The organism is Histophilus somni (assembly GCF_014202395.1).
In the GTDB taxonomy this organism is placed as follows: domain Bacteria; phylum Pseudomonadota; class Gammaproteobacteria; order Enterobacterales; family Pasteurellaceae; genus Histophilus; species Histophilus somni.
Map to the genome: position 1 here is coordinate 1 of NZ_JACHGQ010000002.1, position 57,671 is coordinate 57,671.

Sequence of the window (57,671 nt, forward strand, 5' to 3'; positions counted from 1 at the left end):
AACAATATCTTAAAAATCACCTATTTCAACCTCAACCTTTCGGCGAAAGTATTATTCGCCTTTTTCTGCTTTGTCTTAAAAAGCAAGGCATCGCCGATTTATACCTCATTAATCTGCCTAAAAAGCAAAAATTTTAATCCATTAATAACTATAAAAAAGTTAAAAAAATCAACAAAATAAATCAATAAAAAACCTAATTTTAAAAGATTAAAGAGAGTGAATTTATGAACAAAATCTTCAAAACAAAATACGATGTAACAACAGGTCAATGTAAAGCCGTTTCTGAGTTGGCAAGCAACCGCCAAATAGCGAGCAGTTCGAAGAGTAAACCAAAGTGCGGTGTGTTTTTGGGTAATTTTTTAGGCATTTTTAAATTTTCACCGTTGGTGTTGTTGATGTCGGGGATGCTTGGTGTGAGCAGTGTTTCATATGCTGACATAACATATATTGATATGGACGGAAATACCGGAGCAGCGGGTGTACGAGAAAATTGGAGGGAAGCAGATTATTGGAAAAAAAACGGTAGAGAAAACACTCTTCTAACACAGGTTCAAAATAGTCCTCGTAAATATGATAAAGATGTTAATACTAATGTATATAAGTCTGTAATAATAGGCCCTCACTCTGCAGGCGTGAATACGAATCACGATCAATCTACTGGTGTAGGTATGACTATTTTAGGCCATGGTGCTGTAGGTCTTGCTTCTCAAACAACTGCAATAGGAAACAATGTATATTCTGGAGGGCAACAAGCAACTGCTTTAGGATCGGACGTAATGGCTGCTGGTTATGCTTCTATTGCAATAGGGAATGATGATATAGCTAATACATATCGAGACAAATTACCTGAAAAAACCATTATGAAAATCTATGGTTATGATACAAACACAAGATATAGTGGAACTACTTATAAAAATATATTAAATGAACAGAACTTTAAGATAAAATACGGAATAAATAACGGTGTAGATAACCGGATTTATTCTCCTACTTACGCAGCAGGCGTGGCATCAATAGCCATTGGTTCAAGATCTGTTGCCTATGGAAATGCTTCACTAGCTATAGGTACATTATCATTTGCTTTAGCAAATGATTCTACTGCAGTTGGAGTTCGTGCGTTTGTTAATGACGATGCAACTGGAGGAGTTGCTATAGGAGACGAATCAAGGGTTTTTGCTGCGAATTCATTTGCTATAGGTAATGAAACAGAAGCAACTAACCAAGGTGCATTAACATTCGGTTCAGGATCAAAAGCAGTAGGAATTGGATCAATAGCCATAGGGTCAAATGTAGCATCTAATGCTTTAATCGCAAGTAATGGGTATGAGACATTTCAAAATTCCATTATGCAACACACACAAAATTCATCTCCTGTTGTAGAAGTAGATCGACATAATGAATATAACACCCTTTTTAAAATCGATGAGAACAATTTAAAATACGGAGATGAAAATCATATTGTCAAACTTGGTTTTAATGCTTCTAACCCTAGTAATAGTAAAAATCCAATATCAGAGATAATTGAAAAAGTAATTAGCGACAAAAAACGAATAGCCTTTAGTCACGAAAGGGATGAAGTCATTGAAACAACAAGTAAAATATATAAAACAACTAAAGAAGGAGATCACTCTATATCTTTAGGATATCATCTTTCAAATAATGGGGATAATACTATTACTATAGGTAGTGCATCAGTAGTAAGAGGAGCAAACTCTGTAGTATTAGGGGCATTAAATAACATCGGTAAATATGCACGAAATACCATCGCACTTGGGATTGGTACTAATGTATATAAAGAAAACTCTGTTGCTATCGGTACAGGAATAAATGTCATCGGTGCAGGAGCAGTTGCAATAGGTTCCGGAGTTGGTGTTACAAAAGACAATACAATATCAATAGGGTATGGTTCTCATGGATTATCAAGTGAAAGTATAGTTCTAGGAAATTCTGCAAGTTTAAAAGATCATTCAAAAAAATCTATACTAATAGGTAATAGTGCAAAAGTTGAAAATCAAAGTCAAAATAAAAATGTAAAAATAGCAAATTTAAAGAAAGGAAAATTTGGACTTGAGGCTGAAAAAGTAGAATTAGAAATGTCAGCAATTTCTATAGGTACAGAATCATATGTTTATTCTGAAAAAGGGATAGCTTTAGGAGATAATGCAAAAATTGAAGCAAATTCTGAAAATGCAATTGCTTTCGGGACTAATTCAAAAGCGAGTAAAAAAAGTGCAATCGCTTTAGGTAATGAAACCGAAGCGACGATGGAAAACTCCGTCGCCTTGGGCTATAAATCACATACAAAATATTTTTATCAGGATGCTAACAAAAATACAGCAACCTTAACCGGAAAAGAAGCCATTGATTTAACCCCATATGTTCCAGAGGGGTCAAGCTATAGTTTAAGAACTGATAAATCAGCGGGTATCATTTCAGTCGGTTGGACAAAGGGTAACAGTGGAAGTCAAGAACTGGGCTTAAGACGGATTGTCGGGGTGGCACCGGGTGCGTTGGATTCTGACGTGGCGACGATTGGACAATTAAAAGCCTTAGAATATGTAAAAAGAGAAGGCTTAGTCGTTTATTATACGCAAGAGGGTAATCAACTATATAAATTAGTTAAAAGTGCGGAGGATGGCAACTTCTATAAGGCAGATACAAAATATGGAACACCAATAAAAGAATTAGGTTCAGTATCACAAGACAAAGTATTAGTTGGTGCAAAAGGCAATAAAGAAGAGAGTTTTGATCATAAAGGGAAAAATTTTGTAAACATAGGCGACAAAATCCGCTTCGGGCATTTGAAAGATGGCGAGATTAAATCAGATTCTGATCAGGCGATTACGGGGAATCAGCTTAAAAATGTGGGTGATATTTTAGGTGTGTCAGTAAATACCCCCAATAACACGCAATTTGATAGTTATAAGTTTACAGCGGTTGACTATAAAGGTTCTCAAAAGAAACAAAAAACTATTTTTAAAGATGCTATTGAAGAACTGATTACAGCGGTAAATAAGGGAATTGTAATCCAAGACGCTGACAGCCATACAGGTACACTTAATTTAGGTTCGACGTTAACTATTAAAGCGGGAAATATCGATAAACCAAAAGCTGATGTAGATGGATTTAGCAGTGATAATATTAAGACAAGCTATCAACCAACCAGAAAGGAACTGTTAATCGGTATCAAAGATAAACCGGTATTTAAAGAAGTAACAATAAGTGGCACTGTGAATGATAGAAGCGATAAAAAGACATTAACAACGAAAGAATATGTCGACGGAAAACTTGCCAATGTTGCAACTAGTTTTACTGTAAATGGTAATACGGGAAACTATATTGTTCAAAGTGCATTAAATATTAAGGGGAAAGCAGACGCTAGCCAACATAAAAATATTACTACTGAAGCTAAAACTAATGAAAAAGAGTTGGAAATATCTTTAAATAAAGACTTAAAAGACATTGCAAGTATTACTGGAGAAGGGATTAAAAGCGGTAAAAATACTGTATATAGCAAGATAGCATTTAATAGCACAAATGGGTCAAATGCAACGACAAATGTAACAATTTCATCAAATGGGGCAAACTATACATTTGATAGAACGGGCTTTGATATGTCCGATAGAAGAATTACCCGATTACAAAGCGGGTTAAATACACAGCATCATGGACCTAAGGGAGCGAACGGAAATCCGGAAAATGTTTCAAAAATATTAGATGGCAGTTACATAACAACAATTAAAGGAAATGCTGTCAATGTCAGCGATTTATCCAACGTGGCGAAAGCGATTGTGGAAAAAGGACTGAAATTTGCCGGAAATTCCGGCTCTGAAATCACCCGTAAATTGGGCGAAAAACTCACCATTAAAGGCAATGGTACGGATCTGACTTCTAAGACTGATAGCAACAAAGGGGAAATTACCTTTACTTTGCACAAAGCAACAAGCATTGATGACAATACGGCAACAAATAGCAATAAAGACAAAGTTGTCACCGCCGGAGCGGTTAAAACTTATCTAGATTCGAAAATTGATGAGATTAGTACAACCTTAGGGTTAGAGGCGGATAATTCTAAAAATAGCGGTCCGACCGGTAAAGTGAATTTGAAAAACGAAAAACTTAAAGTGGCAGGAACGAGTGATGAAATTGAGACAAAAGTGGAGCAGGATAAACAAAGTATTACTCTCAGTTTTGCCCAAAATACCAAAAACAAATTAGGCATGATTACGGTAGATGGCGATAAGCTCGCATTGGGTAAAAATGCAAAACCTGTCGATAAAATGACCGCACCTAAAGAAGCAAAAGTGACTGTCGGCAGTGACAACCTTAAATTCAACTGGACAGGCGGTGTCAGTGCTGATGACAAAGAGCAGAGTAAAAAATCGGTGATCAGTGTTGGCGATACCGGCAAAGAACACCTGATTACTCACGTTGCTGCGGGTAAAGTGGAAGTAAACTCCACCGACGCTATTAACGGAAGCCAGTTATATGGCGTAGTAGATGCGTTTTCTAAATTAGCTATTAATGTATTAGGAGCAAAAGCAGACCTAACGAGCGGATTTAAAAAATCAAGTTTTGATGTTGTTAAATATAATGGGAATACAAATACTCAAACATCAAAAGAAATGACCTTTAAAGATGCCATTGGTCAAAATACAACAGCGATTAATAAAGGGCTGATCATTAGTGATGGCGGTACTCCTGCTGGAAAAGGAACGCTTCAACTGGGCGATACCTTACACATTAAAGCGGGGAATATCGATAAACCGACATCTAATGTAGATGGATATAGCAGTGATAATATTAAGACAAGCTATCAGCCAACCAGCAAGGAACTGTTAATCGGTATCAAAGATAAACCGACATTTAAAGAAGTCAAAATTAGTGGAACAGTTACGGATAATAGTGATGGAACGACATTGACCACGAAAACCTATGTGGACGGGAAATTAGCTAATTTCGCCGCTAATTTTGATGTTAAGGGGGATAATAATAACGTAGTATATACATTAAATAAACAGAACAATGTCTTAAATATTAATGGCGATACTAAAAATATCACCACGGCAGTGGATAAGAACGCTAAAAAAGTCAGTATCACATTAAAAGAGGCTTTAACGGGCATTACATCTATTGGTAAAGATACCAATAATCAAATCGCATTTTCGGATAGCGGGACAATCCTTAAAGCTGGTGGTTCCAGTTTAAATTTAACTGGTTCTAGTGGCAAAGTTAAAATTTCCAACGTAGCAAATGGTACATCTGATAATGATGCTATTAACAAATTGCAACTCAATTTTGTTGTGAGTGCTTTAGGCGGAGAGGCGAAAATAGGTGCAGACGGAAATGTAACAGCACCGTCTTATACGCTAGCTAATGGAAATAAGGCATCATATACGACAGTGGGAGATGCTTTATCTGCTCTTGATGGGGCACTCACTTCGGTAAATGGGGCAGGTATTACCTTTAGTGATGGGACTATGAATAATGACTTTGTTAGAAAAAATAGCGAGAACGACAAAAAAGTTGTCATTAAATCAGGAAGCAATATTAATGTTTCATTATCTAAAACAAATTCTGATAAGACGGGAGAATTTACGGTAGCACTAAATAAAGACTTAGAAGACATTAATTCTATCACTCTAAAAGATAGTGGTGGTCATAGTGCTACAAATAAAACAGGAAAAATTACTATTGATGGGGTTACTGGAGATGTTAAAGTTCAACACGGTGACGGCAGGGCTTCTAAAATAGTTATTGAAAGTGGATTGAATGCTTTAACTGGTAACGATGAAATTCAAGTTACTGGTGGCGGAAAAGTATTTGGTAATGCGTCATTAAGTTTAAAAGATGCTTCAATTGCAGGGACAAAATTAAAAGATAACACAATAGCGGAGGCAAAACTCGATCAAGGTATTAAAGATAAACTTAATAAAACATTTATGGTTAAGGCAGGAGGTACCACTAGCGATAACCTAATAGGAAATACTTTAGAATTTGCAGCAAAAGATTCTAATTTAACTGTTGAATTAGATAAGTTTAATAAGAAAATATCTTATGGATTAAGTTCAACATTGACGGGAATTGAGTCTATCGCTAAAGACAAAACAAAAATCTCCTTAGCAGATACGAAAATAAAGTTAATGCCTGAAGAAGGTGCGGCATTAACATTGACAAAATCCGATACGGATAAGGTCAAGATTTCTGGACTGGGAGACGGGCAAATTGACGGTGCTTCAAATGAGGCGATTACCGGAAAACAATTGCATGATTTGGCAGGCAAATTGGGTGTTGCAGTTAGTGCTACCTCTAAAACCGGATTTGATGAACCTAAATTTGCAAAAATAAATTATCACGATCAAAAAAATCAAGGAAAAACCACCTTTAAAGGGGCAATCGATGATTTGATCGTCGCGGTGAATAAAGGACTGGTCGTGGGCGATGGTACAGCAACAGGCACGCTTCAACTGGGGGATACCTTACACATTAAAGCAGGGAATATCGATAAAAAATCAACCAGTGATGATGGATTTAGTAGCGATAATATTAAAACATCATATCAACCAAATACAAAAGAGCTTTTAATTGGCATAAAAGATAAACCATCTTTTAAACAAGTAACGGTCACTGAAGAAATAAATGAGAAAAGTCCAGAGACTGCCTTAACCACTAAAAAATATGTGGACAGTAAAGCGACTCAAAACGAGCAAGCGATTGCCAACCAAGAGATAAAATACAAGGCTAATGGAGCAGGTGATAATAAAGTTAAACTTTCCGAAGGTCTTGATTTTAAAAATGATGATAACATCACTGTCACAGCAGAGGCTGGCGGTGCGATTACGCATAAATTAAATGCCGATCTGAAAAATATCACTTCGATTGCAGGTAAAGGTGACCGTGGCACGACTCCGAAGATTGAATTTAATAGCACTGCAAGCGGTGGTAATGGTTCAACCCCGAATGTCAAAATCACCGCAGATGGCGGAGAATTTACCTTTGGCAATGAGGGTTTAGATTTAGGTAGCAAAAAACTCACCAACCTTGCAAGCGGTTTAGGGTTGAAAGATGCTGGTACTGGAAACGGAAATGCCGACATTATTAAAAAAGTCCTCGCGGGAACTCTTGATAATGGCAGTAACATTAAATCCACTAACGCCGTCAATGTCAAAGACCTGTCCGAAGTCGCTAAAGCCCTTGTGGAAAAAGGACTTTCATTTGAGGGGAATGATGGAAGTAGTAATAAAGTTACTCGCAAACTCGGTGAGACGTTGAAAATTGTGGGCAAAGGAAGTGGTGCTAACTCAATAACAACCACTAAAAATAATATTAAAGTGTCTAAAAATACAGCAAACGATGGACTGGAAATTGGCTTGTCTGATACTTTAACAGGTATTAAATCTATTGGTAATGGCGATAATGCGAAAATTACTTTAAGCGGAAGTAATGGAAGCAAGGACAAAATTAGCTTCAAAGCAGGTAGTTCAGAGGTTACCCTAGCCGATGGTAAATTTAGCGGTGTTTCTGAAATTAATAAAGAATCAGGCAAAGCTGCGTTGAAACTTGAAGCCGACAAAGCGACCTTAGAAAGTGCTAGCGGTAATTCCAAAGTGGAATTAAAAGATAAAGCAGTAACCATTACAGCTAAAGAGGATAAAGGATCGTTAAAACTCACCGAAAACACTGCAACCTTAGAAAGCACGAAAGACGGCTCAAACGTTACTTTAGATGGTACTAGTGCAACGTTAAGTGCTGGTAAAAATAAGGGTAGTATTAAAGTTACTAATAACGGCACTCAAAAAATCGAGTTAAGCCCGGAAAACGGCTCAACTGTTACGTTTGCAAAGGACACAGCAAATGGTAATACTGTCAAAGCCACCGGCTTGTCTACCATCGGTAAAGATGATAGTAACGCCTTAGTGTTTAAAAATGGCACCGGAAACACCGCGGAATTAAAAGTTGGCGGAAATGCGTTGACCTTTACACCAACGAATGGAGCCGGAAATGCTAAAACCGTGAAAATCTCAAATGTGGCAGATGGAAAAATTGATACTAATTCAACTGAAGCCATTACGGGTAAACAACTGCATGCTTTAGCTACTCATTTAGGGGTTGATGTTGATAGCTCAGGTAAAACTACGTTTACAACACCATCATTTAACCCGATAAAAGGTGGTACAAGTTCAACTGGTGGTACAACTAATAGCAATACAGGTCCTACAACTTTTAAAGAGGCTATTAATCAGTTAATCACCGCAGTTAATGGTGGATTGACATTCAAGGGGAATGATAATGGTAGCTCCCCAAGCTCAACCACATTACAATTAAGCGGTACGTTGACCATTGATAGTTCAACAAGTAAGGTAAAAGCCGATGGTATGGCAGAAGCCACACAAAAAGACATCACCGTATCATTAGCACCATCTAATGGTAACAATCCTCAAAGTGCGGGTACACTTACGCTGAAATTAAATAAAGCAACCACGGTTTCTGACAGCGATGAAAAAGTCGTGACTTCTAAAGCGGTAGCGGAGAAATTGAAAGAGTACACACCGACCGCAAAATTAGAAACAGACTTCTTAAAAGTCACTGGTGAGAATATCGGAAAAGACGAAGAAACCAAAAAAACTGGCAGAAAAACATTTGGCAAAAATGTCGGTATTGCTGAAATCAAACTTGGCGATACTGAAAAAAGTTCAACAGAATTAGTACAGGCTGATGCGGTGATAGAATACCTAAAAGGCACGGGGAATAAATCCGTTAAAATTTCCGATAATCCGGAAACCAAGGCAGATGGCGAAGGCTCAATTGCGGTGGGGGATAAAGCCATCGCTCAAAATGTCGGAGCGGTTGCTATTGGTCAAAATTCCGGAGCGAAAAATAACGGAGCAATCTCTATCGGTAAAGGCTCTGATGTTACCGAAAAAGACGGTATCGCCATCGGAACAGGAACTAAAGTTTCAGGGCAATCATCAGTGGCTATCGGCGAAAAAAATGAGGTATCCAATGCACAATCCTATGTATTGGGATCGGAAAATAATATCAAAGGTAGAGATGTCGTCGCTATCGGTTCTAAGATAACGGCGGATGATAAAATTCACGATGCGGTTATATTGGGTAATGGTTCAACAGGAGAAGCAAATACTGTGTCTGTAGGTGGACCTGACGTTGGAAAACAAAGAAGAATTATATATGTAGATACCCCAAAAAATAAATATGATGCTGTCAATAAAAACTATGTTGATGAATTAAAAATAACCTATAAAGCGAATGGAAATGGAGCAACAGATAAAAAACAAACCGTAAAACTAACGGATGGCTTGGACTTTAAGAAAGGTGAAAATGACAATATTCAAGTCAAAGTAGCCGAAAATGGTTCAATTCAACATAATCTAGCTAATCAACTTAAAGATATAAACAGTATCTGGGGTGGTAAAGATGAAATGGGGGCGAAAATCACGTTAGAAAAAGCTAAAAAAGAAATCAGCCTGAATGAGTCAAAACTCAAAGATCTCACAAATGGTGAAATTGATGATAAATCAAAAGACGCTGTTACAGGTAAACAACTGGCGGATTTAGCTAATAAATTGGGTATTGAGGTTGATACTTCAAAAACCACCTTTAAAGCTCCAACTTTTGATGACTTCAAATTAAAAGGCATTAATGGAAACGATGGAACTGTACCAAAAAATATCGTTGAAGGCTTGAAAAATGCTGTTTCTAAACTCAACGAGGGTTTGAAATTCAATGCGGATTTGCCAGCCAGTACAAACGGCACTCAAAACACACCGCACTATCTCGGCTCAACCATTAATATTGTTCGTTTGGCTTCAAATACGGCAGGGGCGACATCCACACCAGCTCCGGCGGAGACTTCATCACAACCAAATATTGCTGAGTTTAAAGGCGATAATTTAATCACTCGATATACCAACGAGAGTGGAAACGCTAAGATCGAAATCGGGTTTAAAAACGCACCGATGTTTGAAAAGGTTATGCTTTCTCAAAAACAAATGTATGAGAATGGTAAGAATAGCAAAGTTGGAGAAAATGACTTGATTACCAAATCCTATCTTGAAGAAGCGTTAAGTAGCTTTAAGTTCAAGGTTGAAAATGGTGGCGGTCAAACTGTTGAAATCGGTCGTGGCGATACGTTGAAATTTACGAGTGGTCAGAATATTAAAGTAGATTTAGCTAAAAACGGTACAACACCATCAAGTACGGGATCTACCAGTCCGAGTGATTCCGCACCGGCTCCAACACCAGCTGCTCCAGCACCAGTATCATCAGCAGCTCCAAGCAGTTCATCAGGTGGTGCAGGTTCAAACGGCGGTGGTTCAAATAGTATGGCTTCGTCAGGTGGTTCAAATGGTGCAGGCATGGCTACGACAACGCCAACAAGTACACCAACTACCACGCCAACCACCACTACCCCAACAACAACGGCTATGGTAACCATTGGCACAACTGAGGATTTGAAAAATATAACATCAATTTCCTCACCGTCTAAAGGAGCGAATGCAGGTACAGGCGGAAGCGGAAGTACGGGCGAAAATGGTGCTGGTTCAAATACAGAAGTCACCAAACTTACGTTAGAAGCGGAGAAAGGTGCGACATTCCAAGTTGGCAATCAAGGTACTGAAGTAAATATCAATAAAGATGGTATTTCACTTACACCACAAAGCAAAGATGGCAAAGCAACCTTAAACAAAGACGGCTTAACCGTGGGCGATAAAGAGGCAGCTAACGGCGACAAAACCCATACCGTTTATGGTAAAAACGGCTTGACTGTAAAAGGCAAAGACGGTTCAAAAGAAGTCGTGAGCTTGAAAGTGGCTGACGGTGAAAACAGTCAAGGCAATAATGGTGGTAACGGTCAATCCGCTACCCTTGCGTTTGCAAAAATCGGAAATGGAAGCGGAGCTGGAACAGGTGCTGATGCAAAAGGCACCGGCAAAATCACCGGTCTTGCTGATATTAAACCGGAGGAAACAGACGGCACCCTTGCAGCGAATAAAAACTATGTGGATGAAAAAGTATCCGACTTAAACAATAATCGCCCGTTTGATTTTTATTTAGGCAATGAAAAAGTCGTGAAAGGGGCTGATGGCAGTTTCCACAAAGCAGACAAACCTGCTGAAAAACTTTCTGAGGAAGAGAAGAAACAAGTCGTGATTAAAGCCGAACCGACCACCGCACCTATCGGGATTAGCAATGTGGCGAGTGGTTTGGGTATTACAACACCAGCAGACGAACAAAAAGAAAAACTTAATCAGCTTGCTGAGGAAGTGAGTGAAAAAGTGACGGCATTAGGTGAAAAAATGAAAGATTTTTCTGAGAAAGCAGAAAAATTTGCTGATTTACAGTTAATGGTAGACAGTTTAAAACAAACAGTGGATACCATGCCTGATGGAAAAGCTAAAGAAAAAATGCATGAGGATTTGGAAAAATACAAAACGCAATTATCAGCTTCCAAAAAGGATAAAGATGACGCCAAAGAAGCCGTAAAATCGGCACGCAACGAGTTAATCGAAGCAAATGGGGACTATAACGCTTTTTCCGAGGCGATGGCAAAAGTCGAAGAACTGGTTGAATCGGATAGCCAAGCCGAGTTAAGCAATGTCGCTACTATTGGCGATTTGCAAGCGGTGGCAAAATCCGGCTTGAAGTTTAAAGGCAATGACGGCGTGGAAGTGCGTAAACAGCTGAGTGAAACCCTGTCCATCACAGGCGAGGGAACATTTAACAGCAACCGCACTGCTACCGGCAATATCAAAGTGGAAATGGCACAAGACGGCAAAGGCTTAGAAGTTAAATTGTCCGATCAGTTGAAAAATATGACCTCTTTTGAAACCCGTGAAGTTGAGGGTAGAAAATCTACTTTAGACAGCAACGGCTTGAGAGTGGTCAATAAAGGCAAAGATGGCACTGATGATAAAGCCAAATCTGCAACTTATGGAGCGGAAGCGGTGGTGTTGGAAGATAAAAACAAAAGCGATAAGGCTGTGATGACCGCAGGTGGTATCCGTTTTGCGGACAGTTCAACCCAAGCGACCGCACTAAGTACCGAGCTGAATAAAAACGGATTGACAGTGAACGGTGCAGACGGTCAGATTCACATTGATGGTACAAAAGGGGTTATCACCGTGCCGAATATTAAACCTAATGCAGATGGTCATGTGGTAGTAAACAAAAACTACGTGGATACCAAAAACAATGAACTGCGGACACAAATGAACAATAATGATCGCAATATGCGTGCGGGTGTGGCACAAGCTGTTGCACAAGCGAACTTACCGATCAATATATTACCGGGTAAAAGTACGTTAAGTTTGGCGACCGGTAACTATATGGGGAGTCAAGCCTTTGCGGTAGGTTATTCCAGAGTGTCCGATAACGGTAAACTTAGCGTTAAGTTCAGCTTAGGACATGGCGATAAGAAAACTTCTGTGGGTGCAGGTATCGGTTATAGCTGGTAATTCTTGATTGCTATCCATCAAAAAAGGGCGTTTATACGCCCTTTTTTTATATTTTGTCTGCATGATGAATTAAAACAAAACGTTCCCAAAGTTGTTCTTCCGTTTCAATATGTTCCGGATCGGTTTTAATGCAGTTGGTAATGGGGCAGACGTTTTGACAGGTAGGCGTATCATAATGTCCCACACATTCCGTACAAAGATGAGGATCGATAATGTAAATTTCATCACCAATTGAAATGGCATCATTAGGGCATTCCGGTAAACACATATCGCAATTTGTACATTTATCAGTGATGAGTAACGCCATGTCCTTTAACTCTGTTGTAAAAAGGGCTGATTATAAAGAATATCCGTTGAAAACTGAATAGGGATTTCAGTTATTCCGGATTGAATTATTATTAATAGAAACGTGAGTTTTTTGTTAATGATTTAATTTATGCAACAAGATATTAAAGCCAATTTGATCTAGTTCGTTACAACCTGTTCATAACTAGGTATAATGTGCGGTAGTTTTTATCAATTTTAACCAATATAAGGGGTGAATTATGTCAGTAATTAAAATGACCGACCTAGATTTAGCAGGTAAGAGAGTATTTATTCGTGCAGATTTAAATGTGCCGGTAAAAGAGGGGAAAGTCACTTCCGATGCACGTATCAAAGCAACTATTCCTACGTTAAAACTTGCACTTGAGAAAGGTGCTAAAGTGATGGTAACTTCTCATTTAGGTCGTCCGACAGAGGGGGAATTTAAACCTGAAGATTCATTACAGCCTGTTGTTGATTATTTGAAAGGTGCCGGTTTTAATGTTCGTTTAGCGCAAGATTATCTAAACGGTGTAGAAGTCAATGAAGGTGAAATTGTTGTTCTTGAAAACGTACGTGTGAATAAAGGTGAGAAGAAAAATGATCCGGAATTAAGTAAAAAATATGCCGCACTTTGTGATGTATTTGTTATGGATGCTTTCGGTACGGCTCACCGTGCACAAGCCTCAACTTACGGTGTAGCAGAGTTTGCCCCTGTTGCTTGTGCCGGTCCATTATTAGCGGCGGAATTAGAGGCGTTAGGTAAAGCATTAAAAGAGCCTCAGCGTCCAATGTTAGCGATTGTGGGAGGTTCAAAAGTATCCACTAAATTAACTGTCTTGGACAGCTTATCAAAAATTGCTGACCAACTGATTGTTGGTGGCGGTATTGCGAATACTTTCATTGCTGCAGAGGGGCATAATGTGGGTAAATCCTTATATGAAGCGGATTTAATTCCTGAAGCACAACGTTTATCAAAAGTAACGAATATTCCTGTTCCAGTTGATGTGCGTGTGGGCACTGAATTTTCAGAAACCGCACTATCAACAGAAAAAAGTGTAGCCGACGTTTCCGGAGAAGAATCCATTTTTGATATTGGTGATAAATCAGCAGAGCAATTGGCTGATATTATCCGCAATGCAAAAACTATTCTTTGGAATGGTCCTGTGGGGGTCTTTGAATTCCCTAACTTTCGTAAAGGTACTGAAATCGTTTCTAATGCGATTGCTGAAGCAACCGCAAATGGTGCTTTCTCTATTGCCGGTGGTGGTGATACTTTGGCGGCGATTGATTTATTCGGTATCAAAGATAAAATTTCTTATATTTCGACCGGTGGCGGTGCATTCTTAGAGTTTGTAGAGGGCAAAGTATTACCAGCGGTTGAAATTTTAGAAAAACGAGCAAATGGTTAATTTTGTAAAGTGAAAAGCATTATACTTTACGTTGTAGATTGATTTAATTTTTAGTAGTGCAAGAATTGCACGTTATATAGGAAATATAAAAATGGCAAAATTACTAGACATTGTAAAACCTGGTGTATTAACCGGTAACGACGTTCAAAAAGTATTTGCTTACGCAAAAGCAAATAACTTTGCAATTCCGGCAGTAAACTGTGTTGGGACAGATTCTGTGAATGCAGTATTAGAAACCGCTGCACGAGTAAAAGCACCTGTTATTATTCAATTCTCAAACGGCGGTGCGGCGTTTTATGCAGGAAAAGGAATTAAACCGGCTAGCGGTATTCGTCCGGATGTATTAGGTGCAATTGCGGCTGCTAAACATGTTCATACATTAGCGGCAGAATATGGTGTTCCGGTTATTCTTCATACCGACCATGCGGCAAAAAAATTACTTCCTTGGATTGACGGTTTATTGGAAGCAGGCGAGAAACACTTTGCTGAAACAGGCAAACCATTGTTCTCATCTCACATGATTGATTTATCCGAAGAGCCAATGGCAGAGAATATGGCAATTTGTCGTGAATACCTTGCCCGCATGGATAAAATGGGGATGACATTGGAAATCGAAATCGGTATTACCGGCGGTGAAGAAGATGGTGTAGATAACTCAGATGTTGATGAATCTAAACTTTATACTCAGCCGGAAGATGTCCTTTTTGTTTACGATCAATTAAGTCCAATCAGTCCACGTTTTACTATCGCAGCAGCATTTGGTAATGTTCACGGGGTATATAAACCGGGCAACGTAAAATTAAAACCGTCTATTTTAGGTGCATCACAAGAATTTGTTTCTAAAGAACGTAATCTTCCGGCGAAATCATTAGACTTCGTATTCCATGGCGGTTCAGGTTCTTCAACGGAAGAAATTCGTGAAGCGATCAGCTACGGTGCAATTAAAATGAATATTGACACGGATACTCAATGGGCAACTTGGGAAGGCGTTTTAAACTTCTATAAAGCAAATGAAGCTTATTTACAAGGTCAATTAGGTAATCCGGAAGGACCTGATGCACCGAATAAAAAATACTATGATCCTCGAGTTTGGTTACGCAAAGCAGAAGAATCTATGTCTAAACGGTTAGAAAAATCTTTCGAAGATTTGAACTGTGTTGATGTACTGTAATTTTTCAACATAATCTAAAAGAAAACCGCACTTAATGTGCGGTTTGTTTTTTGGTGTGTTTCGTTAAATTTGAACGTTAGTATAGACTAAAGGCTTTAATATAAGGCAGTTTTCCTTTTTTCAGCATTTCATCTATATTATTTTTATGATCCGAAGGAGATAATCCACGTAACTCAAAAGTGAGGCTTAAGCTATTATCATAAAGCACTTCATCATTGCGTTGATTTGCTCTATTGGTTACATAACGTCTTGCTCCAACACCTATAGACCAGCAACAAGAGTTATATTGTATTCCCAAATATTGTTCAACCGGCTTTTTCAATGCGAGATCTTGATAATAGCGACCAACCAGTGTCCAATGATCAGTTAGCTCCCAAGCTGTTGTCATACCAAGTTGTTTTATACTTTGCTGATAAGTATTTCTACCTTTCAAATTTTGATTGATATAAGATTGGTTAACATAGCGATAACTGAGCTGGATTAAGTTGTTTTTCTCCGGATTGTATTCTAAGACGGTATTTGCCAAAGATGTTTGGTTTAAATGTGTGTCATATTGATAACTTCCACGCCAATTCCATTTGCTATTGATACGCCAGTTACTTTCTAAAGACCAGGAAGAAGATCTGCCTTGAGCCGTATTTTTTGGATTATTATCTGTGCGAGAGTCTTTAAGGTAATAAATTTGTCCAATAGATAAGTTAAAGCGTTCATTTGCATTTTTATCATAAAATCTGGTCGTTCCACCAAGAGTAATTTGATTTGCTGAAACTATGCGATCTAAACCGCTATAACGGCGATCTCGAAACAAAGAAAAATAATCCTGTTGTAATAAAGTTGAGTCGTAACCGAAACCTAAGTAATCATTATTTTGTTGTTTTAGACCAATATCCGACTGATCTTTATAAGGGCGGTACAAATATTGAAATCTTGGCTCAAGAGTTTGGGTATAACCTTCAATGAAACTTTGTCTATTTGCTAAGACCGTTTGAAAATCCAGCTTGATTTGTGGTAAAACACGATTAACCGTTTTTTTAATCTCTTCTGCATTTTCTCCTTTACCTCGTTTTTGTAGATAGCGTGTTGCGTAAAGTTTAGTTTCAATATTTAAACTGCCGTAACGATTGGAAAGTGGAAAAGTCAAACTCGGTTCTATATGGAAACGCCAAGCAGTTGGCATTAACGCACTGTCATTATCAAAACGAACTACTTGTGAAAATAAACTAAAGTCAACTAAGCCATTAGCAATTTCGTTGCGATAATAATTAAAATCAATTTGTGGCAACGCACGATAAGGTCCAATATCTACTTTATCGAAAATTTGGAATTGTTTCGCTGAAATAGAAAGGTTGTAATTCGGTTGATAGTAAGAAATGCTCGCCTGTTGATCTACATATCCGTCTGTACTGTTTCCATATTCAGACTCAAAATCATTGAAATAATGTTTATCGCTTACTTTTGTATAATTTACATTTAAACGCCAATCTTTTAGAAAATGAGAATTATGTCCCCAATAAAAGAGATGACGTGAACGAGCCGTATTTAAATAGTCAGAATGACGATCTGTTTTTAAGTATTCAACGACAAATTTTCCCTCACCGATACGAGTCAGATAGCGAGTTTCTGCATTTAATTGCCAACCTCGATGAGACATATATTTAGGGGTAAATGTCGCATCAAAGTTTGGTGCTATATTCCAATAAAACGGTTGTGCATACCAATAACCATGCCGAGTTGAGATACCTGCTTTGGGAATAAGTAATCCGGATCGACGGCGATCACCGATAGGTAATTGTAAGTAAGGCGTGTAGAAAATAGGGATACCGGATACTTTAAAACGAGCATGCCACATTTCCGCATATTCTTCTTGAATATGTTGACGCATTTCCTTAGCCTCAATTGACCAAGCTTCGCTATTAGGCAAACAAGATGTGAAGGTTGCATTTTTCATCACTCGATAATGTTCACGAAGTTCAACTTCATCAGCAGTTCCCCGCCCTTGTCGTCCAACCAATTGATAATCTGCATCTTGGATATTGGCATCTTTGCTATCAAGGTGAATTTTAGCATTATCACCATTGAGCTGAATTAAATTATCTTTGTAGTCAAACCCATTTTTAGCATACGCATAACGTTTCGCATTATCTTTTCCGTGTTGCTCAATTTCAATCATTCCCGCTGTTAAATGACGGTTGCCCTGTTTAACATTAACATTTCCTTCGTATTGAGCATGTGTCGATTGATTCATTTTGGCGTGATCCGCTTCAATATAAACCGGCAATTCATTGGGATCGCCTTGAACGATTTCACCTTGAAAATGAGGAACACCGATCAAACATTGCTGTTGTAAGTTCGCTTGACTGGACGTGCTATAAAGTGCGGTCAAAATTGACAGAGAAAGTACAGTGTAATAATTTTTTTTCATTGTTGAGCTATTTTGTTTGCCAAAAATTGCCCTCGATTATAAATAAAATTGTGCTAAAAAGCATTATAAATAAGGTGAAGAATATACTTATTCTGTGCGCTTAAAAGTAAAATAATGATTTCATAATTTCAAAGATATGGTATTGTATGCGAGTTCAATTCTTTATAGCTAAATAAAAGGAAAGACTATGACAACACAATTAGACGCTTTGCGTAATATGACCGTGGTAGTTGCCGATACGGGAGATATTGATGCGATTAAAAAATATCAACCGCAAGATGCAACCACAAATCCCTCTTTAATTTTAAGTGCATCATCATTACCGCAATATGCTCCATTAATTGATGAAGCGATTGCTTATGCGAAAGCAAAAAGTGCGGATAAAACACAGCAACTAATTGATGCAGAAGACAAACTGGCAGTAAATATCGGTTTAGAAATTTTAAAAATTGTTCCGGGACGTATTTCTACTGAAGTAGATGCCCGTCTTTCTTATGATACACAAGCAACGGTAGAAAAAGCACGTAAACTTATCGCACTTTATAACGAAGCAGGTATTAGCAACGATCGTATTTTGATCAAAATTGCTTCTACATGGCAAGGTATTCGTGCTGCAGAAATTCTTGAAAAAGAAGGGATTAATTGTAACTTAACGCTATTGTTCTCTGAAGCACAGGCTCGAGCTTGTGCTGAAGCAGGTGTTTATTTAATTTCACCTTTTGTAGGACGTATTCTTGACTGGTATAAAGCAAACAGTGATAAGAAAGAATATGCACCGGCGGAAGATCCGGGCGTCATTTCTGTTACAAAAATTTACAATTACTATAAACAATACGGTTATAACACTGTTGTTATGGGAGCAAGTTTCCGTAATGTAGGTGAAATTACTGAATTGGCAGGTTGCGATCGTTTGACTATTGCACCGGCATTATTAAAAGAATTACAAGAAAATAGCACCGCACTTGTGCGTAAATTAGCGTTTAAAGGTGAAGTTAAAGCAAAACCTCAACCGTTAACCGAAAGCCAATTTTATTGGCAACACAATAGCGATCCAATGGCAGTTGAGAAATTAGCTGACGGTATCCGTAAATTTGCTATTGACCAAGAAAAATTGGAAAAAATGTTACTAGAGAAATTCTAACATTGTATTAAAAATGAATAAGGACGAAAATTTTCGTCCTTATTTTTATTTTCAATCTTAAGGGAATGATTTTTACATCGTTGCTGCAATATATTTTAACATCACGCCTGCTGCAATGGCGGATCCGATCACGCCGGCAACGTTTGGTCCCATTGCGTGCATTAATAAAAAGTTCTGATGATCAGCCTCTAAGCCTAATTTATTCGATACTCGAGCCGCCATTGGCACGGCGGAAACACCTGCCGAACCGATAAGCGGATTGATTTTATCTTTACTAAAGCAGTTCATCAATTTTGCCATTAGGACGCCACTCGCTGTCCCTATGGCGAAAGCGATTATGCCGAGCAATAAGATACCTAACGTTTGCGGTTGTAGGAATTTATCTGCAACTAATTTTGCACCAACGGATAATCCGAGGAAAATTGTTACAATATTGATTAAGGCATTTTGTGCAGTATCACTTAAACGCTCAACTACCCCACTTACTCTCATTAAATTACCAAAGCAAAACATTCCTAATAACGGTGCTGCATCAGGCAATAATAAAGCAACAAGCACCAATAACACGATCGGGAACAAGATTTTTTCCCGATTACTGACATTACGCAGTTGCACCATTTTAATTTTACGCTCTTGTTTAGTGGTTAAAAGACGCATTATTGGCGGTTGGATAAGTGGGACTAATGCCATATAGGAATAAGCAGCAACGGCGATAGCCCCCAATAATTCAGGGGCAAGTTTACTTGCCAGATAAATAGCGGTTGGACCATCAGCACCACCAATAATCCCTATTGCCGCAGCTTGAGGCAAGGTAAATTCAATGATCCCTAACCCGTTTAATGCTAACGCCCCTAGCACAGTGGCAAAAATTCCGAATTGTGCAGCCGCACCCAGTAATAAAGTTTTTGGATTAGCAAGCAATGGACCAAAATCCGTCATTGCACCAACCCCCATAAAGATAATCAATGGTGCGGCACCTGAATTAATGGCGACATCATAAAAAGTGGACAACACACCATCGGTATAGCCTAAATCTTTCGCTAATAATTCTGCTTGCACATGTAACAACGCCGGTGCTTTTTCCAGTACCTGTTTTATTGCCTGTACGTCGGTATCGCTATGCAGTAAATTTGCAAGCGTAGATAAATGTTGGTTGTTATTGCTATGAAGTAAATTTTCCAGTGCCGAAAACGCCATATTCGCTTCAGGAATATTGGATAAAAGTCCCCCAAATCCAATCGGTAGCAATAAGAGCGGTTCAAATTTTTTCACAACTGCAAGGTAGAGTAAGAGCAAGCTGATGACAAGCATAATTGCCTGCCCCCAACTTAAATGCATAATGCCTGTTCCTTGTAATAGGGCGAGAATACTTTCCATACTAATCTCCGATTACGCTAAAGTTAATAAGATATCACCCACAGCCACAGTATCACCCGCTTTCACTTTTATACCCTGTACAGTTCCTGAGGTAGCGGCTCGAATTTCTGTTTCCATTTTCATTGCTTCTAAAATGAGCAAGGCTTCTCCTTCCGCAACTTGTTGTCCTTCTTTTACCAGTACTTTCCAGATATTTCCAGCCATAGGTGCATTTACCGGTATATTTTTTGTAGTTGCACTTGTTGCCGATTCTGTTGATTGTGTGCTAGGTGCGGTCGAGACAGGTGTAATATGACTAATATCACCGCCTTCAGTAACTTTCACTACAAAAGATTTTCCCTCTACCTCAACCGTGTAAACAGCACTATCATTTCTACTTGAAAGTGCGGTCGGTTTTTCACTTGTTTTTACTTCGTTGGTTGGTACCGGCTCAAAAGCATTCGGATTACCTCGATTTTCTAAGAATTTCAATCCAACTTGAGGGAAAAGTGCAACAATTAATACATCATCAATTTCATTCTCTGCAAGTTGAATACCTTTTTCTTTTACCATTCGTTTTATTTCTGTGGATAGTTTATCCATTTCCGGTGCAAGATGATCTGCCGGACGATCAGTAATAGGTTGCTCACCCGCTAAGACTTTTGCTTGTAATTCTGCATTTACCGGTGCCGGGGTGCGACCATATTCCCCTTTCAAAATACCTGCGGTTTCTTTTGCGATGGTTTTATAACGCTCACCCATTAATACATTAATCACTGCTTGAGTCCCGACAATTTGTGAGGTTGGTGTAACTAGCGGAATATAGCCTAAATCAGCCCGCACTTTTGGAATTTCCTGCAAAACTTTATCCAGTTTATCTGAAGCATTTTGTTGTTTGAGTTGATTTTCTAAATTAGTCAGCATTCCTCCCGGTACTTGAGCAACTAAAATACGGCTATCCACGCCTCTCAATTGCCCTTCAAATTTAGCGTATTTTTTGCGTACATTACGGAAATAATCAGCAATACGCTCAAGTTGTGGAATACTTAATCCGGTATCGTACTGTGTGTTATCTAATGTAGCTACTAATGCCTCTGTTGCCGGATGTCCGTAAGTACCGCTCATAGAGGAAATTGCTGTGTCAATGCCATCCGCACCTGCTTCTATGGCTTTGAGTAATGCCATTTCCGCCATACCTGTCGTTGAATGACAGTGCATATGTAAACGCACATCGTAGCGTTTTTTGATTTCGCTGACTAATTTGTATGCCTCGACAGGAGATAAAATTCCGGACATATCCTTAATGACCAGCGAGTCGATCCCGATTTCTAACAATTGCTCTGTGGTATCTAACCACGTTTCTAAAGTATGCACCGGACTTGTTGTATAACTCAATGTACCTTGTGCATGTCCGCCATTTTTACGCACCGCTCTTAACGCTTGTTGCATATTTCTTGGATCATTCATGGCATCGAATACACGAAATACGCTCATCCCATTTGCAACAGCACGTTCAACAAATTTATTTACAACATCATCAGCATAATGACGATAGCCCAATAAATTCTGCCCACGTAATAACATTTGCAAAGGCGTGTTCGGAATAGCTTTTTTCAACTCACGTAAACGAACCCAAGGATCTTCCCCTAAAAAGCGAATACAAGCATCAAAAGTTGCACCTCCCCAAGCCTCAAGCGACCAGTAGCCGATTTTATCCAGTTCGGCGGCAATAGGTAGCATATCATCAAGGCGTAAACGTGTAGCAAAAAGGGATTGGTGTGCATCACGCAAAACCACGTCAGTTATAGAAATTTTTTTCTCGTGAGTAGCCATTTATATTCTCCGTTATTGTAAATTTTGTTGACGACGGTGATGTGCTATTGCTGCTACAATAACCGGACGTAAACGCTCTAAATCATTTAATTCTGTTGTAGGAATAAACGCTTGCTGAGGAAGGGTTGGTTCAGATGAAAAGTAACCGATAAGTTTAGACATCAGTTTTATAGCAAAAATTAAAATTAATAAAAAGACTAAAACAAAGCCCATACCGGAAAGCATTAGATTTACGCCTTCTTGTATGAGTTGTACGTTTGTGTTTGTCATAATTATTCCCTTAAAAGCTATTTAGTTTAATAACATGTCTATCATACATTTTTTATGGAAAAAGTTTGAACTTGGAGCACATGTTATAGGATTTATATTATTGCGACATTTTAGCTTTTGTATCTTTGCTTGAAAAGTATAGAATGCAATTCATTTCACTGAATTTTTTAAAGGATAATAAAAATGTTACTTCCATTTATATTAATTGCATTATGTGCAGGGATCGCATTAGCCGCACAAGCGGCAATTAATACTCAGTTAGCACAATCTCTCTCGGGACAACCTGTCTTTGCAGCCTTTGTTTCCTTTGCGATGGGAACGATAGCGTTATTTTTCATTTGCTGGTGGAAAATGGATTTATTTTCAGCACTACAACAAGTCCCTAAACAACCCTTATGGAAACTCATCGGCGGTTTATTAGGTGCATTAGCGGTATTTACCACTATCTTTCTTGCACCCAAAATCGGCGTCACCAATATGCTGTTCTTTATTATTGTCGGTCAATTACTGACTGCTTTGATCATTGATCATTTCGGTTTAATCGGAATGACGCAAAGAGCGGTAAATGTTTGGCAACTTATCGGTTTTGTTGTCATCGGTTTCGGTTTATTGTTATTTTTCTTTGGGAAAAAACTTTTTCATTAATGCCCTCTATTTATTGTAAAACCTATTAAAATTCATTTAATTAATAGGTTTTACTAAATTTATTTTACTTTTCTACTTGAAATATCGTTGTTTAATCTTACTTAACTAGTGAGCGAATAGAAGGCGTTTCATTATGTGGTTAATTTTTACGATGAAACGCAGAAATTAATTTTAGGAGAGATTATGAACATAGATAAACTTACGACTAAATTTCAACAAGCTATTGCTGAAGCTCAATCTTTAGCCATAGGAAAAGACCATCAATTTATTGAACCAGTTCATTTAATGACCGCACTTTTAAATCAGCAAGATGGTTCAATCCCGCCATTATTAACAGCAAGTGGGGGAAATTTAGCATTATTGCATAATGACTTAGCTGCAGAATTGAGCCGTTTACCACAAGTTTCGGGGAATAATGGGGATATTCAGGTTTCCAGAAGTTTGGTCAAATTATTAAATTTATGCGACAAACTGGCACAACAACGGCAAGATAAATTTATTTCCTCTGAATTATTTTTATTAGCAATTCTTGAAGATAAAGGTGCTTTAAGTGAAAGTTTGAAAAAGTGCGGTATAAAACAAGAAAATTTACTACAAGCCATTGATAAATTGCGAGGAGGCGAAAAAGTGAATGAACAAGGTGCGGAAGAAAATCGTCAGGCATTAGAAAAATATACTATTGATTTAACTGCACGGGCAGAAAGTGGAAAATTGGATCCTGTTATCGGGCGTGATGAAGAAATTCGCCGTGCCATTCAGGTTTTACAACGTCGTACAAAAAATAATCCAGTATTAATTGGGGAACCGGGTGTAGGTAAAACAGCGATTGTGGAAGGGTTGGCACAACGTATCGTAAACGGTGAAGTACCTGAAGGCTTAAAAGGAAAACGTGTTCTTTCTCTGGATATGGGAGCGTTAATTGCGGGAGCCAAATATCGTGGTGAATTTGAAGAGCGTTTAAAAGCGGTTCTCAAAGAATTAGCTCAAGAAGAAGGGCGTGTGATTTTATTTATTGATGAAATTCACACTATGGTAGGTGCGGGAAAAACTGACGGGGCAATGGATGCGGGAAATTTGTTAAAGCCAAGTTTAGCTCGTGGTGAACTGCATTGTGTAGGTGCAACAACTTTAGATGAATATCGCCAATATATTGAAAAAGATGCCGCACTTGAACGCCGTTTCCAAAAGGTATTTGTTGGTGAGCCGACAGTTGAAGATACGATTGCCATTTTACGTGGGTTAAAAGAGCGGTATGAAATTCATCACCATGTGCAAATTACCGATCCGGCAATTGTTGCGGCAGCGACCCTTTCTCATCGTTATATTTCCGATCGTCAATTACCGGATAAAGCTATTGATTTAATTGATGAGGCAGCCTCAAGTATTCGTATGGAAATTGATAGTAAGCCACAACCTTTAGATAGGTTAGAACGCCGTATTATTCAATTAAAATTGGAACAACAAGCGTTACAAAAAGAAGATGATGAAGCAAGTCGCAAGCGTTTGGATCTTCTTGAGGAAGAGCTTGGTGAAAAAGAACGTGAATATGCGGAGTTGGAAGACGTTTGGAAGGCGGAAAAAGCCGCACTTTCGGGTGCTCAACACATCAAGGCAGAGCTGGACAATGCCAAAATTCAAATGGAGCAAGCTCGCCGAATCAGTGATTTTGCGAAAATGTCTGAGTTGCAGTATGGTCGTATTCCTGAGCTGGAAAAACAGCTTGCACAAGCTGAAAGTGCGGAAGGAAAAGAGATGACTTTATTGCGAAATCGTGTTACCGATGAGGAAATCGCTGAAGTGCTTTCACGTGCGACAGGCATTCCTGTTGCAAAAATGATGGAGGGCGAAAAAGATAAATTATTGCGTATGGAACAAGAATTGCATAAGCGTGTTGTAGGACAATCAGAGGCGGTTGTTGCTGTCGCAAATGCTATTCGTCGTAGTCGTGCCGGATTATCTGATCCAAATCGTCCTATTGGCTCATTCTTGTTCTTAGGACCAACGGGCGTAGGGAAAACCGAACTTTGTAAAACGCTTGCTAACTTTATGTTTGATGATGAAAATGCCATGGTGCGTATTGATATGTCTGAGTTTATGGAAAAACATAGCGTTTCACGTTTAGTCGGTGCACCTCCGGGCTATGTTGGTTATGAAGAAGGCGGTTATTTAACCGAAGCCGTTCGTCGCCGTCCGTATTCCGTAATTTTGCTTGATGAAGTAGAAAAAGCCCATAGCGATGTCTTTAATATTTTATTGCAAGTGTTAGATGACGGACGTTTAACCGATGGACAGGGTAGAACGGTTGATTTCCGTAATACCGTAGTGATTATGACTTCAAATTTAGGCTCTGATTTAATTCAAGGCAATAAAGAGTTGGATTATAATGCGATGAAAGAAGTTGTTATGTCAGTTGTAGGGCAACATTTCCGACCTGAATTCATCAACCGTATTGATGAAACTGTGGTATTCCATCCATTAGCTAAAGAAAATATTCGTGCCATTGCCACTATTCAATTACAACGCTTAGTGAAACGTATGGAAACTCATGGTTATCAACTTGAATTTACCGATGCAACTTTAGATTTTATTGGTGAAGTTGGCTACGATGTGATCTATGGAGCAAGACCATTAAAACGTGCTATTCAACAAGAAATTGAAAATCCATTAGCACAACAAATTTTATCAGGGCAATTATTACCGGGTAAAAAAGTCATTGTGGATTATGTTGATGGGAAGGTTGTTGCAAAACAGTAGTTCATTTTAGCTAAATTAAACCCGGCTTTTAGTCGGGTTTCTTTTTTTCAAAGTGCGGTAATAATTTGCCGGAATTTTTGCCCTTTGCCTTTGATTGAGCTTGTTGAGAAATATCGCTAAAATACACCGCACTTTTTCCCTCAAATTATTTTTATAGGATTTTTTATGTCACAGCCTCGTTTTGTACATTTGCGTGTACACAGTGATTTTTCCATGATTAACGGCATTACTAAGGTAAAACCTTTGATAAAAGCCTGTGTGCAACATGAAATGGTGGCAATGGCATTGACTGATTTTACTAACTTTTGTGGCTTAGTTCGTTTTTATGGTGAAGCACAATCCTCAGGCGTTAAACCTATTATCGGTGCTGATGTTCTCGTGAAAAGTGATTTGTTGGGAGATGAACTTTTTGAACTGACGTTATTAGCCAAAAATAACGAGGGTTATCATAATATTACCTTATTACTTTCGAAGGCTTATGAACGTGGTTATTATAATTTACCTTACATTGATCAGTCTTGGTTGGCAGAACATCATGAGGGAATTATCATTTTATCCGGTGGTCGCAATGGCGATGTAGGGAAAAAATTACTGAAAAATAATTCTGCTGATGTGGAAACTGCGGTAGCTTTTTATCAAGAATATTTTCCCGACCACTTTTATTTAAGTTTAAGTCGCACCGGTCGATCCGATGAAGATCGCTATATTCAATCTGCTTTAATACTTGCACAGCAAAAACAATTACCTTTAGTAGCAACAAATGATGTGTGTTTTTTAAGTCCGGAGGATTTTGAGGCACATGAAATTCGAGTTGCCATTCATGATGGTTACACTCTTGATGATCCGAAACGCCCGAAATTATACAGTTCACAACAATATTTCCGCTCGGAGCAAGAAATGTGTGAGCTGTTTGCTGATATTCCTACCGCACTTGAAAATACCTTACTAATTGCTCAGCGTTGTAATGTTACTGTGCGTTTAGGTACTTATTTCTTGCCACAATTCCCAACAGGCGAGTTAAGTACAGAAGACTTTTTAATTCAAAAATCGAAAAAAGGCTTAGAGGAACGTTTAAAAGTTTTATTTCCTGATCCTCAAGTGCGGTCAGAAAAACGAGCAGTTTATGATGAACGTTTACAAACAGAATTAGACGTAATTAACCAAATGGGCTTTCCCGGTTATTTTTTGATCGTGATGGAGTTTATTCAGTGGTCAAAAGATAATGATATTCCTGTAGGACCAGGACGTGGTTCCGGAGCAGGTTCTTTAGTCGCCTATGCGTTAAAAATTACCGATTTGGATCCTCTTGAATTTGATTTGCTTTTTGAGCGTTTTCTCAATCCTGAACGTGTTTCTATGCCGGATTTTGATGTGGATTTCTGTATGGACAAGCGAGATCGTGTGATTGAGCATGTTGCAGAAACTTATGGGCGTGGAGCGGTTTCGCAAATCATCACATTTGGAACAATGGCGGCAAAAGCGGTTATTCGTGATGTGGGGCGTGTATTGGGACACCCTTATGGTTTTGTGGATCGTATTGCTAAATTAATTCCCGCCGATCCGGGTATGACCTTGACAAAGGCTTTTGAGGCAGAACCGAGATTATCCGAAATTTATAACAATGATGAAGAAGTGAAAGCCTTAATTGATATGGCAAGAAAATTGGAGGGAGTAACACGTAATGCGGGTAAACATGCGGGCGGTGTAGTTATTTCTCCTAGTTTAATTACAGATTTCTCACCTCTATATTGCGACTCGGAAGGGAAACATCCTGTTACACATTTTGATAAAAATGATGTTGAATATGCAGGATTAGTGAAATTTGACTTTTTAGGCTTACGCACGCTGACCATTATTAAATGGGCATTGGATATGATTAACGCTCGTTTGGTTAAAGAGGGTAAAAGTGCGGTAGATATTTCGACAATTCCTTTAAATGATCCCGATTCATTTAACTTGTTAAAAAAAGCTGAAACCACAGCAGTCTTCCAGCTGGAGTCGAGGGGAATGAAAGATCTTATCAAGAAACTTCAGCCCGACTGTTTTGAGGATATTATTGCACTTGTAGCATTATTCCGCCCCGGTCCTTTAGAGTCTGGAATGGTGCAAAACTTTATCGATCGTAAACACGGAGTGGAACCTGTTTCTTATCCTGATGTTAAGTATCAACATGAATCCCTTAAGCCGATTTTAGAACCTACCTATGGGGTTATCGTTTATCAAGAACAAGTCATGCAAATTGCACAAGTACTGGCGGGATACAGCCTTGGCGGTGCGGATTTATTGCGTAGAGCGATGGGTAAGAAAAAACCTGAAGAAATGGCGGCACAACGAGATATTTTTGAAAAAGGTGCGATAGCAAAAGGGATTGATGGCGATTTAGCCATGAAAATCTTTGACTTAGTGGAAAAATTCGCCGGTTATGGTTTTAATAAATCTCATTCTGCCGCTTATGCTTTGGTTTCTTATCAAACCCTTTGGTTAAAAAAACATTATCCCGCTGAATTTATGGCAGCGGTGATGACCTCAGAGATGGATAACACAGACAAGATCGTGAGCTTTTATGATGAGTGTTTACGTATGGGTCTCACTATTGTTCCCCCTGATATTAATACAGGCAAACATCATTTTAGTGTGAATGATAATGGTGAAATTGTTTATGGTATTGGTGCGATAAAAGGCGTTGGAGAAGTCCCAATAAATGCAATAGTTTCAGCCCGTGAACAAGGCGGAATTTTTAAAGATTTATTCGATCTTTGTGCGAGAGTAGATTTAAAACAGATTAATCGTCGCACCTTTGAAAATCTAATTAAATCCGGTGCGTTTGATAAATTGGGTCCACATCGAGCCGCACTTGCTCAAAATTTGGAAGATGCGTTGAAAGCATCGGATCAGCATGCAAAAGATGAGGCGATAGGACAGGTTGATATGTTTGGTGTACTAACTTCAAGCCATGAAGATGTTGAAACCGCTTATGCACACACGCCACGTTGGAGCGAGAAACAAATTTTAGACGGTGAGCGTGAAACATTAGGTTTGTATTTAAGCAGTCATCCGATTACTCGTTATTTAAAAGAGTTGTCTCATTACAGTTCGACACGTTTAAATGAGTTATCTCCAAACACTCGAGGCAAAATAAGTACTGTTTGCGGTTTAATTGTAGCATTAAGATTTGCAGTGACGAAAAAAGGAAACCGATTAGGTATTGCAACTTTAGATGACCGTTCCGGGCTTTTAGATATAACGTTGTTTGCTGATGCTTTAGAACGTTTTGGTGATAAATTACAGAAGGACACCGTTGTTATTGTTTCCGGTACAGTCAGTTTTGATGATTTTTCTCAAGGGCTAAAAATGTCTGTACGAGAGTTAATGACTTTAGATGAAGCTCGTAGTCGTTATGCAAAAAATTTAGCCATCAGCTTATCCCAAGAGCAAATAACACCGCACTTTATTCGCCAACTCAAAGGAATTATTGAACCTTGTAGCGGCGGTTCTTTGCCAATACATCTTTACTATCAAAGTAAAGACGGACGAGCTTTGATACGCTTCGGTGTGCAATGGTCTGTTTATCCAACAGATGAGTTATTGAGTGCACTGGTAACAATGTTAGGAGAAAATGCGGTTGAGCTTGAATTTGACTAAATAGATCTACCAAATTTTACTTTTACTGATACATAAAGAAGTAATTTGCTAGACAAAAATGCTTTTTTTTGTTACGTTCCACAGGCTTGCTGAATTTGCAAAAATATTTTGCTAATTTTTCCTATCCTAGTATCTGATTTAATAATATATACAGGAACAACAATCAAAAAAAGGGGTTAATATGACTTTTGGTACTTATGAAACAGTGGCATTAGCCTGTTTGGTTTTATTACTGGGCTATTTTTTAGTGAAACGTGTACATTTCTTGAGCGAATACAATATTCCGGAGCCGGTGGTTGGTGGCTTTATTGTGGCTATTATCTTAAGCATTGTGCATCACTTTTGGGATATGAGTTTTAGTTTTGATACTAAATTACAGACTACAATGATGTTAGTGTTCTTTAGCTCAATTGGTCTAAGTGCCAACTTTGCTCGTCTAGCGAAAGGCGGTAAACCTCTCGTTATCTTTTTATTCGCCGCACTTGGTTTAATTATTCTACAAAATACAGTCGGTATCGGAACCTCTATGCTTGTTGGTTTAGATCCTGCTTACGGGTTAATCGCAGGCTCCGTTACATTAACGGGTGGCCATGGTACAGGAGCTGCTTGGGCAGAAACTTTAAGTAATCGTTTTGGCATTCAAGGGGCATTGGAACTGGCAATGGCTTGTGCGACATTCGGTTTGGTTTTTGGGGGGATTATCGGTGGACCGGTAGCCAGATTCTTATTGAAACGCTTGCATAAAGCGGAAGTACCGGAAGATGAAAATGTGGACGATATAGAAGAGGTATTTGAAAAGCCCGTATATGGCCGCAAAATCAATACTCGTTCAATTATTGAAACCATTACGATGATGTCCGTGTGTCTGATTGTCGGGCAATATTTAGATGTGCTTACAAAAGGAACCGCACTTCAATTACCGACGTTTGTTTGGTGTTTATTTACCGGTACGGTAATTCGTAATGCACTCGCTCATGTTGTGAAGTTCAAAGTAGCGGATGAGGCAATTGATGTGTTAGGTACAGTGGGTTTATCACTATTTTTAGCTATCGCATTGATGTCTTTAAAACTTTGGGAATTGGCTGGATTAGCATTACCAATTTTAGTCGTACTGTTAGCACAGGTTGTGGTAATGGCTACCTATTCTATTTTTGTGACTTATCGCATGATGGGACGTGATTATGATGCCGTTGTATTAAGTGCAGGGCATTGTGGTTTCGGCTTGGGGGCGACACCAACAGCCGTTGCGAATATGCAAGCAGTTACTTCTCATTTCGGACCGTCCCACAAAGCGTTTTTAATTGTGCCTATGGTTGGTGCATTCTTTATCGATCTGTTAAATAGCGTAGCATTAAACATCTTTTTAAATATTGTTGATGTTTTACATTAATTAAAATATGGATAAAAATACCGCACTTTTTAAAAAAGTGCGGTATTTTTTATTTATTTCCTAAGTTTGACCAATTCAACTTTGTGGTTTTCTCCTTTTTTTAGGATTAAATTCGCTCGTTCTCTTGTCGGTAAAATATTTTGTTTCAAATTTAAGCCATTAATATTATCCCAAATTTGACTTGCGGTTTCGATGGCTTCCTGTTCAGATAAGTTGGCATAATGTTTAAAGTAAGAATTCGGATCTGTAAAAGCACTGCGACAAAATTTTAGAAAGCGTTTTATATACCATTCTTTTAATTGATCCTCCTCTGCATCAACAAAAATTGAAAAATCAACAAAATCAGATACGAACATTTGATTTGATTTATTAGACCCAATTTGCAAAACATTAAGACCTTCTAAAATTAAAATATCCGGACGATCAACAATATCAAATTGGTTGGGTATAATGTCGTAGGTTAAATGAGAATAAATTGGTGCTTTAACATTTTTTTTACCCGATTTAATATCAGCTAAAAAACGAATTAATCGCTGAGTATCATACGAAATAGGGAACCCTTTTTTTTGCAACAAATTTTTCTTCTGTAATATTTCCAGTGGATATAAAAATCCATCAGTGGTAATTAAGTCTACCTTTCTTGCAACGGGCCAATTGGCCAATAGCGATTGTAGAATTCGGGCTGATGTACTTTTACCCACCGACACACTACCTGCAATACTAATGATATAAGGTACTTTAGGATTATGCCCGCTGAGAAAACGTTTGAGGACAGTCTGCCGTCGTAAATTTTCCTCTATATAGTAATTAATCAGACGAGCAAGAGGTAAGTAAATTGTACTCACCTCCTCTAAAGAAAGCTCCTCATTAAAACCCAATAGTGGCTTCAAATCCTGCTCTGTTAGTTTCAAAGGTACTGATTTTCGCAATTCAGCCCACTGTTGCCGATTAAAAGTTAAAAAAGGCGTTAAGTGGTCAGAAAGTTTAATAGTGTTGAGTTCTTCCACGATAAATTCTACTTAAAATGACAGAAAGAGATAAAAATATACATTATAAATGCTAAAACAAGTATCTGGAAAGAGACTAAATCAACTGTTTTTTTCACAATTTTTATATATTTTGCCTGATTATTAATCGAATAATAAAAAAAGTGTTTTTTTTTCGAAAAAAGACTTGTCAGGGGTAATTTTTTCCATATAATACGCCTCACTTGCTTACGATGCCGACTTAGCTCAGTAGGTAGAGCAACTGACTTGTAATCAGTAGGTCACCAGTTCGATTCCGGTAGTCGGCACCATTCTAAAGTAAACAAGTATTCATTTTTGCGTGGAGGGATTCCCGAGCGGCCAAAGGGAGCAGACTGTAAATCTGCCGGCTCAGCCTTCGAAGGTTCGAATCCTTCTCCCTCCACCATTCTTAATAATGAATTCTGATGGGACAGTTGAATTATGGACTGCGGGCATCGTATAATGGCTATTACCTCAGCCTTCCAAGCTGATGATGCGGGTTCGATTCCCGCTGCCCGCTCCAGGCGCTGATATAGCTCAGTTGGTAGAGCGCACCCTTGGTAAGGGTGAGGTCGGCGGTTCAAATCCGCCTATCAGCACCACTTCTTGTTTCAACTATCCTTTTAATTAAACCGTAAATCATACATTAGGTTAATGTGGTGTTATTGTACCATCGATAACCGTGTTTTTTAGAGGGACTCTCAATGTCTAAAGAAAAATTTGAACGTACAAAACCGCACGTAAACGTGGGTACAATCGGCCACGTTGACCACGGTAAAACAACTTTAACAGCAGCGATCACGACTGTATTATCCAAACACTTTGGTGGTGCAGCACGTGCATTTGACCAAATTGATAACGCACCGGAAGAGAAAGCACGTGGTATCACTATCAACACTTCACACGTTGAATATGATACAGCGACACGTCACTACGCACACGTTGACTGTCCGGGACATGCTGACTATGTAAAAAATATGATTACAGGTGCGGCACAAATGGACGGAGCTATTTTAGTGGTAGCGGCAACAGACGGTCCAATGCCACAAACTCGTGAGCACATCTTATTAGGTCGTCAGGTAGGTGTACCGTACATCATCGTATTCTTAAACAAATGCGATATGGTAGATGACGAAGAATTATTGGAATTGGTTGAGATGGAAGTACGTGAATTACTTTCTCAATACGACTTCCCGGGCGATGACACACCAATTGTACGTGGTTCAGCATTACAAGCATTAAATGGAGTTGCTGAGTGGGAAGAAAAAATTCTTGAATTAGCGTCTCACTTAGACAACTATATTCCGGAGCCTGAGCGTGCGATTGACCAACCGTTCTTATTACCGATTGAAGATGTTTTCTCAATTTCAGGACGTGGTACAGTAGTAACCGGACGTGTAGAGCGTGGTATTATCCGTACTGGTGAAGAAGTTGAAATTGTCGGTATTAAAGAGACAACAAAAACCACAGTGACGGGTGTAGAAATGTTCCGTAAATTATTAGACGAAGGTCGTGCGGGAGAAAACATTGGAGCATTATTACGTGGAACAAAACGTGAAGAAATTGAACGTGGTCAAGTATTAGCGAAACCGGGTTCAATTACACCGCATACAGACTTTGAATCGGAAGTGTATGTGTTGTCAAAAGAAGAAGGTGGACGTCATACACCATTCTTCAAAGGTTACCGTCCACAATTCTATTTCCGTACTACTGACGTAACAGGTACAATTGAATTACCGGAAGGTGTTGAAATGGTCATGCCTGGCGATAACATCAAAATGACAGTAAGCTTAATTCACCCGATTGCGATGGACCAAGGTTTACGTTTTGCGATTCGTGAAGGTGGACGTACTGTAGGTGCGGGTGTTGTTGCTAAGATTATTAAGTAATACCGAATTCCTATTTGTATAGGTTTCGACAGAAAAGGGATCTTATAGATCCCTTTTTCATTAAGATTAAAAATAGCACGTAATTTATATTTTTTGATAGGCAATAAAATAAGAAAGTGCTAAAATTGCTCGTTCAAATAGGATTCCAGTATAAAATTAAATGATGGACTAATTTATGGCATTAGAAATTACAAAAAATAAAGCAGCTCCGGAAATTGAGCAAAAATCGAAAGGTCTGAATGGCTTTTTATGGTTGTTAGTGGTTGCTATTGTTATTGTGGCGGCTGTAAGTAATATTTACTTAGTAGAAAAATTTTCAACAGCTCTTCGTGTTGTGGGTATTGTTGTTGCTTTACTTATTGCTTTAGGTATCGCCGCTATTACTAATCAAGGTATGAAAGCCAGAAGATTTTTTTCCGATTCTCGTATTGAGCTGAGACGAATCACATGGCCTACTCGCCCTGAGGCAATGCAAACAACATTAATTGTATTTGCTGTGACTGTAATAGCATCATTAATTTTATGGGGATTGGATTCGGTTATCGTTTCATTAATTACATTTTTAACGGATTTAAGGTTCTAATATGACAGAAAATACAGCCAAAAAACGCTGGTATGTCCTTCAAGCATTTTCCGGTTTTGAAGGTCGTGTTGCTGCGACATTACGAGAATATATTAAATTACATCAAATGGAAGAACAGTTTGGTGAAGTATTAGTTCCAACAGAAGAAGTAGTTGAAAATGTTGGTGGTAAACGTCGTAAAAGTGAGCGTAAATATTTCCCTGGTTATGTTTTAGTTCAAATGGAAATGAATGACTATACTTGGCAGTTAGTCCGCAGTGTTCCACGAGTGATGGGATTTATCGGTGGAACACCAGATAAACCGGCACCTATTTCACAAAAAGAAGCCGAACGTATTCTTAATCGTGTACAAGAAACCGCAGATAAGCCTCGTCATCGCAAAGAGTTTCAACCTGGTGAAGAAATTCGTGTTACTGAAGGACCGTTTGCCGATTTCAATGGTACGGTTGAAGAAGTGGACTACGACAAAGGGCGTCTTAAAGTTTCTGTTTTAATCTTTGGTCGAGCAACTCCGGTTGAACTCGAATTCAGTCAAGTTGAGAAAGCAAACGGTTAAGTTCTTTTAATTTTATATCTCTTTTCCAAACCCGGCATTTGCCGGGTTTTTATTCATATATGACTTCAAGAGTATATGAAGTCTTTGCTCTTCATTTAGTAGTCTAAACACATTCTTTTGACAAGCTGGTTGTTATTTTATCAGGATAAAAACTTTCTGATTAATAAACGACCATATCATCACGATGAATAGCAACAGAACCATATTCATAACCGAGGATCTGTTCAATATCTTGCGATTTTTTTCCTTTTATTTGTATGAGAGAATCGCTGTTATAGCGAGGTACGCCCAAAGCAATTTTTTTACCGTTCGTGCTACAAATTTTAACAACTTCACCACGAGAAAAACATCCTTCAACGCTGATAATACCTGCAGGTAATAGAGATTTATGCTGAATCAATACCGCACTTTCTGCTCCCTCATCAATAGTTACTATACCTGCAACCGGTGCAGCAAAGATCCACTGTTTACGGCTTTCCAAGCGATCTGTCTGCACAACAAATTTTGTGCCGATGTCTTTTCCATAAGCCAAATTGACGATGACATTTTCAAGATTACCCTGTGCAATAATGGTTTCAACACCGGAACGAGTCGCTATGTCAGCAGCACTAATTTTTGTTGTCATTCCTCCCGTCCCTAACGTTGTCCCACTTCCTCCTGCAATAGAGCGGATATGATCAGTAATTTTATCAACTATGGAAATCAGTTTTGCTTGAGGATTTTTTCTTGGATCACTATCAAATAATCCACGTTGATCTGTTAGCAAGTAGAGTTGTTCTGCTTGTGCCAAAATAGCCACTAATGCAGAAAGGTTGTCATTATCCCCCACTTTAATTTCAGCGGTTGCAACCGCATCATTTTCATTAATTACCGGAATAATTCGGTTATCTAATAAAGCATGTAACGTATCTCTTGCGTTCATAAAACGTTCACGATCTTCAATGTCCGCTCGAGTTAACAGAATTTGCCCAATATGAATATCATAAATAGCGAAAAGTTGTTCCCACGTTTGAATGAGTTGACTTTGTCCTACTGCTGCTAGTAATTGCTTTGAGGCAATTGTTGGAGGAAGTTGCGGATGATTGAGATAATGTCGCCCCGCTGCCATCGCTCCGGAGGTAACAATAATTATACGAAAGCCTGATCGATGCAACTGTGTGATTTGACGCACAATTTCCATCATGTGAGGGCGATTTAATTTTGATGAACCTTGCGTTAAGGTGCTGGTACCAAATTTTACCACAATAGTTTTATTTGTTTTTTGTGTTTCCATAGTTGTCTTTACCTGAAAAATTTCCCCATAAGTTACCATTAAAGTTAGGAAAAATCATGCGATTTTCATTGCTGTTTTATGATTTAAAACAAAATTGATACAGAAGAAAGGCATATAATAAGTGCGGTCATCTTTTTTAATAGAATGAGGTGTTTTTATGAATACTACAGAGGATAATAGCTCATTTCAACAACGAGAAATAACAAGAACTTGTGCACAAGTTGCACAGATGTTATTGCAGCATGGTGCAGAAAGTACATTGATTGTACAAATGGCACAACGTTTAGGTTTTGCATTGGGAATAGATAGTGTGGAATGTGCACTGACACCTAATGCCGTCATTATTACTACATTATATGATCACAATTGCATTACTACGGTACGCAAAAACCTTGATAAAGGCATTAATATGCAAGTGGTAACAGAGGTACAACGCTTGGTAATTATGGCAGAAAAAGGACTATATGATCTGCAACAGATTCGCAAAAAATTAGATGGTATTAAGCCTTTAAAATACAATCGTTTTGTAGTTGTTACTATGATCGGATTGTCCTGTGCTTGCTTTGCCCATTTATCTGGTGGAGATATAATCGTTTTTTTAATCACATTTATCGCCTCATCTATCGCTATGTTTATTCGTCAAACTTTAGCTTTGCGTCATTATAATCCTTTGATTGTTTTTGCTATAACCGCTTTTGTTGCCTCTATGGTGGCGGGTTTGGCTGTTAAATATGAATTAGGTAATGATCCGCAAATAGCCTTAGCCTCAAGTGTACTGTTATTAGTACCGGGGTTTCCATTGATCAATTCGCTTGCCGATATTCTAAAAGGACATATTAATATGGGAATTGCACGTTGGACTTTGGCAACAGTATTAACTTTTGGTACTTGTTTAGGAATTGTATTTGCACTAAGTTTTTTACATATTGCCAATTGGGGGCGTTAATCATGGACCTTATCTTAAAGTTATTAGATGATATGTTTTTTGCAGCTATTCCTGCCGTCGGATTTGCTTTAGTGTTTAATGTACCTAAGAATGTTTTAAAATATTGTGCATTTTTGGGGGCATTGGGGCATGGGACAAGAACTTTCTTAGTACATTTCGATATTCCTTTAGTTTTTGCGACTTTTATAGCTGCCAGTGTGGTTGGGTTTATTGGCGTATATTTATCGCATCGTTATTTGGCTCACCCGAAAGTTTTTACTGTCGCAGCGGTTATTCCAATGATCCCAGGCGTTTTCGCTTATAAAGCCATGATCGCAATTGTTCATTTGCATCATTATGGTTTCAATGAACAACGTATAGCACAAATGACGGAATATTTTCTCAAAACAGGTTTCCTCATTGGAGCACTTGTTTTTGGCCTAGCATTACCCGGCTTATTGTTTTATCGACACAAACCTGTAGTATAGTCACTCTCGCTGATAAACTTTTTTGATTTTTGATAAGGAAGAAGGAAAGTAAATGAAACTAAGTATAATTGTTGCTATGACAAAAAATCATGTGATTGGCAAAAATAATCAAATGCCTTGGCATTTGCCGGCTGATCTTGCTTGGTTTCGTCAAAATACTGGCGGAAAACCCATCATTATGGGGCGAAAAACCTTTGAAAGTATCGGTCGTCCCTTACCGAATAGAACCAATATTGTACTTTCTCGTTCGCCTTATGAACACGATGGCATTATTTGGAAAGACAATCTACAAAGTGCGGTAGATTTTGTGCGAGAAAATCATCATGAAATTATGTTGATTGGCGGGGGCGAATTATTTAAGCAATACCTTCCTCAAGCAAATAAATTATATTTAACGGAAATTCAAACAGAACTTGAGGGAGATACTTTCTTTCCTGAATTTAATTGGCAAGAATGGCAGATTGAATTTGAGCAACAACGTCCGGCAGATGAGAAAAATCCTTATGCTTGTCGTTTTCTAATTTTAAACAGAAAGTAAGCTTATGCTGCATTCTTTTACCATTGTATATTTATACGTATAATGTGCGACAATTTTCAAGAAATTTTTATTTTTAGGCGATGTTATGCAACTTATTCGTGGTTTTCATAATTTACCCGAGCCTTTAAAACAGCAGGGTTGTGCTGTAACTATTGGTAATTTTGATGGTGTTCATTTAGGGCATCAATCTATTTTGCAACATTTAAAAGCGAAAGCAAAACAACTGAATTTGCCCGTTGTAGTGATGTTATTTGAACCTCAACCTTATGAGTATTTTCAAGGTGATCAGGCACCGGCAAGGCTTATGCGTTTACGAGATAAACTCGCCTATTTGGCACAGTTAGGTGTAGATTATGTTTTCTGCGTTAAATTCAACCGCACTTTTGCCCAATTAAGTGCGGAGCAATTTATTTCAGATTGTTTAGTGAAACATCTGAAGATGAAGTTTTTAAGCATTGGTGATGACTTTCGGTTTGGTTTAAATCGAGAAGGCGACTTTCGACTTCTGCAAAAAAAAGGGCAACAACAAAGCTTTATAGTGGAAGATAATCGAAGTTTACAATTAAATGACCAGCGTATTAGTAGCACCGCCATTCGCCAAGCCTTATCAGAAGATAATTTAGCGTTGGCAGAAAAGTTACTGGGTAAGCCATATCGTATTTATGGACGAGTTGCTCATGGCAATAAATTAGGACGAACTATTGGTTTTCCCACTGCAAACATTTATTTACATCGGCAAGTTAATCCAATTAAAGGTGTATACGTTGTAAAAGTGCGGTTAAAAAATGGCGATATTTTTCAAGGAGTTGCCAACATTGGCAAGCGACCTACTATCAATGGCGTAAAACAATTATTGGAAGTGCATTTGTTTAACTTTGATCGTGATTTGTATGGTCAATCCTTGCAAATTGAATTTTGCCATAAAATTCGCCATGAAAAAAAATTTCCTTCTCTAAATGCCCTTAAAAATCAGATTGAAAATGATGTTGTTGTGGCAAAAAAGTATTTTCAGCAAGTCTTGAACCTTTGACCGTTAAGGATTTATGCGTATAATGCTAAATCGCTTTTGCTTATTTTCTTGTTGCAAATAAATTATGTTAATGCAAGAAATTCTGTTAGGACATTTCATGAAAAAGTTAAAAAATTTGTTGCTGATTTCGGGTACATTTATTCCCTGCTTGAGTTTTGCCCAAAATATCATTTTAGACGGTTATAAAGATCTTAAATTCGGCATGACCTATCAACAAATTGCCGACTCTAAATTATGCACCGGTTGGGAATATTACCAGCCATTAAATTCTTATAAATGTCAGCATTTTTTATTTAACGGCAATAATCGAGAGGCAACCGCTTATTTTAATGGACAAGTATTGAACAGTATTGCAATTGACATTTTGAATTATAGCCAAAACAGACCGCCCTTCCCACGTGAAGTACAAGAAGTGAAAGATATTTTAAATGGATTGCCCCAAAAGTATGGTCCGCCGACAAAAGTAGTATGCGGTGCAGATTATGCTCGGTCAAATGAAGAATGCAATATTAATACTACAGATATTAATTTTGATGATTATTGGATGGTTGAATTTCTGAATGGACAAATTCGTTTGGTAAATTCGGTAAATCAATGGGTTATCCTTGTGTATTCCAGTGCGAAAACAATCTTGGATTCATTATAAAGTTGAGAAATAATTAATATGACAGACTACAAAAACACTCTAAATCTCCCTGAAACGGGTTTTCCAATGCGAGGTGATCTGGCTAAACGTGAGCCAGATATGTTGAAGAACTGGTATGATAAAAATTTATACCAAAAAGTGCGAGAAGCCTCTAAAGGTAAGAAAACCTTTATTTTGCACGACGGACCTCCTTATGCAAACGGTACACTTCACCTTGGTCATGCCGTCAATAAAATTTTGAAAGACATTATTATGAAATCTAAGACCGCACTTGGCTTTGATACACCTTATGTGCCGGGTTGGGATTGTCATGGTTTACCGATTGAGTTAAAAGTAGAAGGTTTGGTAGGTAAGCCGAACGAGAAAATTTCAGCAGCAGAGTTTCGTCAGGCTTGTCGTGATTATGCAAAAGAACAAGTTGAAGGTCAAAAAGCGGACTTTATCCGTATGGGCGTACTGGGAGATTGGGATAATCCTTATCTTACAATGAATTTTGAAACTGAAGCAGAAATTATCCGCACTTTAGGTAAAGTGATTCAAAATGGTCACCTTTACAAAGGTTCAAAACCTGTTCATTGGTGCTTAGATTGTGCTTCATCACTGGCTGAAGCGGAAGTGGAATATGAAGACAAAGTTTCGCCATCAATCTATGTGCGTTTTGCGGCGGTAAGTGCGGCGGAGGTTGAAGAAAAATTCAATGCACTTGGTAAAGGTCAAGGAGCATTGTCTGCGATCATTTGGACGACAACACCTTGGACATTACCGTCTAACCGTGCGATTGCAGTGAATGCAGAATTGGAATATCAGCTTGTTCAACTTGGTAACGAGCGTGTCATCTTGGCGACAGAATTAGTGCAAACGGTACAAAATGCGTTAGGAATTGAGCAGATACAAATTTTAGGTTCGGCAAAAGGTGGCGATTTAGAACTTATCCGCTTTAATCACCCATTCTACGATTTTTCTGTCCCTATGATTCTAGGCGATCACGTTACCGTTGATGGGGGTACAGGTTTAGTTCATACCGCTCCGGATCACGGTCAAGATGACTTTGTGGTATCAAAAAAATATGGTTTGGAAATGGCTGGGTTGGTGGCAAATGACGGTAAATTCATTTCTTCAACGCCATTCTTTGCCGGTAAAGGCGTATTTGAAGCCAATGATTTGGTATTGGAAAAATTGAAAGAAACGGGTGCATTGCTTAAATTGGAACGTATTAAACATAGCTATCCACACTGCTGGCGACACAAAACACCCATTATTTTCCGGGCTACACCACAATGGTTTATCGGTATGGAAACGCAAGATTTGCGTATAAAAGCATTAAGCGAAATTAAATCTGTGCGTTGGATTCCAAGTTGGGGGGAAGCTCGCATTGATAAAATGGTAGCAAACCGTCCGGACTGGTGTATTTCTCGCCAACGTACTTGGGGGGTACCGATGACTATGTTCGTACATAATGAAACGGAAGAGTTACACCCTCGCACGTTAGAATTACTTGAAGACATAGCAAAACGTGTTGAAAAAGCAGGTATTCAAGCTTGGTGGGATCTCGATCCTGCGGAATTACTGGGTGAAGAGGCAAAAACTTATCATAAAGTGCCGGATACGCTTGACGTGTGGTTTGACTCGGGATCAACTTATGCTTCCGTGGTAGAGCAACGCCCTGAATTTAACGGTAAATCTACGGATATGTATTTAGAAGGGTCAGACCAACATCGTGGCTGGTTTATGTCTTCGTTGATGTTATCTACTGCAACTAACAATAAGGCACCTTATAAGCAAGTACTTACCCATGGTTTTACGGTGGATGAAAAAGGTCGGAAAATGTCCAAATCTCTCGGTAATGTTATTGTGCCAAGTGAAGTTTGGAACAAAAACGGGGCGGATATTTTACGTTTATGGGTAGCGTCCACTGATTACACAGGAGAAATTGCCGTTTCACACAAAATCTTAAACAGTGCAGGCGACACTTACCGCCGTATCCGTAACACTGCTCGTTTTTTACTAGCAAATCTAAACGGATTTGATCCAAAAAACGACCTAGTTAACCCTGAAGAAATGATTTCTCTTGATCGCTGGGCAGTAAGTTGTGCTTTAGAAGCACAAAACGAAATCAAAGAAGCTTATGATAACTATCAATTCCACACAGTTGTACAACGCTTAATGCGTTTTTGTTCAATTGAGATGGGATCATTTTATTTGGATATTATCAAAGATCGCCAGTATACAACTAAGGCGGATAGCCTTGCTCGTCGCAGTTGCCAAACGGCATTATGGCATATTTCAGAAGCTCTTGTGCGTTGGATTGCACCGATTTTATCTTTTACTGCTGATGAAATTTGGGGCTACTTGCCAAAACTGGATAATCGTGCTGAATTCGTCTTTACCGAGGAATTTTATGATGGTTTGTTTGGGCTAGATGAAAGCGATAAATTGGACGATACTTACTGGCAACAGTTATTAAAAGTACGTGCCGAAGTGAACCGTGTATTAGAACAAGCACGTAACGACAAATTAATTGGAGCAGGACTTGAAGCTAAAGTCACCGTCTATGCAAGCGAGGAAATTCGTCCATTACTGGAACAACTCGGTAATGAGTTACGCTTTGTGTTGATTACCTCACAAGTCGTAGTGAAACCGTTGTCGAAAGCCGATGTAGCTGAAAGCGAATTGACAGGCTTAGCGATAAAAGTGGAACGTGCCGATGGGGAAAAATGCCCTCGTTGCTGGCACTTTGCTACAGACATCGGATCAAATAAGGAACATTCTCACATTTGCGGACGTTGTATCGAAAACGTAGAAGGTAGCGGAGAGCAACGTCAATTTGCCTGATTGATATTGAATACTGACATTTTCCTAAAATCGCAACTTGACATATTTATTAGATTACTCATTTAAGATTTTGTGATGTTTTGAGTAAAAAATAAAAAGGCGTATCAAAATACGCCTTCTATAACTAATAAACAATTGGATAATCGTTAGAAACGGTAGTTAAGATTTAAGCCATACAGATTGGCTCGTGCTGTTGATTGATAATCTGCATCTATTCTACCTACTTCATAATTATCTTTGCTTGTAAATGAGTGGTTCTCTTTAAATTTCTGTTTTTTACCGCGTAAATGAGCAAAGCCCATGTCGACAGAAAGATTTGGTGTGAAATGATAGGTTGCCCCTAAGCTGTACCAAGTGCGGTCGGTATCCGGAATGGAAGCAGTTGGGTGGTCGGCGGATTCATCATAAGCAATACCTGCACGTAAAGTTAATTTATCATTCACATCATAAGTTGCCCCTAAAGCTACACGAGAACTGTCATGAAAGTTTTCATCTTTATGAAAAGCGACTTCACCATTGGAATAAGCGGCATGCAAACTTTGTAAACGGCTCCATTGCGTATATTTATAGCTGTAGTGCATAGCAAATTTTGCTGTTAATTGGTGGAAACCGGAAATTTCGAAATAGCTCGGTAAATGTAAAGTTAACTTACCTTTTGCACGATGAAGCTTAATCTCTTCTTTGCCAAGTATATAACCCAATGTATCATTATCTTTAAAATCAATATCTACTTTAGAATGGTAGGCAATACCGATACGATTATCTTGATTAAATTCATAAACCGCACCGATATTCCAACCCAATCCCCATGCATTGTTATCTTGTAAGCGTGCTACAGTACTGTTTTCATGAAATGTTAGGCTAGATGCCGATGATACTATTGATGGAGAGAGTAAAATAAGCAGATCATTGTCATCACTACGTAAACTATCAATAGTTTTCTTTAAAATCCCTGCACGGCGTTCAAATTTCGCTTTGGCATAAATGGCATTTAATCCTGCACCAACGCTTAATCCTTTGCTGACACGATATGAACCGCTTAAATTCAAATTAATAGAATCCATCTCGCTTGTTCCACCCAAAACACCGCCAACATAATCATCTTTATATTTACTTCTCAAACTAAAGTTCATATTCATGCCTGCACCGATGGCAAATTTATCATTAATAGGGGTTACAAAATACAGATTGGGAATAAGGGTATTCGGGACGATATTTTTTTGATTGGCTTTAACATTTAGAATATCAGGAGAAGAAGGAATTGGTGATGTGCTAACGTCTATTTTTCCGTTTACATTAATGTTGGAATCAACGTATACCCCCCCATGAGAATTGTTTCGCTTTAAACAAACTCATTAATGCAGGGTTGGTTGCTACAACGGCGGCATTATCAGCAATTGCCGCTTCACCTGCATAAGCACGCCCCAAACCGGAACTGGATACCTCGGCGAGTTGGAAAGCAGACGCATTGACATAACTCGCTGATAATGCCAACGCTGAAGCGATGAGAGATTTAGTAAAAGTGATTTTTTTCTTCATTTTTGTATTACCTATCTGTTTTGGGGTTAAAATTTCTCAAATTCTAGAGAAAATTCCAAACAATGGCAATATAAGTAAATAAATTTTATCCTCTAATTTATTCAATTTTGCTGGAAAAGAGCGGTTAAAATACAACAGAATAATCGAACTAAACTCACATAGAATTTAATTTTATCGCAACGTGCCGTAAATCTCCGTCTTTCAGAGCGTGGATATAAGGTATAAAGTAAGATATAATCCTTCCGCCGTTAGAGAGATGTTTAAGATTTTACAATAACGGCTATCAAAGTAGATCCTGCGAAACAGAACGCACGAGCGTTTAATCGCAAGATAATTTAAATTGGGTGTTATATTACGCCCGTTTTTCATCTATTGGAAACCATATGAATTTATCAAAAACAGGACTTCCATTTCTTTGGATAAGTGCGGTTGCTTTTTTTACTGATTTAATAACAAAACTCGCTGTAGTAAAAAATTTTTCTTTATACGAAAGTATTAATATATTGCCTTTCTTTAATTTAACTTACGTGCGTAATCACGGGGCAGCCTTTAGCTTTTTGGCTGACCATGCAGGTTGGCAAAAATACTTTTTTATTTTATTGGCTTTAGTCGTTTCCTTCATGATTTTATTTTTCTTATATAAAAATCAAGCAACACAGAAACTACAAAATACAGGCTATGCGTTAATGGTTGGTGGAGCTTTGGCAAACGCAGCCGATAGAGCTTATCATGGCTTTGTGGTAGATTTTTTTGATTTTTATTGGAAACAATGGCATTACCCCGTATTTAATATCGCTGATGTTGCAATTTGTATTGGTGCCGGATTATTGGCTATTGATGCTTTTAAGCAAAACGATAAAAAAGAGAGCAGGCAGAACTAATGAAAATCATTTTGGCTAATCCTCGTGGTTTTTGTGCCGGTGTTGATCGAGCTATTAGTATTGTGGAGCTGGCATTAGAAATTCACGGAGCACCTATTTATGTGCGTCATGAGGTTGTACATAATCGTTTTGTTGTGGATGGATTGCGTGATCGTGGGGCAATTTTTGTAGAAGAATTAGACGAAGTGCCTAATGGTGCTATTGTAATTTTTTCTGCACATGGCGTTTCGCAAGCTGTTCGTCAAGAGGCTAAAGAGCGGAATTTAAAAGTATTTGATGCCACTTGTCCTTTAGTGACAAAGGTGCATATGCAAGTTGCTCGTGCCAGCCGTAAAGGAACAAAAGCCATTCTCATTGGGCATGAAGGACACCCCGAAGTTATTGGCACAATGGGACAATATGATAACGATAAGGGCGGTATTTATTTAGTAGAAGATGTGGAAGATATTGCCAAACTGACTTTACGGAATGATGAAGACATCACGTTTATGACACAAACCACATTATCAATTGATGATACTGCCGATGTCATTGAGGTACTAAAACAAAAATATCCGGCCATTCAAGGTCCTCGCAAAAATGATATTTGCTATGCAACAACTAATCGACAACAAGCCGTTCGTGAATTAGCCGAATTGTCCGATTTAGTTATTGTGGTCGGTTCTAAAAACTCATCAAATTCCAATAGATTAGCTGAACTTGCTTCAAGAATGGGAGTTACTGCAAAATTAATTGATGATGCAAATGATATTGAGGTGAGTTGGTTAAATAATGTGAAAGTTATTGGCTTAACAGCCGGTGCTTCAGCTCCGGAAATATTGGTTCAATCGGTGATTTCCCGTTTAAAAGAATTAGGTGTTGATGAAGTGGATGAGCTTGAAGGTTGCGAAGAAAATACCGTTTTTGAAGTGCCGAAAGAGTTGCGAATTAACAAAGTTGAGTAGAAAAAATGCCATTTAGTATGGCATTTTTTATTTCATCTGAATACCTCTTGACGTCCTCCCCTAGCTAAAGCAAGGAGATTCCTACCAGCTCCCATTGCAAGCAATGGGCTACTCTCGGAGGGTTTCTGCTGCTGACCGCCAATGCGATTCACTTCACAGACGCTACGGGCACGTCCTGCCCTGATTATGCCGTCATTGAGAGTCTAAAGCGACCTCTGTTAGCAGTAAGAAGTATATCATATTTGTGCCTTATATCCACGCCCTAAAGGACGGGGCTACGGCACAGTCTGGTAAACACCTTTAGCTTAAGAGAACCGTCAAGCTAAGAAATATTTGTAAGCAGGACTGTCCGTTACATCTTGATAAGTATAAGCAAGTTCTTTTAAATGACCGTTGAAACGAATTTCATCATGCTCATCTAACTGAAAGCCTGCCAAAACGTTACCATAGTCTGCACCATAAGCACGATAATGGAAAAGGGAAATATTCCAATGCGTACCTAACATCATCAAGAATTTTAACAACGCACCTTTTTGCTCAGGAAACTCGAAATTATATAACCGCTCTTTGCTATTGCTGGTTGTTCGTCCTCCAATCATATAGCGAATATGGGTTTTCGCTATTTCATCATCAGAGAGATCCATAACTTTATAATCATTTTGTTCAAGTTGTTGAATAATTTCTAATTTTTCTTTTTCACTACTAATACGAACACCAACAAAAATACAGGCTTGTTCTTTATCGGCATAACGGTAGTTAAATTCGGTAACAGGGCGATCACCTAACAGATGACAAAAACGTAGGAAACTACCTTTTTCTTCAGGGATAGTTACAGCAAAAATTGCTTCGTGTTTTTCACCGATTTCACAGCGTTCTGACACATAACGCAATGTATGAAAATTTAAATTTGCACCGGACAAAATATTAACCAACGTTTCACCTTGAATATTATGTTCTTTCACATATTTTTTTAAGCCGGCTAATGATACGGCACCGGATGGCTCTGCAATAGCACGCACATTTTCAAACATATCTTTCATTGCCGCACACACTTCATCACTATCAACAAGTACAACATCATCAATATATTGTTGACATACACGGAAAGTTTCATTACCGATACGTTTTACCGCCACACCGTCAGCAAACAACCCGACACGCTCTAAATCTACCGGTTGACCAACTTTCAAAGCGGCGTGTAAACAAGCTGAATCTTTACTTTCTACCGCAATCACTTTAATGTCAGGCATTAATTGTTTAATTAAAACAGCCACGCCAGCTGCTAATCCGCCACCGCCAACAGGAACAAAAATACGATCAATATGACTGTTTTGCTGCAATAATTCCATGGCTAAAGAACCTTGACCTGCAATAACTGCAGGGTGATCAAAAGGCGGAATAAATGTCATACTTTTACTTTCAGAAAGCTCTATCGCTTTTGCTTTTGCCTCATCAAAGTTTGCACCATATAAAAGCACTTCGCCACCATAACCACGCACTGCATCTACTTTAATGCGGGGGGTATTTTGCGGCATAACAATCAATGCGTTTAATCCCAGATTTTTCGCTGACAGTGCGACACCTTGAGCATGATTTCCTGCGGAAGCGGTAATCACACCGGCATTTTTTTGCGGTTGGCTAAGACCGGCAATCATGGCATAAGCACCACGCAATTTAAAGCTATGAACTAATTGGCGATCTTCACGTTTAACTAAAACGGTATTACTTAAACGCTCAGAAAGTTTGAGCATAGGTTGTAAGGGTGTAACCTGTGCAAGTTCGTAAATTTTTGAACTTAAAATTGCTTTAAGGTACTCAGCACCAGAAGGCTGTTCGGTTAAATTACTTATCATATTCTTCACCATAACTTAGGATATTTCGTTTAAATATTAAAATCGGCATTACGCCAAGAATCTCTTTTTTCAACACACTTTGTTCTTCTAGATTACCATAACAACTATGCTGATGTAATGTACAAATGTACACTTTGCTTCATTAATGTATAGAATCCTTTTGTGTCCATTACATCTGCGAAGTTTTTTTTTAATTTCGTTATGCTATAATGATGCCTTAAAATTAAGATTAAGGTATTTTATGTTATCCGTATTTAATTTCATTGATCTTCTCGGTACATTTATCTTTGCCTTAAGTGGTGCGGTTGCAGGGGTGAAAAAACAATTTGATTTATTCGGTGTTTTTGTTGTCTCAGCAGTAACAGCGATAGGCGGTGGAATTATTCGAGATTTATGCCTATCAGCAACACCGCCGGCAGGCTTGGAAAATATCGCCTATCTATTAATTATCCTTTTAGCCGTGTGTTGCGTATCTTTTTTTCAAGAAAAAATAACGTCGTTCTCAAAGGTGAGCAACTTACTTGATGCCGTTGGATTAGGTTTTTTTGCAGCTTTCGGTGCAAATAAAACATGGTATCTAACGGAAAATATTCAATTATCCATTATTTTGGGCTGTATCAGTGCAGTGGGCGGTGGTTGTATCCGAGACATATTGACGGCAAAACCGCCGTTAATTTTTCAGTCTGAAATATATGCCAGTGCGGCAATTGTCGGTGCGACAATAGAATTATTGGGTTCAACCGGTTTAATTTCCCCTTTGCTAAGTCCATGGCTGGCAATTATAACCTGTACACTCATCAGAATGCTGGCGATAAAATATCGCATTCAGTTTCCTTTTATTAAAAATAAATCTTTGTAAAAAATAGACCGCATTTCCTCCGAATCATTTTTAACTAAAGCATGTTTTCCGCCAGAGCCAAACTCTGGCTTTCAGGCTGGCGAATATCAATTTTGATAACATGCTGAATTTCCATATAAACTAAAAATAATAATAAAAATTATTATCATTAATTGACATACACAGGATATTTTTATATAACTGGTCGTACATGTTTACACCATGAATTTAATCATAAATAACTAGGATAAAAATGATGACTAATAAATTTAAACTCACTGCGGTAGCGTTTTCCGTATTAAGCACTTGTGTTTATGCGGAAGAAATGCTCGATCAAATTAATGTAGAATATAAACTGCCACCTAAACAGGAAGTCTTTAAAAAAGCGGGGGCAACCAGTGTGAGAGAAAATATTTCCACGTCAACGCAATCCATTGATGACATCATCAGAACGGTACCGGGTGCGTTTACCAACCTTGATAAAAGTTCGGGGACAGTGTCGGTGAACGTTCGTGGTCAAACAGGATTTGGACGGGTGAATACGATGGTAGACGGTATTTCGCAAACCTTTTTTGCCACATCAGGAGATAACAGCGAAAAAGCCGGTGGAACCTCTCAATTCGGTGCAACCATTGACCCTGCGTTTATTACCAGTGTAGATATTCAACGAGGAAGTTTTGACGGTAAAGCGGGGGCTAATGCTCTAGTAGGTTCGGCAAATTTTAGAACAATCGGTGTTGATGATGTGATAAGTGAAGGCAGAAATGTGGGTGCTTTATTAAATGTTGGCGGAGGAACCAATGCAACCGGACCGAATTATATGGGTGCAGTTGCCTTTCGCTATCCTTTTTCCGATACAAGAACATTAGGTTTTATGTATGCCTATAGTTGGCGTAAAAGCTCGCAAGATTTTAAAGTGGGGGGGGGGGGTAGAAGTATAAAAGATGTTGACGCTGAAGAAGTGGGAAGAATAGTTAAAGAAGCTTGTAAAGGTGAGCCTTTTTGTAAAGAAGATGAAAAACGAAAACTCTATGGATTACAACCCTATGACCCAAGCAAATTACTCCACTATCCCCAAAGCCATTTAGCCAAAATCGAATATAACGATAAATATAATAAAGCTACCGCTCTTTATCGACCGCACTTTCAGGCAGAAATTTAGAGAATAAAAACTACCAGTTAAACTACCAACTAAAACCGAAAGAGAATTTACAATTTGAATTAATCTTGGCGGATAATACCTCTACGCAAACCTATCACAAGGGAAGCGTGTTTAATGGTAAAATGCTGAAAGATGTGTTGGAAAGCAAAAATAGTGCGAAAACCACGGATATAAATATGCATTTTTCTATTCCATTCACAGAAAAATTCTCTTATGAAGCAACATTAGGTGCCAATATCCTCAAAAATAAATACAGTAAAAATCGACATCCTCGTGAATTAGGTTATTATTTTGACGGCGGAGAACCTAATTCACGTGATTTCTGTGATTACGTTGGTAAGTATAAAAACGCATGTATATATCACGGTATAAGATCGAATACGTTCCAACCCGACGGCGAACAACGTTTTAAAACCCTCTATTTTGACCAAACCTTTAAATACGATATTTATACCTTAAAAGTCAATGCCAATCGCCAAATCTATAAATATAGCGGTGCAACTTTCCCTCGTGATCCTAGAGATAGAGTAACTAGATATTTTCCAGCTGACCCTGAACAAAAAACAAAAGATGGGTATACAGTTTACGTTAATGGTAATTCATCAGCAATAGTTCATAAGTATGGTTATGACGGTGCGATAAAATTTGGATGTTATCATTATGAAAATGACGAGGAACAATGGGTAGATGTTTATAACTGCCCGACTTTCTACTCTGTCCAAAAGGGGAATTCAAGAGCACATGATAACTATTCTATGTCTTTCTCTGCGGATTTTCACCCGCTCTTTTCGCCATTTGTAAGTTATGCCAAAACCCATCGGGTCCCGAATATCAAAGAGATGTATTTCTCCGAATTTGGTACATTAGCCATAAGACCCGATTTAAAATCAGAAAAAGCCAAAACCATTCAATTCGGCATTAACGGTTATAAAAATGGGATATTCTCGGATTTTGATGCACTAGGCTTTAAGGTTTTGGCGTATCAAACGAAAATCAGAGATTATATTATCAATATCAAACAAGAATGTAGTTCAAACGCTTGGAGAGGAGCAGATAAAGCACCGACTATTTATGACTGCGTTGGGCATCTTACGCATATTAACTATGAAGGTGGCAAAACAATCTTGAAAACAGAAATGGTAGACTCAGGGAGTGGTTTTAAGGTTCCTTTAAACCAACTCATTCCTGCTGATTCATCACCTATTGTTAAAATTCAGGGATTGGAACTTGAATTAAATTATGATATCGGTTGGTTCTATGCCAACTTATCTTATGCCAGACAAAAAACCAATCAGCCAAGTTCATATTCTGATTCCAGTAATAGCGTGGGGGACGATAGTGAAACCGGACAATATTTACAAGGGTTCGGCTTAAGTAAAATATCGTCTCTACCGAAAGATTACGGTTCCCTTGACCTAGGAACACGTTTATTTGACGGAAAATTAACATTAGGCGGTACTGCTAAATACTATGGTAAAAGCAAACGAGCCAGACTTGATAAAGCAGATGGCGATGTTATCTTGCCTGGAACTTTTACTTCTAGAAAGACTGGCGAGACATTTCTTACTTATGTAAGAATTAGCGGCACGGAAGAAATCAAAGCACAGCCAATAATTTTCGATTTTTACGCTATCTACCAACCAACGGAAAACTTAACTATTAAAGGCGAAATTCAAAATGCCTTTGATAAAAAATACATTAATCCGCTAGATGCGAATAACGACTCGGCAAACCAAATGACTTATGCTATGGGCGTGGGCGATGGATACCAGAAAGCCTTAAACAACTATTCAAAAGGACGCACATTTGTTTTAAATGTAAATTATAAATTCTAAAGCAGAGAAAACAGTTGTCTAAAAACTAGCTTAAAGCCTTATAGCACAAGGCTTTAAGCTTTATTTTTGAAAAATGAATAAACAACTGTTTTGCCAATAAAAGTAGCTTATACTAGTTTAAAGCAATATCACAATTATCTATTTACTTTCGAGAAATATTCTGAGTTAGATATTGAAAGGACAATAAATAGAACCAAGGGTCTTTTTAAAGAGTTAAAGCAAACGTTAAATAATCATAACGGATTAAAAAAGCACAACTTTATGTTTATAAAGTATTTTTTAAATAAAAGCTACAAACATAATCAAAAATAAGGTTGGCAACTATTTCTCTACTCTGCCTAAATGTTCAGATTACACAAAATACAGATAAAATCTAATCACTTGCTTGTAATTATTTGATTTACACGAACGTCAAAAACATCCATTTCCGCCGCTAATCCGGCTTGTACGCCCAAATCCGTATCTTCAAATACAAGGCATTTTAACGGATCAAGATTTAATAATTCTGCACAACGCAAAAATGTATCCGGCTCAGGTTTGTGATTAATCACGTCTTCCGCTGTCACAATAGCACCAAAATAAGACTGCAATTGAAATTTCTCTAAAAGCATTTCCGTAACGTAACGATGTGAACCTGTACCGAGAGCTAAAGGCTTTTGTCCAACATATTGTTTCACAATATCCGCAGCAGGCAATAAAGTAGCATTTTTCATGATTAATTCAATTCCATATTTACGCTTTAAACTAATCACATCTTCCATTAAATATAACGGCATTTGTGCTTTTTCCATTATGGCTTTGGCAATAGTTCTTACCGGAGCTCCCCCCAATTGATACATAACATCTCCATCCAAAGCATAGCCCATTTCAGCACCAACAAGCTCCCAAGCTTGTTTATGACAAGGCATAGTATCAATTACTGTGCCATCCATATCAAAAATTAATCCTTCATATCGTGCGATAATTTCCTTGTTTAACATCTTAATTCCTATCGTGTAAAATTTTGTTTATTTTCCTACAAAGTTGTGATCTATGCACTACTTAATTGTGTTTATTTCAGGTAAAGTAAACTATCCTTTTCATAATGGAATGAAATTCATGTTAATACAGCAAAGGCTGATTTTTTTAGTTCAACGCCATTTAATTGATGAAGATATTATGACAATTACTCTTAATATCCGAAATCGTCTTGGTAAAAAATGGCGAGTAAATTTAAAAACGAAACAAGTAGACATGTTACTCATTCATTTAGCTATGGCACTAGGCAGAATAAAAAGAGGATATGTGGCTAAAGCACTAAACCCAGATTTTTTTTCAGAGATCGAAAGAGCGGTCTGTTTTACAAAAATTTTGAAATTACACCAAGAACTATTAACCTTTATTCCCTTCCCTGTTCCCAAAGAAGAACAATCTCATTTCATCGCTAATATTTATTCTCTTTCATTAGCACAACCTTGGATTTTAACACCCTAATAATGTCACGTGGGAAATGCTTTCTTTTCTATTTTTTGCCATAGAAGATTTTTCTCTTATTCTATACGAAGTATCAGATTTCTGTGGTTTGTAATAACGGCGGTTTTTCGGAAAGTTCTTACTATTTTCATTAAGTGACCCTACTGCAAATACTGTTTTTTTCGAAAATGTATTACAATAAGAAAAAAGATCCCCTAAATACTTAGGGGAAAAATCGTTTTTATGGAGTAACAAAACCCATTGCACGATAAACTTTATCTAAGGTTTCCTTTGCACGCTTACGGGCTTTTTCTGCACCTTCAGCCGCAATTTTATTTAATAATTCTTCATTGTTACGGAAATGATAGAAACGTTCTTGTAATGTAGTCAGCATAGTAGCAACCTCATCTGCCACCGCACTTTTCAAGTGTCCGTACATTTTCCCTTCAAATTCAGCTTCCAATTGGACAATAGATTTTCCTGTTACACCGGATAAAATATCTAATAAATTAGATACACCTGCTTTATTTTTTACATCATAACGCACAACAGGCGGTTCATCTGAGTCTGTTACAGCTCGCTTAATTTTCTTCACAACTGCTTTGGGATCTTCTAACAAACCAATGACATTATTACGATTTTCATCCGATTTAGACATTTTCTTCTCAGGTTCCAACAAGGACATTACTCGTGCACCTGCTTTTGGAATAAATGCTTCTGGCACAATAAAATGTTCCCCATAAAGAGCATTAAAACGTTGTGCAATATCACGTGTAATTTCTAAATGTTGACGTTGATCTTCACCAACAGGTACTTGATTTGCTTGATAAAGTAAAATATCTGCCGCCATTAAAACAGGATAGGTAAATAAACCTACATTGATATTGTCAGCATGACGTGCCGATTTATCCTTAAATTGAGTCATTCGGCTCATTTCACCAAAGTAAGTGTAGCAATTTAAAATCCATGCCAATTGGGTATGTTCAGGTATATGAGATTGAATAAAAATCGTACTTTTCTCCGGATCAATACCACAGGCTAAATAAAGAGCCAATACATCTAACGTTGCTTTACGTAAAGTGTCCGGATCTTGGCGAACTGTAATTGCATGTAAATCTACAATACAATATAAACACTCATACTCATCTTGCATGTTTACCCATTGACGCAACGCACCCAAATAGTTACCAATAGTTAATTCACCTGAGGGCTGAACACCACTTAATACAACCGGTTTTGTCATTTTTTATCCTTATTGTGTAATTTTTAAAATATCAGCAAAATCATCAAAGATCCAATCAGGTTTTGATTGTGCAATTGGAATATTATAGTTATAACCATAAGTTAACCCAACCACAGCACAACCTGCAGAATGAGCAGCAAAAATATCATTTTGCGAATCGCCAACAAAAAGAATTTGTTTCGGATACAGACCAAACTTGCCACATAAATAATAGAAAGGTGCCGGATGAGGCTTAATTTCCGGTAAAGATTGTCCCCCCAGCATTTCACTAAACAAATGATCGATCCCAAAAGCAGTTAAAATAGGCTGAACATGTTTAGTTGGTTTATTCGTCACGACTGCTAAAATGTAGCCTTGTGCTTTTAATGCTTCTAAGGTTTCTTTCACATTTGGATATAATCGACTGATATTACAAAGATTTTCGCCATAATAAAAGCCAAATTGACGTTTAAAATATTTAAACTCATCTTCCGTTAACTCTTTTTCAGCTTGTGTACAAGCCCAATCCACTGCACGTTGACTCAGAACATCAGCACCATTGCCAATCCAAGTCATCACCAAGTTTTCCGATGCTTGTGGCAAATTAACGTCTTTCAAAGCAGAGTTAATTGATAAAGCTAAATCAGGCAAACTGTTTACTAAGGTACCGTCCAAATCAAAACCAATTAATTTAAATTGTGTCATTTTGTTTCCTTCTCTCTTATTGTAGAAAGTTGCTGACGCATTTCATCAATAACTTTTTTATAATCAGGCTGATCAAAAATTGCAGATCCCGCCACAAACATATCGGCTCCAGCTTGAGCAATTTCAGCAATATTATTCACTTTTACTCCACCGTCTACCTCTAAGCGAATGTCCAAGCCACTTTCATCAATAATTTTACGAGCCTGTTTTAACTTTTCTAATGTGCTTGGAATAAAAGCTTGTCCCCCAAATCCGGGATTCACAGACATAAGCAAAATCACATCAATCTTATCCAATACATAATCTAAATAACTCAATGGTGTTGCTGGATTAAAAACAAGACCGGCCTTACAACCACAATCCCGAATCAGTTGCAAAGAACGATCGATATGTTCACTGGCTTCCGGGTGAAACGTAATATAATCAGCACCGGCTTTAGCAAAATCAGGAATAATACGATCTACCGGTTTAACCATTAAATGTACATCAATAGGTGCTTTAATTCCATAATCACGCAATGCCTTACAAATCGCAGGCCCAAAGGTTAAATTTGGTACATAATGATTATCCATCACATCAAAATGAATTACATCAGCACCGCTCTTTAGCACATTTTCTACATCTTCACCAAGACGTGCTAAATTAGCAGAAAGTATAGATGGAGCAATTAAATAAGGTGTCATTTTTATCTCTCTTTTCCTAGTCGAAAATTCCGTATTAGTGTACAACGTTATCGTCCGGTAATTAAAGGGATATTTGCTTATCTTGGCAAAGATCCCATAAAAGAGCGGTTAAATTAATAAGTTTTTTTCAATCTCTTTACAGTACGTTGTAAATTTGAACGGCTATCAAATGCACCTCGTTTAATCCGATGAGGTGTTGGCAAATCTTCGATCAATGCTTTCGCATCATATTGACTGACAGGAATACTGTGACCAATATATTCTTCAATTGCAGGCAGATTAATCGCATATTCTTCACAAGCAAAACTGATTGAAATACCGCTTTCACCCGCTCGCCCTGTTCTTCCAATACGATGTACATAATCCTCACAATCATCAGGTAAATCATAATTAAACACATGAGTCACATCCGGAATATGTAACCCTCGTGCTGCCACATCTGTCGCCACCAAAACATCTAAGGTTCCATCCGTAAATTGTTTGAGTAAAGATAAGCGTTTTTTCTGCATTACATCACCGGTCAATAATCCTACTCGATGACCATCCGCACTTAAATATCCCCATATTTCCTCACAACGATGTTTAGTATTAGAAAAAATAATGCAACGCTCTGGCCATTCTTCTTCTAATAAAGTCATCAACAATGCCATTTTATCTTGATTAGAAGGGTAAAATAACTCCTCTCTAATTCTATGCCCCGTTTTTTGTAAGGGTTCAATTTCTACATACTGTGGATCATTCATATGTTCAAAAGCAAGTTCACGAACCTTATAAGACAAAGTTGCAGAAAAAAGCATGGTTAAACGTTGTTGAGGCACCGGACATTTACGTAATAAATAACGAATATCTCTAATAAAACCTAAATCAAACATTCGATCTGCTTCATCTAACACTACCACTTGAATATAATCTAAACGAATAATTCCTTGCTTAACATAATCAATTACACGCCCTGTAGTACCAATTAAAATATCAATACCCTGATCAATTACCTTTAATTGTTTATCATAGCCCTCACCACCATAAGCTAAGCCTGTTTTCAACCCTGTTGCTTGAACCAGAAAATTCGCATCATTTGCAATTTGTACAACCAATTCTCTAGTCGGTGCCAAAATTAACGCTCTCGGTTGTTCTGAGGAATTTATATTGTTTTTTTGTAGTAAATGATGAAATGTAGCGGTTAAAAATGCGATCGTTTTTCCTGTGCCGGTTTGAGCCTGCCCAGCTATGTCTTGCCCTTTTAAGGTGATAGGTAAAGACAATGCCTGAATAGGTGTACAAAACTCAAAGCCTTTTTCTTTTATCGCTTGTTGCACGATACGATGTAAAGCAAGATCAGAAAAACGTTGTTGTGAAAGATGACTATTTTGCATAAAAATTATCAGTAAAGAATTTGGGTGATAATAACATGAACGGAAAAAATCCTCAAAAAATGTCCGCACATTTATTGATTTTTAAGTTAGATAGCTAGACAACTTAAAGATTTAATGATAAATTTGCACGCAATTTCATATTTACATTCAATTCATTTATCAATTCATTTTTATAACATTCTCAATTATTTATTATGCATTTAACAGAACTTAAAAATAAACCTGTTTCTGAACTTGTAGAATTAGGTGAAAAACAAATGGGCTTAGAAAATTTAGCTCGTTTACGCAAACAAGACATTATTTTTGCAATTTTAAAACAACATGCGAAAAGTGGAGAGGACATTTTTGGAGGAGGTATATTAGAAATTTTACCTGATGGTTTCGGTTTCTTACGTTCTGCCGATAGTTCTTACTTAGCCGGTCCTGATGACATATATGTTTCTCCAAGTCAGATTCGTCGTTTCAACCTGCAAACGGGCGACAAAATTGAAGGAAAAATTCGTCCGCCAAAAGAAGGAGAGCGTTACTTTGCCTTGCTAAAAGTTGATCGAGTCAATGACGATAAACCAGAAGTATCACGTAGTAAAATTCTCTTTGAAAAC

General features: G+C 38.1%; 37 protein-coding genes, 4 tRNA genes and 1 pseudogene (1 of these 42 running past the window's edge). 28 read left to right on the forward strand and 14 right to left on the reverse strand.

The window, feature by feature from the left end:
• Positions 1–224: 224 nt before the first annotated feature.
• Entirely contained in the window at positions 225–12,476 is a 12,252-nt protein-coding gene (locus tag HNR69_RS01210) for a YadA-like family protein (RefSeq protein ID WP_183405638.1), read from the forward strand.
• Positions 12,477–12,522: 46 nt separating this feature from the next.
• Here HNR69_RS01210 and HNR69_RS01215 read toward each other — a convergent pair whose 3' ends face one another.
• A complete protein-coding gene (locus tag HNR69_RS01215) occupies positions 12,523–12,783 on the reverse strand; it encodes a YfhL family 4Fe-4S dicluster ferredoxin (RefSeq protein WP_011608361.1) in 261 nt (86 codons plus the stop codon).
• Positions 12,784–13,021: 238 nt separating this feature from the next.
• Here HNR69_RS01215 and pgk point away from each other — a divergent pair, with 238 nt between their 5' ends.
• Both pgk and fbaA read left to right on the forward strand, forming a co-directional pair.
• Complete coding sequence (pgk, locus tag HNR69_RS01220; RefSeq protein ID WP_012341575.1) at positions 13,022–14,191, forward strand: phosphoglycerate kinase; 1,170 nt, start codon at positions 13,022–13,024, stop codon at positions 14,189–14,191.
• A gap of 91 nt (positions 14,192–14,282) precedes the next feature.
• Positions 14,283–15,362, forward strand: a complete 1,080-nt coding sequence (fbaA, locus tag HNR69_RS01225; protein ID WP_075294016.1) for a class II fructose-bisphosphate aldolase — start codon at positions 14,283–14,285, stop codon at positions 15,360–15,362.
• A 76-nt stretch (positions 15,363–15,438) separates the two neighbouring features.
• Here fbaA and lptD read toward each other — a convergent pair whose 3' ends face one another.
• Complete coding sequence (lptD, locus tag HNR69_RS01230; protein ID WP_075294017.1) at positions 15,439–17,784, reverse strand: LPS assembly protein LptD; 2,346 nt, start codon at positions 17,782–17,784, stop codon at positions 15,439–15,441.
• Positions 17,785–17,971: 187 nt separating this feature from the next.
• Between lptD and tal the strand changes: the two genes are divergently transcribed.
• A complete protein-coding gene (tal, locus tag HNR69_RS01235) occupies positions 17,972–18,925 on the forward strand; it encodes a transaldolase (protein ID WP_075294018.1) in 954 nt (317 codons plus the stop codon).
• Between the two features lie 72 nt (positions 18,926–18,997).
• Here the strand turns inward: tal and HNR69_RS01240 are convergent, their stop codons facing one another.
• The 3 genes from HNR69_RS01240 to HNR69_RS01250 are packed head-to-tail and all read right to left on the reverse strand — an operon-like array spanning position 18,998 to position 22,384.
• Complete coding sequence (locus HNR69_RS01240) at positions 18,998–20,302, reverse strand: sodium ion-translocating decarboxylase subunit beta (protein WP_136122301.1); 1,305 nt, start codon at positions 20,300–20,302, stop codon at positions 18,998–19,000.
• 12 nt (positions 20,303–20,314) lie between these two features.
• Positions 20,315–22,114 (reverse strand): sodium-extruding oxaloacetate decarboxylase subunit alpha, encoded by a 1,800-nt coding sequence (gene oadA, locus HNR69_RS01245; RefSeq protein ID WP_136122300.1) that lies wholly within the window; start codon positions 22,112–22,114, stop codon positions 20,315–20,317.
• A gap of 12 nt (positions 22,115–22,126) precedes the next feature.
• A complete protein-coding gene (locus tag HNR69_RS01250; RefSeq protein WP_012341518.1) occupies positions 22,127–22,384 on the reverse strand; it encodes an oxaloacetate decarboxylase subunit gamma in 258 nt (85 codons plus the stop codon).
• Between the two features lie 183 nt (positions 22,385–22,567).
• On the opposite strand from HNR69_RS01250, the gene HNR69_RS01255 reads away from it, so the two are divergent.
• The 4 genes from HNR69_RS01255 to gltS all read left to right on the forward strand — a co-directional run bounded on the left by HNR69_RS01255 (position 22,568) and on the right by gltS (position 30,815).
• The gene (locus HNR69_RS01255) at positions 22,568–23,029 is read left to right on the forward strand and encodes a DMT family transporter (RefSeq protein WP_012341507.1); all 462 of its coding nucleotides are present in this window, start codon (positions 22,568–22,570) and stop codon (positions 23,027–23,029) included.
• Between the two features lie 183 nt (positions 23,030–23,212).
• Positions 23,213–25,783: an ATP-dependent chaperone ClpB gene (gene clpB, locus HNR69_RS01260; RefSeq protein WP_012341496.1), complete on the forward strand. Its 2,571-nt coding sequence runs from the start codon at positions 23,213–23,215 to the stop codon at positions 25,781–25,783.
• 165 nt (positions 25,784–25,948) lie between these two features.
• A complete protein-coding gene (gene dnaE, locus HNR69_RS01265; RefSeq protein ID WP_136122299.1) occupies positions 25,949–29,425 on the forward strand; it encodes a DNA polymerase III subunit alpha in 3,477 nt (1,158 codons plus the stop codon).
• Positions 29,426–29,606: 181 nt separating this feature from the next.
• Positions 29,607–30,815, forward strand: a complete 1,209-nt coding sequence (gene gltS, locus HNR69_RS01270) for a sodium/glutamate symporter (protein WP_136122298.1) — start codon at positions 29,607–29,609, stop codon at positions 30,813–30,815.
• A 53-nt stretch (positions 30,816–30,868) separates the two neighbouring features.
• Here gltS and coaA read toward each other — a convergent pair whose 3' ends face one another.
• Positions 30,869–31,822: a type I pantothenate kinase gene (gene coaA / locus HNR69_RS01275; RefSeq protein ID WP_012341464.1), complete on the reverse strand. Its 954-nt coding sequence runs from the start codon at positions 31,820–31,822 to the stop codon at positions 30,869–30,871.
• A gap of 214 nt (positions 31,823–32,036) precedes the next feature.
• Between coaA and HNR69_RS01280 the strand changes: the two genes are divergently transcribed.
• The 7 genes from HNR69_RS01280 (at position 32,037) to nusG (ending at position 34,850) form a co-directional block, all read left to right on the forward strand.
• A tRNA-Thr gene (locus HNR69_RS01280) sits at positions 32,037–32,112 on the forward strand.
• Between the two features lie 31 nt (positions 32,113–32,143).
• Positions 32,144–32,228, forward strand: a tRNA-Tyr gene (locus HNR69_RS01285).
• Between the two features lie 42 nt (positions 32,229–32,270).
• Positions 32,271–32,345 (forward strand) — tRNA-Gly (locus HNR69_RS01290).
• A gap of 3 nt (positions 32,346–32,348) precedes the next feature.
• Positions 32,349–32,424: transfer RNA gene (locus HNR69_RS01295), tRNA-Thr, on the forward strand.
• A gap of 102 nt (positions 32,425–32,526) precedes the next feature.
• Positions 32,527–33,711: an elongation factor Tu gene (gene tuf / locus HNR69_RS01300; RefSeq protein ID WP_011608348.1), complete on the forward strand. Its 1,185-nt coding sequence runs from the start codon at positions 32,527–32,529 to the stop codon at positions 33,709–33,711.
• A gap of 175 nt (positions 33,712–33,886) precedes the next feature.
• A complete protein-coding gene (gene secE / locus HNR69_RS01305; protein ID WP_012341445.1) occupies positions 33,887–34,294 on the forward strand; it encodes a preprotein translocase subunit SecE in 408 nt (135 codons plus the stop codon).
• Position 34,295: 1 nt separating this feature from the next.
• A complete protein-coding gene (nusG, locus tag HNR69_RS01310) occupies positions 34,296–34,850 on the forward strand; it encodes a transcription termination/antitermination protein NusG (RefSeq protein ID WP_012341435.1) in 555 nt (184 codons plus the stop codon).
• 160 nt (positions 34,851–35,010) lie between these two features.
• Here nusG and proB read toward each other — a convergent pair whose 3' ends face one another.
• On the reverse strand, positions 35,011–36,123 hold the full coding sequence (gene proB / locus HNR69_RS01315) for a glutamate 5-kinase (protein ID WP_136122303.1): 1,113 nt from the start codon (positions 36,121–36,123) through the stop codon (positions 35,011–35,013).
• Between the two features lie 157 nt (positions 36,124–36,280).
• Between proB and HNR69_RS01320 the strand changes: the two genes are divergently transcribed.
• The 6 genes from HNR69_RS01320 (at position 36,281) to ileS (ending at position 42,582) form a co-directional block, all read left to right on the forward strand.
• Entirely contained in the window at positions 36,281–37,069 is a 789-nt protein-coding gene (locus HNR69_RS01320) for a threonine/serine exporter family protein (RefSeq protein ID WP_136121963.1), read from the forward strand.
• Positions 37,070–37,071: 2 nt separating this feature from the next.
• Positions 37,072–37,536, forward strand: coding sequence for a threonine/serine exporter family protein (locus tag HNR69_RS01325; protein WP_075293997.1), 465 nt, complete (start codon positions 37,072–37,074; stop codon positions 37,534–37,536).
• Positions 37,537–37,588: 52 nt separating this feature from the next.
• Positions 37,589–38,074, forward strand: a complete 486-nt coding sequence (gene folA, locus HNR69_RS01330) for a type 3 dihydrofolate reductase (RefSeq protein WP_011608342.1) — start codon at positions 37,589–37,591, stop codon at positions 38,072–38,074.
• Positions 38,075–38,159: 85 nt separating this feature from the next.
• A complete protein-coding gene (ribF, locus tag HNR69_RS01335) occupies positions 38,160–39,104 on the forward strand; it encodes a bifunctional riboflavin kinase/FAD synthetase (protein ID WP_011608341.1) in 945 nt (314 codons plus the stop codon).
• Between the two features lie 97 nt (positions 39,105–39,201).
• On the forward strand, positions 39,202–39,750 hold the full coding sequence (locus HNR69_RS01340; protein ID WP_075293996.1) for an HI_1492 family protein: 549 nt from the start codon (positions 39,202–39,204) through the stop codon (positions 39,748–39,750).
• Positions 39,751–39,768: 18 nt separating this feature from the next.
• The gene (ileS, locus tag HNR69_RS01345) at positions 39,769–42,582 is read left to right on the forward strand and encodes an isoleucine--tRNA ligase (RefSeq protein ID WP_136122304.1); all 2,814 of its coding nucleotides are present in this window, start codon (positions 39,769–39,771) and stop codon (positions 42,580–42,582) included.
• A gap of 146 nt (positions 42,583–42,728) precedes the next feature.
• On the opposite strand, the pseudogene HNR69_RS01350 reads toward ileS, so the two are convergent.
• Positions 42,729–44,121, reverse strand: a pseudogene (locus HNR69_RS01350) (porin).
• A 383-nt stretch (positions 44,122–44,504) separates the two neighbouring features.
• Between HNR69_RS01350 and lspA the strand changes: the two are divergent.
• Entirely contained in the window at positions 44,505–45,002 is a 498-nt protein-coding gene (gene lspA / locus HNR69_RS01355) for a signal peptidase II (protein WP_075293993.1), read from the forward strand.
• Positions 45,002–45,946, forward strand: coding sequence for a 4-hydroxy-3-methylbut-2-enyl diphosphate reductase (ispH, locus tag HNR69_RS01360; RefSeq protein ID WP_075293992.1), 945 nt, complete (start codon positions 45,002–45,004; stop codon positions 45,944–45,946). Before lspA ends, ispH begins: the two co-directional genes overlap by 1 nt.
• Positions 45,947–46,263: 317 nt before the next feature.
• On the opposite strand, the gene ilvA is transcribed toward ispH, so the two are convergent.
• Positions 46,264–47,811 carry a threonine ammonia-lyase, biosynthetic gene (ilvA, locus tag HNR69_RS01365; RefSeq protein ID WP_178384285.1) on the reverse strand — a complete coding sequence of 516 codons (1,548 nt, stop codon included), beginning with the start codon at positions 47,809–47,811 and terminating at the stop codon, positions 46,264–46,266.
• A 229-nt stretch (positions 47,812–48,040) separates the two neighbouring features.
• Between ilvA and HNR69_RS01370 the strand changes: the two genes are divergently transcribed.
• The 3 genes from HNR69_RS01370 (at position 48,041) to HNR69_RS01375 (ending at position 51,634) form a co-directional block, all read left to right on the forward strand.
• Positions 48,041–48,658 (forward strand): trimeric intracellular cation channel family protein, encoded by a 618-nt coding sequence (locus tag HNR69_RS01370; protein ID WP_075293990.1) that lies wholly within the window; start codon positions 48,041–48,043, stop codon positions 48,656–48,658.
• Positions 48,659–48,890: 232 nt separating this feature from the next.
• The gene (locus HNR69_RS09530; RefSeq protein WP_260156447.1) at positions 48,891–49,799 is read left to right on the forward strand and encodes a TonB-dependent receptor plug domain-containing protein; all 909 of its coding nucleotides are present in this window, start codon (positions 48,891–48,893) and stop codon (positions 49,797–49,799) included.
• A gap of 107 nt (positions 49,800–49,906) precedes the next feature.
• Positions 49,907–51,634: a TonB-dependent receptor domain-containing protein gene (locus tag HNR69_RS01375; RefSeq protein ID WP_331245821.1), complete on the forward strand. Its 1,728-nt coding sequence runs from the start codon at positions 49,907–49,909 to the stop codon at positions 51,632–51,634.
• A 377-nt stretch (positions 51,635–52,011) separates the two neighbouring features.
• Here the strand turns inward: HNR69_RS01375 and HNR69_RS01380 are convergent, their stop codons facing one another.
• A complete protein-coding gene (locus HNR69_RS01380) occupies positions 52,012–52,614 on the reverse strand; it encodes a beta-phosphoglucomutase family hydrolase (RefSeq protein WP_136122230.1) in 603 nt (200 codons plus the stop codon).
• Between the two features lie 52 nt (positions 52,615–52,666).
• Between HNR69_RS01380 and HNR69_RS01385 the strand changes: the two genes are divergently transcribed.
• Positions 52,667–53,107, forward strand: a complete 441-nt coding sequence (locus HNR69_RS01385; protein WP_081376356.1) for a PRD domain-containing protein — start codon at positions 52,667–52,669, stop codon at positions 53,105–53,107.
• A gap of 220 nt (positions 53,108–53,327) precedes the next feature.
• On the opposite strand, the gene trpS is transcribed toward HNR69_RS01385, so the two are convergent.
• From trpS to rhlB, 4 genes are all read right to left on the reverse strand, one after another.
• The gene (trpS, locus tag HNR69_RS01390) at positions 53,328–54,329 is read right to left on the reverse strand and encodes a tryptophan--tRNA ligase (protein WP_012341280.1); all 1,002 of its coding nucleotides are present in this window, start codon (positions 54,327–54,329) and stop codon (positions 53,328–53,330) included.
• A 9-nt stretch (positions 54,330–54,338) separates the two neighbouring features.
• Positions 54,339–55,013, reverse strand: a complete 675-nt coding sequence (locus HNR69_RS01395; protein WP_012341271.1) for a phosphoglycolate phosphatase — start codon at positions 55,011–55,013, stop codon at positions 54,339–54,341.
• Entirely contained in the window at positions 55,010–55,696 is a 687-nt protein-coding gene (gene rpe / locus HNR69_RS01400) for a ribulose-phosphate 3-epimerase (RefSeq protein ID WP_011608328.1), read from the reverse strand. Before rpe ends, HNR69_RS01395 begins: the two co-directional genes overlap by 4 nt.
• A gap of 113 nt (positions 55,697–55,809) precedes the next feature.
• Positions 55,810–57,069, reverse strand: coding sequence for an ATP-dependent RNA helicase RhlB (gene rhlB, locus HNR69_RS01405; protein ID WP_075293523.1), 1,260 nt, complete (start codon positions 57,067–57,069; stop codon positions 55,810–55,812).
• A gap of 194 nt (positions 57,070–57,263) precedes the next feature.
• Between rhlB and rho the strand changes: the two genes are divergently transcribed.
• Positions 57,264–57,671, forward strand: the 5' end (the start) of a protein-coding gene (gene rho / locus HNR69_RS01410; protein ID WP_041603960.1) for a transcription termination factor Rho. Its footprint extends 855 nt past the window's final position; only the first 408 of its 1,263 coding nucleotides appear in the window; the start codon lies at positions 57,264–57,266; its stop codon lies off the right edge, out of view.

Coding starts and splice junctions, on each gene's coding strand:
- HNR69_RS01210 (WP_183405638.1), top strand. CDS start 225: ATGAACAAAATCTTCAAAACAAAATACGATGTAACAACAGGTCAATGT.
- HNR69_RS01215 (WP_011608361.1), bottom strand. CDS start 12,783: ATGGCGTTACTCATCACTGATAAATGTACAAATTGCGATATGTGTTTA.
- pgk (WP_012341575.1), top strand. CDS start 13,022: ATGTCAGTAATTAAAATGACCGACCTAGATTTAGCAGGTAAGAGAGTA.
- fbaA (WP_075294016.1), top strand. CDS start 14,283: ATGGCAAAATTACTAGACATTGTAAAACCTGGTGTATTAACCGGTAAC.
- lptD (WP_075294017.1), bottom strand. CDS start 17,784: ATGAAAAAAAATTATTACACTGTACTTTCTCTGTCAATTTTGACCGCA.
- tal (WP_075294018.1), top strand. CDS start 17,972: ATGACAACACAATTAGACGCTTTGCGTAATATGACCGTGGTAGTTGCC.
- HNR69_RS01240 (WP_136122301.1), bottom strand. CDS start 20,302: ATGGAAAGTATTCTCGCCCTATTACAAGGAACAGGCATTATGCATTTA.
- oadA (WP_136122300.1), bottom strand. CDS start 22,114: ATGGCTACTCACGAGAAAAAAATTTCTATAACTGACGTGGTTTTGCGT.
- HNR69_RS01250 (WP_012341518.1), bottom strand. CDS start 22,384: ATGACAAACACAAACGTACAACTCATACAAGAAGGCGTAAATCTAATG.
- HNR69_RS01255 (WP_012341507.1), top strand. CDS start 22,568: ATGTTACTTCCATTTATATTAATTGCATTATGTGCAGGGATCGCATTA.
- clpB (WP_012341496.1), top strand. CDS start 23,213: ATGAACATAGATAAACTTACGACTAAATTTCAACAAGCTATTGCTGAA.
- dnaE (WP_136122299.1), top strand. CDS start 25,949: ATGTCACAGCCTCGTTTTGTACATTTGCGTGTACACAGTGATTTTTCC.
- gltS (WP_136122298.1), top strand. CDS start 29,607: ATGACTTTTGGTACTTATGAAACAGTGGCATTAGCCTGTTTGGTTTTA.
- tuf (WP_011608348.1), top strand. CDS start 32,527: ATGTCTAAAGAAAAATTTGAACGTACAAAACCGCACGTAAACGTGGGT.
- secE (WP_012341445.1), top strand. CDS start 33,887: ATGGCATTAGAAATTACAAAAAATAAAGCAGCTCCGGAAATTGAGCAA.
- nusG (WP_012341435.1), top strand. CDS start 34,296: ATGACAGAAAATACAGCCAAAAAACGCTGGTATGTCCTTCAAGCATTT.
- proB (WP_136122303.1), bottom strand. CDS start 36,123: ATGGAAACACAAAAAACAAATAAAACTATTGTGGTAAAATTTGGTACC.
- HNR69_RS01320 (WP_136121963.1), top strand. CDS start 36,281: ATGAATACTACAGAGGATAATAGCTCATTTCAACAACGAGAAATAACA.
- HNR69_RS01325 (WP_075293997.1), top strand. CDS start 37,072: ATGGACCTTATCTTAAAGTTATTAGATGATATGTTTTTTGCAGCTATT.
- folA (WP_011608342.1), top strand. CDS start 37,589: ATGAAACTAAGTATAATTGTTGCTATGACAAAAAATCATGTGATTGGC.
- ribF (WP_011608341.1), top strand. CDS start 38,160: ATGCAACTTATTCGTGGTTTTCATAATTTACCCGAGCCTTTAAAACAG.
- HNR69_RS01340 (WP_075293996.1), top strand. CDS start 39,202: ATGAAAAAGTTAAAAAATTTGTTGCTGATTTCGGGTACATTTATTCCC.
- ileS (WP_136122304.1), top strand. CDS start 39,769: ATGACAGACTACAAAAACACTCTAAATCTCCCTGAAACGGGTTTTCCA.
- lspA (WP_075293993.1), top strand. CDS start 44,505: ATGAATTTATCAAAAACAGGACTTCCATTTCTTTGGATAAGTGCGGTT.
- ispH (WP_075293992.1), top strand. CDS start 45,002: ATGAAAATCATTTTGGCTAATCCTCGTGGTTTTTGTGCCGGTGTTGAT.
- ilvA (WP_178384285.1), bottom strand. CDS start 47,811: ATGGTGAAGAATATGATAAGTAATTTAACCGAACAGCCTTCTGGTGCT.
- HNR69_RS01370 (WP_075293990.1), top strand. CDS start 48,041: ATGTTATCCGTATTTAATTTCATTGATCTTCTCGGTACATTTATCTTT.
- HNR69_RS09530 (WP_260156447.1), top strand. CDS start 48,891: ATGATGACTAATAAATTTAAACTCACTGCGGTAGCGTTTTCCGTATTA.
- HNR69_RS01380 (WP_136122230.1), bottom strand. CDS start 52,614: ATGTTAAACAAGGAAATTATCGCACGATATGAAGGATTAATTTTTGAT.
- HNR69_RS01385 (WP_081376356.1), top strand. CDS start 52,667: ATGCACTACTTAATTGTGTTTATTTCAGGTAAAGTAAACTATCCTTTT.
- trpS (WP_012341280.1), bottom strand. CDS start 54,329: ATGACAAAACCGGTTGTATTAAGTGGTGTTCAGCCCTCAGGTGAATTA.
- HNR69_RS01395 (WP_012341271.1), bottom strand. CDS start 55,013: ATGACACAATTTAAATTAATTGGTTTTGATTTGGACGGTACCTTAGTA.
- rpe (WP_011608328.1), bottom strand. CDS start 55,696: ATGACACCTTATTTAATTGCTCCATCTATACTTTCTGCTAATTTAGCA.
- rhlB (WP_075293523.1), bottom strand. CDS start 57,069: ATGCAAAATAGTCATCTTTCACAACAACGTTTTTCTGATCTTGCTTTA.